Raw genomic sequence first — 54,986 nt, forward strand, 5'->3', positions numbered from 1 at the left:
GACGAGTATGCCACGGATGTGGCTCTGGTCAAAGAATCGTCAGTCGCGACCGGTCAGGTTCAGGCGAAGTGTTCGTCCAGCTTGCGCCGGATTTCCTGCTCGATCATGCCCTTCATCGGCGACAGCATCAGGCCCAGTTCGGCGTTGACCAGAATCTCCCTGGCGCCGATGGCGATATCGCCCTTGACGCCGGGCCGGGTGAACCGCAGCGAATCGCCGTGCCACTCGCACGCCATGCCGAATTTCTCGCGCATGCGCGCGGCGATCTGGTCGATCACCGAACGGGCCTCGGTCGGCGTCATCCGGCAGGGTTGCTGTAGCGTGATTCTGGGCATGCCGCGCTCCGCTGTGGGCCGCATAGCTTAAGGCAGTGATGCCTTCGGTTGCACGGCGGTCTGGGCGCTTGCGCATGCTAGAGTTCCGCCTCTCCCGCCTGGTACAGCGATGCGCATCGAGTTTCCCCGTTCGGCCCGCGAGGATTTCCACTGGACGCAGCCCCAACTGCGCATTGGCAGTGCGCCCGACAACGACCTGGTGCTGGCGGCGGGCCATGCCGCGGAACACCATGTGCGGATCCAGCACGACCGTCGCGGCTGGGTGTTGCAGGTGCTTTCCCCGGCCGCGCGCATCCATGTGAATGCCCGCCCGGTGCGCGAGCGGGCGCTGCTGCGCGCCGGTGACGTGGTCAGCGTGGGCGGTTGCCGCATGCTGTTGCGCGATGACGAAGACCCGGCGCGGCGCGAGGCCGCGCCGGTACCGCGGGAGGGCTGTTGCACCGTGGCGCTGCGCGCCGTGGGTGGCCCGTTGTCGGGGCGCGTGCTGTCGTTGGGCGATCGTCTCGAACTGGGTGCGCAAAGCCGCATTCCGCTGGATCTGCCGCAAGGCGAGCAGGCCTCGCTGCGCATCTTTTGGCATGCCGGGCAGCTGATGCTCGAGGCGGGCCAGTCGTCGGCCAGTCATCCGCTGCGCGTCAACGGGGTCGTGGCCGACCGGCTGGCGCTGCAGCCGGGCGACCAGATCGGCCTGGCCTCGCATCGTTTCGTGGTGGATGCGCCCGGCATGATGCCCGAGGCGCCCGTGCCCGAATTGCAGCTGCCTGTGGCGCCCGAAGTCGTGGCCGGCCCCCGCGGCGAAGTCTGGTGGCTGATCGTCACCGCTGCGGTGCTGGCGCTGGGCATCGCGATGGTGTTGCTGATCCGCTTCTGAAACATGCTGACGCGTGCAGGCGCTTGACCAGCGCTTGCTGCGCTGCGCCATAATACTTGACCTACCTCGGGGAGCCATGCAGTGAGCAGAATCTGGAATTTCAGCGCTGGCCCGGCGGCGTTGCCGTTGGCCGTGCTCGAACGTGCGCAGCGCGACATGCTGGACTGGAACGGCAGCGGCGCATCGGTGATGGAGTTGTCCCATCGCGGCAAGCGCTTCGGCGAGCTGGCCGCGCAGACCGAGGCCGACCTGCGCCAGCTGATGGCGATTCCGGATGATTACGCGGTGCTGTTCCTGCAGGGCGGGGCCACCCAGCATTTCGCGCAGATCCCGATGAACCTGGCGGGAGAGAACGACAGCGCCGATTACCTGATCACCGGCCATTGGGGCGAAAAGGCCGCCAGCGAAGCGGCGCCCTACGTAAAGGTGAACGTGGCCGCCAGCAGCAAGGCGCAGAAGTACCTGCGGATGCCACCGCGCGAGGAGTGGCAGCTCGATCCGAACGCTGCCTACGTGCACTACACCACCAACGAAACAATCCACGGCGTGGAGTTCCACGACGTCCCCGACGTGGGCGACGTGCCGCTGGTGGCGGACATGTCGTCCGATATCCTCTCCGGGCCCATCGACGTCTCGAAGTTCGGCCTGATCTACGCCGGCGCGCAGAAGAACATCGGCCCGGCCGGCTTCGTGGTGATGGTGATGCGCCGCGACCTGCTGCAGCGCGCCACGCGGCCGATGGCGCGCATTCTTCGCTACGCCGAGCACGCCGCCGCCGGCTCGATGCTCAATACGCCCAATACCTGGGGCTGGTACATCACCGGGCTCACCCTGCAATGGCTGAAGGAGCAGGGCGGCCTGGCCGCGATGGCCGAGCGCAACCGCGCCAAGGCAGAGCACCTGTACCGCGCCATCGACGGCTCGGGCGGCTATTACCGCAACCCGGTCGACGTGGCTGCGCGTTCGCGCATGAACGTGCCTTTTACCCTGCACGACAGCGCGCTCGACGCCGCTTTCCTGCAGGAATCGGAGGCCGCCGGACTGATCGCGCTGAAGGGCCACAAGGCGCTGGGCGGCATGCGCGCCTCGCTGTACAACGCGGTGCCGTTCGAAGCGGTCGAGGCGTTGACCGGCTTCATGCAGGACTTTGCCCAGCGGCACGGGTAATGGCCGCGAACGGGCTCTTCAGGCAAGATGCCCGTTCATCATTTGGACTTCTTTCCATCCAGGCGGCTGAACCATGAGCGACCCCAAGATCTCGCTGAGCGACATGCGCGAGCGCATCGACAGCATCGACCGCCAGATCCAGGAGCTGATCTCCGAGCGTGCGCGGCGCGCGCAGCAGGTGGCGCAGGTGAAGGGCGCCGGGCTTTCGGCGATCGACTACTACCGCCCCGAGCGCGAGGCGCATGTGCTGCGCATGGTGGTCGACCGCAACCAGGGCCCGCTGTCCGACACGGAAATGGTGCGGCTGTTCCGCGAAATCATGTCCTCCTGCCTGGCGCAGGAGGATCCCCTGAAGATCGGCTATCTCGGCCCCGAGGGAACATTCAGCGAACAGGCCGTGCGCAAGCATTTCGGTCATGCCGCCTACAGCCTGCCGCTGGGCAGCATCGAGGAAGTGTTCCAGGAAGTGGCCGCCGGCAATGCCGATTTCGGCGTGGTGCCGGTGGAGAATTCCGGGCAGGGCATGATCCAGATAACGCTGGATCTGTTCCTCACCTCCGAGGCGATCATCTGCGGCGAGGTTGAGCTGCGCGTGCACCAGTGCCTGCATTCGCAGAACGGCCGGCTGGAGGACGTCAAGCGCGTCTACGCGCACGCGCAGTCGCTGCAGCAGTGCAAGAGCTGGCTGCGGCTGAACCTGCCCACCGCCGAGTGCATTGCCGTCAGCAGCAATGCCGAGGCCGCGCGGCTGGCGCGCCATGCCGACGACGTGGCCGCCATCGCCGGCGAGACCGCCGGCCGCGTCTACGGCCTGAAGACCGTGGCCGAGGCGATCGAGGACCGCGCCGACAACACGACCCGCTTCCTGGTCATCGGCCGCTCGCTGTTCCCGCCGTCGGGCAATGACCGCACCTCGCTGCTGGTCACCGTCAACGACAAGCCCGGCGCGCTCTATGACGTGCTCAGCCCGCTGGCGAAACACAAGGTCAGCATGAACCGCATCGAATCGCGGCCGGCGCACACCGGCAAGTGGCAATACGCCTTCTTCATCGACGTCTCGGGCCACATTTCCGACGAGGCGGTGCAGGCGGCAGTGAAGGAGATCGACGGCAACGCCGGCACCGTGCGCGTGCTCGGCTCCTACCCGGTGGCGTTGCCGTGAGCGCAGGAGAAGGTGGAGTGAACTCGTTTGACTGGGTCAGCCGCCAGGGCGGGCCATTGCACGGCAGCGTGCGTATTCCCGGCGACAAGTCGATTTCCCATCGCGCGCTGATGCTCTCCGCGCTGGCCGATGGCGCCTCGCGCATCCGCGGCTTTCTCGAAGGTGAGGACACCCGCGCCACAGCCGCGGTGCTGGCGCAACTCGGGGTGAAGATCGAAACCCCCGCCGATGGCGAGCGGCTGGTGCATGGCGTGGGCCTGCATGGTCTGCGCGCTGCCACCGAACCGCTCGATTGCGGCAACGCCGGTACCGGCATGCGCCTGCTGGCGGGGTTGCTGGCCGGGCAGGCGTTCGACAGCACCTTGATCGGCGATGCCTCGCTGTCCAAGCGGCCGATGCGGCGGGTCACCGATCCGCTGGGCCAGATGGGCGCGCGCATCGATACGCAGGATGGCTTGCCGCCGCTGCACGTGCACGGCGCACAACCGTTGCGCGGCATTCGTTACGCCTTGCCGGTGGCAAGCGCGCAGGTGAAATCCGCGCTGCTGCTGGCCGGTCTTTATGCCGCGGGCAGCACCGAGATCATCGAGCCGCATCCCACCCGCGACTACACCGAGCGGATGCTGGCGGCGTTCGGTTGGCCGATCACGTTCTCGCCCGGCAGCGCCAAGCTCGACGGCGGTCATGCGCTGCGCGCCACGGACGTCGACGTGCCGGCGGATTTTTCCTCGGCGGCGTTCTTCATGGTGGCCGCCAGCATCGTGCCCGGCTCCGAGCTGCGCCTGCCGGCGGTGGGTCTCAATCCGCGCCGCACCGGCCTGCTGCAGGCGCTGCGCCTGATGGGTGCGGACATCCGCGTCGAGAACTCCCGCGAGAGCGGTGGCGAGCCGGTCGGCGACCTGCTGGTACGCCACGCGCCGCTGCACGGCATCGAACTGCCCGAGGCGCTGGTGCCGGACATGATCGACGAGTTCCCGATCCTGTTCATCGCCGCCGCGATGGCCAGCGGTCGCACCGTGGTGCGCGGCGCCGCCGAACTGCGGGTGAAGGAATCCGACCGCCTCGCCAGCATGGCCACCGGCCTGCGCGCCTTGGGTGCACGCATCGAGGAAACGCTCGACGGCGCGATCATCGACGGAGGCGCGTTGGGCGGCGGCGAGGTGCAGACCCACATGGACCACCGCATCGCGATGAGCTTCACCGTGGCTGGCCTGGTAGCCACCGCGCCGGTGCGCGTGCGCGATTGCAGCCATGTTGCCACCTCGTTCCCCGGCTACCGGGAACTGGCCAACGCCTGCGGTTTCGCCATCGAGCCCACAGTCGATTGATGGCGGGCGGCATCGCTTTCGCTGCCGTTTGCTTTTCATGTGACCGTCGCGCCATCCACCGTTCGCCCTGAGCGTAGGCCGAAGGCCGAAGTCGAAGGGTGACCACGGGAAAGCTGCAGCTACCCAGCAGCGCTTCGACTTCGCCCGCTTGCGCGGGCTACGCTCAGCGTGAACGGCTGATAGCTTCCGCTCACGATTGCCATTTTTTCCTGTCCCTCGCCACCTCGCGAAAAGCTCGTTTCGCGACTGCGCAGCCGTTACGCTTGCGCGATCCCAGCACGAGCCCGCCATGCCCATCGCCACGCTACCATTCATCGTCGCCATTCCCGCGCGCTACGGCTCCACCCGTCTGCCGGCCAAGCCGCTGCGCGCCATCGATGGCGTGCCGATGGTGGTGCGCGTGGCGCAACGGGCGCTGCAGGCCGGCGCCGTGCAGGTGGTGGTGGCGGTGGACGACACGCGCATAGCCGAGGCGCTGGCCGGCCAGGGTGTGGCGGTGTGCATGACCCGCGCCGACCACGCCTCGGGCAGCGACCGCCTGGCCGAATGCGCGGCGCACTACGGTTGGAGCGATGACACCATCGTGGTGAACCTGCAGGGCGACGAGCCCTTCGCGCCAGCGGCTGGCATCCGCGAGGTGGCACGCGCGCTGGCCGAGGACGACGCCCCGATGGCGACACTGGCCACGCCGATCGGTGATGCGCACGAGCTGTTCGATCCGAACGTGGTGAAGCTGGTGCGCGATGCCAACGGCCGCGCGCTGTACTTCAGCCGCGCGCCCTTGCCGTGGGCGCGCGATGCGTTTGTGGCAAATCGCGATGCCTTGCCCCGCGATACGCCGTTCCTGCGTCACATCGGCATCTATGCCTACCGCGCCGGGTTTCTGCGTCACTACACCCGGCTATCGCGCATGCCGCTGGAACAGGCCGAGTCGCTGGAGCAGTTGCGTGTGCTGGAGCATGGCCACGCCATCGCGGTGCGTCTCTCGCCCGAGCCGTTTCCGCCGGGCATCGACACCGAAGCCGACCTTGCCCGCGCCGAAGACTGGTTGCGCAGCCAGGCACGGGCATGACGCGCATCCTGTTCGTCTGCCTCGGCAATATCTGCCGCTCGCCGCTGGTGGAGAGCGTGGCGCGCAAGCGCTGCGCCGAAGCCGGCTTGTCGGTGGCGTTCGCCTCCTGCGGTACCGGTGGCTGGCACGCCGGCAACGGCGCCGACCCACGCATGCGGGCAGCGGCCCGCGCGGCGGGTTTCGATCTCGAAAACCATCGCGCACGGCAGTTGCAGGCGGCGGATTTCGACCGCCACGAGTGGTTGCTGGCGATGGACAGCACCAACCTGGAGGAGCTGAACCGGCTGACGCGGCCCGGCGCGGTGGGTCAGGCAGCGTTGTTCCTGCCGTGGGCCGGCATAAACTCGCCAAAGGATTTTCCGGACCCGTATTACGGCGGGTCCGAGAGCTTCCGGCGCAGCGTCGCCCTGGCCGAACGCGGTGTTGCCGGGCTGATCGAACGCCTGCACAAGGGCTGAGCCGGCGCACCGCCGTCGGCGCGGCCTGCGGGCCAGAACGGCTAGAATCGGCATCATGCAGTCATCATCGTCGCCGGCCTTCGACGGCAAGGCTTTCGTCCAGACACTCTCCAGTTCGCCTGGCGTCTACCGCTACTTCAACGCGGCGGACGAGCTGCTCTATGTCGGCAAGGCCAGCAACCTCAAGAAGCGGGTGGGCAGCTATTTCCTGAAGCCGCGCATGGAACCGCGCATCGCGGCGATGGTGGCGCAGATCGCGCGCGTGCAGATCACCGTCACCCGCACCGAGGGCGAGGCGCTGCTGCTGGAGTCGCAGCTGATCAAGTCGCTCAAGCCGCGCTACAACATCCTGCTGCGCGACGACAAAAGCTACCCCTACATCTACCTCTCCAGCGGCGAGGACTACCCGCGGCTGGCATTCCACCGCGGCGCGCGCAACCTGCCGGGACGTTATTTCGGACCGTATCCCAGCACCTGGGCGGTGCGCGAAAGCCTCAGCCTGATGCAGAAGCTGTTCAAGGTGCGCCAGTGCGAGGACAGCTATTTCCGCAACCGGTCGCGGCCCTGCCTGCTGTATCAGATCGGTCGATGCAGCGGCCCCTGCGTCGGCTTGATCGGCGTGGCCGATTACGCCCGGGACGTGCGCCATGCCGAGATGTTCCTGGAGGGGCGCAGCAGTGCGGTGATCGACGAGCTGGCCGAGGCGATGGAGCAGGCCAGCAAGGCGCTGGATTTCGAGCGCGCGGCCAGGTTGCGCGACCAGGTCGCCACCTTGCGCCAGCTGCAGGCGCAGCATCACGTGCAGGGCGCCAGCGCCGACATGGACGTGCTCGCCTGCTGCATCGAGGCGGGCATGGCGTGTGTCAGCGTGCTGTTCTTCCGCAACGGCATCAGCCTGGGCACGCGTGACTTCTTTCCGCGGCTGCCGCTGGATGCCGAGCCCGGCGACGTGCTCACCCAGTTCATCGCGCAGTACTACCTCGATCGTCCCGTGCCGCGCGAGCTGGTGCTGGGTGAGAGTCTGGCCGACCAGCAGATTCTGGGCGACATGCTGGCGCAGCATTCGGGCCATCCGGTGGAGCTGAAAACCAGCGTGCGCGGCGAGCGGGCGCGCTTCCTGCAGATGGCGCAGCGCAACGCGCAGGCCTCGCTGACCGGCCGCCTGGCCAGCCGGCAGACGCTGGGTACGCGCTTCGACGACCTGCAGAAAGTGCTGGGCCTGGACGAGCCGCCGCGGCGCATCGAGTGCTTCGACATCAGCCACACGATGGGCGAGGCCACCGTGGCCTCGTGCGTGGTGTTCGGTCCCGAGGGGCCGGAGAAATCCCACTACCGCCGCTTCAATATCACCGGCATCACGCCCGGTGACGACTACGCGGCGATGTACCAGGCGCTCACCCGCCGCTTCCGCAAGCTGGCCGAAGGCGAGGGCGCGCGGCCGGACATCCTGCTGATCGACGGCGGTGGCGGCCAGGTGGCGCAGGCGCTGGACGTGCTGGACGAGCTGGGCGTGAGCGGCATCGTGGTCGTGGGCGTGGCGAAGGGGCCGGGCCGGCGCGCGGGCGAGGAAACGCTGGTGCTGGCGCGCAACGATCGCACCCTGGGCGGCGAGCTGCATCCGGGCTCCTCGTCGCCGGCGCTGCACCTGGTGGCCGCGGTGCGCGACGAGGCGCACCGGTTCGCCATCAGCGGCCATCGCAAGCGGCGCGAGAAGGCGCGCGAGCGCAGCGTGCTGGAGGATGTGCCGGGCATCGGCGCGCGCCGCCGCTCGGCGCTGCTGAAAACCTTCGGCGGCATGCAGGGCGTGGAGGCGGCCGGCGTCGAGGAGCTGATGCAGGTGAAAGGCATCGATCGCGGCCTGGCCGAGCGCATCTACGCCACCTTGCATGGCTGAACGATGCAACCACGTTCACTCTCCGGCCGCGTGCGCGCGTGCGACACTGTGACAAATCACTGGATCGAATCATGAGCATCAACCTGCCGACCTGGCTGACCCTGTTCCGCGTTGCGCTGCTGCCGGTCATGGTCGTCGTGTTCTACCTGCCTTTCCCCGGCCACAACGCCACCGCCGCGGTGGTTTTCCTGCTGGCGGCATTCACCGACTGGCTGGACGGCTACCTGGCGCGGCGGCTCAAGCTCACTTCCGCCTTTGGCGCGTTCCTCGACCCGGTGGCCGACAAGCTGATGGTGGCGGTGACGCTGTTCCTGCTGGTGGAATCGCACCGCGGCGGCTGGCCCGGCATCCTGATGGCGGTAACCGCGGCGATCATCGTGGGGCGCGAGATCAGCGTGTCGGCGCTGCGCGAATGGATGGCCGAAATCGGCATGCGTGCCACGGTCAAGGTGGCCTTCATCGGCAAGCTGAAAACCGTGATGCAGATGGTGGCGCTGGTGGTGCTGATCGTGCAGCACGAGAAGGCGGCCGAGGCGCTGCGGCTGTATCACATCGGCGAAGCGCTGCTGGTGATCGCCGGCGTGCTGACGATCTGGTCGGGCCTGCATTACCTGCGCGCGGCCTGGCCCAGCCTTCGCGCCGATAGCGCATCGCCGTCGGCAGGCAAAAACGCTTGACGCTCCGGATTCACGTATTAGAATGCGCGGCTCCAATGCGGGAATAGCTCAGTTGGTAGAGCACGACCTTGCCAAGGTCGGGGTCGCGAGTTCGAGTCTCGTTTCCCGCTCCAGAATTTGATCCGCCAGGGCCCATAGGTGTTGCGCGGATTCCTTGCAAAAAGGGAGCGAAAGCTCCCTTTTTGCTGTCCGGTGTTTCGCCCGTGGGGTGGCTTTCGCCGTCCGTCATCCCGGTCCGCGCATCGCGGGAGCAGTATCGCTGCCATCGCCCCTAGCGCCGCGAAACATGCGGGTCATCGGCGACATACCAGCGCCATGTTTCGCTGGTGGCCCGCGAGATCCCGATGCGCGGGGTTTCGACCGGTCGTGCCGGGGGTGGGGTACCGTCGTCGATGATGCTCAGGCTCGCGAGCCCGCTGACGAGGTCGATGCCGTCGCAGCTCCCGTCGATGTCGAAGGCCTTGCACAGGCGGGCAGGGCCGCGGCAGAGGTCCCTGTCGCGTCGGCAGGCGGCACGTGCCGCACGCATCTGCTCCAGCCCCGTCAAGGGCGCCAGTGCCCGCAGCAGCACACCCACGCCTTCGCCCACGTCCCCGCAAACGGCGTTGCAACACCAGTGCATGCCGTAGGTGAAGTAGACATACATGTGCCCCGCCGGCCCGAACATGCTGGCATTGCGTCGGCTCTTGCCGCGGTAGGTATGCGCGGCGGCGTCGTTGGCGCCGCAATAGGCCTCCACCTCGACGATGCGGCCGCTGCGCCCGTCGTTGCGCAGCAATACCTTGTTCAACAACGCCGGCGCCACCTCGCGCGGATCGCGTTGGTAGAACGCCCGGTCAAGCAGGATGCCGCTGTGCATGCCACCCATGTCCTCAATGCCCGCACAACACGGGTGTCGTCCGCCAGCGTAGCCCAAGGCGCCTATCGGACGGATGACTGCCGGCACGGGGTTACACTGCCACGTTGTTCTCCGCTTCCGCCAAACCGATGACTGCCACGACTGGCCTGCTCAAGATCGTCCGGAACTTTGCAAGCGAGATTGACCGCTTGCGCTGGAGCACGCCCAGCCACGTCTACAACCCGCTGATCTACGCATGGCACGCGCATCGTGAATACCTGCAGCGCTACGGCACTGCGCGCGAGCGGGTGTTGCTGCTGGGCATGAACCCGGGGCCATGGGGGATGGCCCAGACGGGCGTACCGTTTGGTGACGTGGCGATGGTGCGCGATTGGTTCCACATCCCGTCGCCACTGGCCGAGCCGCTGCCGCCGCAACACCCCCGTTACCCGATCCTCGGCATGGCCTGCCATCGCAGCGAGGGCAGCGGCTCGCGCGTGTGGCGCTGGGCGCAGTCCCGCCTGGGCACACCGGAGGCCTTTTTCGAACGCTTTTTCGTCTGGAATTATTGCCCGCTGCTCTTCATCAAGGATGGACGCAACCTCATCCCGGAGCGGTTGGGCAAGGCCGAGACCGACGCGCTGACCGCGGTCTGCGATCGCGCGCTGGCGACCGTGGTGCGCGCGCTGCAGCCATCGGTGGTGGTGGGTATCGGCCGCTACGCGCAGCAGCGGGCCACTGCCGTGCTCGGTGCGGACGCGGATGTGCGCTACCTGCTGCACCCGAGCCCGGCCAATCCGGCCGCGAACCGCAACTGGCCCGCGCTGGCCGAGCAGGTGCTTGGCCCCTGGCTGCCACTGCCGCCCTGAGCGGCGTTTACGGATGGGCGATCAGCACCTTGCCGGGGTTCATGATGCCGTGCGGGTCGAGCGCCCGCTTGAGCGTGTGCATCATGGCGAGCTCGACCGGGTCCTTGAACCGCACCAGCGCCTCGCGCTTGAGTTGGCCCACGCCATGCTCGGCACTGATCGATCCGCCGGCACGGCTCACGTGCGTGTGTACCAGCTCGAAAATCGCGTCCTGCCGTGCCAACAGGCTGGCCTCGCTCCAGCCGGCGCCGGGGGCGACGTTGTAATGCAGGTTGCCGTCGCCCAGGTGGCCGAAAATCACGTGGCGCACGCCGGGAAACGCCTGCTGCAGCGCCTCGTTGGTGTCGCGCACGAAGTCGGCCATGTGCGAGACGGGAATCGAGATGTCGTGCTTCACCGCCTTGCCGGCCGCCTTCTCGGCCAGCGGGATGCTTTCGCGCAGATGCCACAGCGCCCGGCTTTGCGCGACCGAACTGGCGATGGCCACGTCGCGGACGCCGTCGCTGGCGACGGCTTCACCCAGCACGGTTTCGAGACGATCCCGCGCGTGCGCTTCGCTTTCGCTGTCGGAAAGCTCCAGCAACACATGCCACGGCAGCGTCGCGGCACCGGCGTCGAAGGGCAGCCGTTGCTCGGGAAACGTGCGAACGACCGCGGCGAGGCAGTCGCCGGCCATCAGCTCGAAGGCGGTCAGCGACGCGCCAAACCCCCGCCGCGCCAGCGACAGCAAGGCGACGGCCGCGTCGATCGAAGTCAGCGCCACCAGCGCCGTACACGTGGCCGCCGGCCGCGGGTACAACTTCAATGTCGCTGCGGTGATGATGCCCAGCGTGCCCTCGCTGCCGATGAACAGGTCGCGCAAATCGTAGCCCGTGTTGTCCTTGCGCAAACCGCGCAGGCCGCGCCAGATATCGCCGCTTGCGGTGACCACCTCCAGCCCCAGCGCCAGCTCGCGCATGGTGCCGTAGCGAAGCACCTGGGTGCCGCCGGCATTGGTCGCAAGGTTGCCACCGATCGTGCAGCTGCCTTCCGAGCCGAGGCTCAGCGGGAACAGCCGGCCGGCCTCGCGGGCGGCCTCCTGCACCGCCTGCAGTGCGCAACCGGCCTCCACGTCCATGCTGTCGTTGCGCGGGTCGACGGCCCGAATCCGGTTCATGCGTCGCAGCGAAAGCACGATGGCGCGGCCCGAGTCGTCCGGCGTGGCGCCGCCACACAATCCCGTGTTGCCTCCCTGGGGCACGATCGGCACGCCGGCGGCCGCGCACAGGCGCACGACGGCGGCGACCTCGTCGGTAGAGCCCGGCCCGACCACCGCCTGCGCGCGGCCGCTGTAGCGTTCGCGCCAGTCGGTGAGGTAGGGCGCGGCGTCGGCGCCAGCCCATACATGCGTGTCGCCTACGATGGCGCGCAGGTTGTCCAGGAAACTCATTGCCGCTCGCAGTCCAGGGCAGGGACGTGCATTGTAGGCGCCGCACGCGGCGGGGCGTCCCGCCCACAGCGGCACGTCCGCAGGATGCGTCCCACGCAGCCAACCGCGCAGGCGCAGGCTGCTTCACATCGGGCCGGGTTCTGCTATCATTCGCGGCTCAGATGCGGGAATAGCTCAGTTGGTAGAGCACGACCTTGCCAAGGTCGGGGTCGCGAGTTCGAGTCTCGTTTCCCGCTCCAGTTCTGCAAAGCCTCGGTTCACCGGGGTTTTGTTTTAAGGAAGCATTGCGCAACGGCCAGGTGGCAGAGTGGTCATGCAGCGGACTGCAAATCCGCGTACGCCGGTTCGATTCCGACCTTGGCCTCCATTGCGCAACACCTTGCACTCCCAGCTTGAACCCGCCGATGGCGGGTTTTTTGTTGCCGCCGCCGCGCCATGGGCCGTGGACCGCGCATGCTACGATTCGCGCCGCCGGCCGACGCGTCCGGCAGGTCGGAACATCCGCGCCCGGGTGGCGAAACTGGTAGACGCAAGGGACTTAAAATCCCTCCGCCGCAAGGCGATGCGGGTTCGATCCCCGCCCCGGGCACCAGCGTTCCAGGCGGCGCCGGTCATCGGCGACCGGCATTGATGCCGCGCGCGGCGACCCCATATACTTGTTCGGTCATATCAGCTTTTCCCCGGGGGTGTCCTGGCTTCGACGGGGGTAGTGAGATGACTTGGTGCATGCCGAGGGGGCAGCTTTCCTCGTTAATCCAGCAGCAAACTCATAGTTGCCAACGACGACAACTACGCTCTGGCCGCTTAAGGCCTAGCCCCGAACCCACTTGTGCTCATGCTCGTCGGTGTAGGGTCATTATCATGAGATCGCCGAACGCTGCCGCCTGGCGGTTCTAGGCTAAATCAATCAGGCTGGTTTCGCGGTGCGCTTTGCCCACCGTGCTTGTCGCGAAACGAGATCGAACGGTGAGCTAAGCATGTAGATCCGGGCATTGAACATCCTCGGACGCGGGTTCGACTCCCGCCACCTCCACCACTTCAGCGACACCGCAGTACGAAAAAAGCCGGAATCCCCAGGGATTCCGGCTTTTTTTGTGCGCGGCATGGCGTGACGCCTACGACGGCTCGCCGCCCCCGGCTTCGGGCCGCTTCAGCAGCCAGGCCAGGATCGGCGGGGTGAGCATGGCGGTGAGCAGGGACATGGCCACGATCAGCGCGTAGATGCGGTTGTCGAACACGCCGGCGGCGAGGCCGAGGCTGGCCACCACGATGCCTACTTCGCCGCGCGGCACCATGCCGAAGCCGATGATGGTGGCGCTGCGCGTGCCCAGCGGCAGCGAGCCCAGCCAGCCGCCGACCAGCTTGGAAACCACCGCGATGGCGGTGACCACGGCCAGCATCAGCAGGGCCTCGGCACCGGCCAGCTCATGCAGGTCGATCTTGCTGCCGGTGACCACGAAGAAGAACGGCGTGAGCAGCGCCAGCAGCGGTTTCACCTGTTGTTCGAGCGTGTGCTGCTGGCGGGTTTCGGAGGCGATCATGCCGGCCAGGAAGGCGCCGATGATGGCGGCCAGGCCGAACACGGTGGACAGGCAGGCCAGGCCCAGGCACAGCGCCAGCACGATCATCAGCGGCGAATGCGGGCCCAGCGGCACATCCAGCCAGCGCGAGTTCCAGCGCATCACGCGGGCGCCGCCCCAGCCGATCACCACGATGAAGCCCACCGCGCCGGCCAGCACCATCAGCAGGTGCGCCGCGTCGAACGAACCGCCCCCCTGCAGCGACACCACCACGCCCAGCAGCAGCATGGCGAGGATGTCGTCGATCACCGCGGCGCCCAGGATCACCTTGCTTTCCACCCGCTGCAGCGCCCCCAGCTCCTGCAGCACGCGGGCGGTGATGCCGGCGGAGGTGGCGACGAAGGCAGCGGCCACGAACAGCGAACGGTCCCAGTCGAAACCGTTGCCGTGAGCCCACACGCTGCCCATCGCGAACGGCACGATGACGCCGATGACGCCCACCGCGAACGCGATCTTGCCGACCTTCTTCAGGTCCTCCAGCCGCGTCTCCAGGCCCACGGCAAACAGCAGCAGGATCACGCCGACCTCGGCCAGCACGTCCAGCGGCGTGCCCGGGAGAATCTGCGCCGGGGTGATCCAGCCCAGCAGCGAGGGACCGATGGCGCAGCCGGCGGCGATCTCGCCCACCACGCCGGGCAGCTTCAGGCGCTGGGCGATCTCTCCGCCGATCTGCGCCGCCACGAAGACGATGAACAGGGTGAACAGGATGCTGCTGGGGTCGTGCATGCGGCGCGTGTCCTGGGTGGTGAAACCGCCATGCTACATGCGCGATGCGGCGCGGTGCCGTCAGCTGGCCGGCGGGCGATCGCGCCGCAACTGGCTGAACACACGGCTGGCGCCGGCGGTGATCGCCGCCAGGATCAGCACCGTCCAGCGGAACGCCACCACGTAATCCTCGTGGGCGTGGCCATTCAGCATCGCCTGCATCAGCAAGGTGGCCAGCGCGATGCCAAAACTCATCGCCAGGTATTGCGCGGTGGAAGCCATCGACGAGGCCATCGACGCGTGCTTGATGTCCAGGTCGGTGTAGATCAGCGTGTTCATGGCGGTGTATTGCATGCCGGCAAAGGCGCCGTAGAAGAACGCCAGCAGGCCGATGGCCCATACCGGCGTGGCCGGGCCCAGCAGGGCGAACATGGCCAGCAGCGCGGCCACGATCAAGGTATTGCCCAGCAGCAGCCGGCGATAGCCGTAGTGCACCAGGACGCGGTTGATTACCCACTTGGCGATGATGGACCCCAGCGCCTGCGGCACCATCATCAGGCCGGCCGCCAGCGGCGACCAGCCGCAGCCGATCTGCAGGAACAGCATCAGCAGCAGGAACATGCCCGAGATGCCCAGCCGGGTGAACAGCCCGCCGGCCAGCGCCACGCGCACGCTGCGTACGCGCAGCAGGTTCAGGTCGGCCACCGGATGCGCCGTGCGGCGGCTGTGCCATACATACAGCGCGCCCAGACCCACCGCCGCCAGCGTGTACAAACCGATGCGCCCCCACGGCACCGGCGTGCTGCCGGCCAGTTCCGAGGCGACCAGCAACAGCGCCGAGGCGGCGGCGAACATGACGAAGCCGCGCCCGTCGAACCGGTTCGCGCGTTCCAGCCGGTAATCGGGCATGTCGCGCCGGTTCATCCAGTAGCCGGCAATCGCCACCGGCACGTTGATGAGGAAGATCAGCCGCCACGAGGTGTACTCCACCAGTGCGCCGCCCAGGAACGGGCCCAGCACGGAGCCGAGCAGGCCGAACGTCGATACCGTGCTCATCGCGCGCACGAATTCGCGTTTCTCGATGCTGCGCACCAGCACGTAGCGACCCACCGGCATCAGCGAAGCGCCGCCCACACCCTGCAGCACGCGCGCGCCGACCAGTTGCGGCAGCGTCTGCGCCAGCCCGCACAGCAGCGAGCCCAGCCCGAACACCATGATCGCGATGCCGAACACCCGCCGCGTCCCCAGGCGATCGCACAGCCACGGGCTGGCCGGAATCAGGATCGCCAGCGTCAGCACGTAGCTGGTAAGCGCCGTGCGCATGCCCAGCGGCGTTACCTCCAGCGCGCCGGCCATCGCGGGTACCGCGGTGTTGACCACGGTGGAATCCAGCGATTGCATGAAGAACGCCGCGGCCACCAGGTACAGCAGGCCGCGAAACTGCACGCGCGACGACAATCGCGGCGGATCATACGCAGGAGCGGAGGGGGAATCCGTGGGCGCCGGGGCAGACATGCGGCGCATGGTATCTGCTGTGGCAACTTGCTTTTCGTGAGCGTCCTGCGCAGAGTTAGCCTTGTTTTATCCGCCGATCGTGACCACATCGGGCATGACGGCCATACAATGACCAGGCGCGCCGGGGCGGTTTCGTTCCGGCGTGTGCTTTTGTGCGGCACGGCCGCCAGCATCAGGAATAGCCATGAGCAACAAGCCACCGATTACTGTTTCCCGCGTCGACATGGAGCGCATCGAAGCGTTGCTGGAACGGCTGCCTGCCGCCGAAGCGGCCCGTTGTGCCGCGCTCATCGCCGAGCTGGACCGTGCCGACGTGGTCGAACCCACGGCCATGCCCGCCGACACCGTGACGATGAACTCCACCGTCAGCTTCGAAGACGAGCACGATGGCGAAAAGCTCACCCTGACCCTGGTGTATCCCAACGCTGCCGGCGCGCCCGGCACCATCTCCATCCTGGCGCCGGTGGGCATGGCGCTGCTCGGCCTGTCGCGCGGCCAGCATATCGACTGGCCCACGCCCGACGGCCGCCAGCGTCGGCTGCGGGTGCTGGGTGTCGACTACCAGCCCGAGGCGGCCGGGCATTTCCATCGCTGATCTTGTCCTGTCCGTCGGCGCCGAAGCGGCGGTTCGGCGGCTTCACGCGGCCTCGGTAGAATGCGCGGGATACGGAGACGCGCATGACCGAATCCTCGCCACCGCCTGAAGCCCTCGCGCGCGCCGCTGCCCTGCGGGCGGCGATTGAACAGGCCAATTACCGCTACCACGTCCTCGACGACCCGGACATCACCGACGCCGACTACGACCGCCTGATGCGGGAGCTGGAAGCGCTGGAAGCCGCGCACCCGGCGCTGGCCTCGGCCAGCTCGCCCACGCGCACGGTGGGCGCGCGGGCGCAAGGCGGCTTTGCCGAAGTGCGCCACGCGATCCCGATGCTGTCGCTGGGCAACGCGTTCGAACAGGCCGGCGATACCGAGCGCGAACGCTTCCGCGAGATTGCCGAGTTCGAGCGGCGCATCGAGCAGACCCTGGATCGGCGCGCGCCGGTATTTTCGGTCGAACCCAAGCTGGACGGCCTGGCCATCAGCCTGCGCTATGAACACGGCGTGTTCGTGCAGGGCGCCACCCGCGGCGACGGCGAAACCGGCGAGGACGTGACCGCCAATCTGCGCACGGTGCGCGCGATCCCGCTGAAATTGCGCGGCGAGGGCTGGCCCGAGGTGCTGGAAGTGCGCGGCGAAGTGATCATGCTGCGGAAGGATTTCGAGGCATTCAACGCGCGTGCCCGCGCCAATGGCGACAAGCCGCTGGCCAATCCGCGCAACGGTGCGGCCGGGTCGCTGCGCCAGCTCGATCCGGCGATCACGGCAAAACGGCGGCTGAGCTTCTTCGCCTACGCCATCGGGGTGGTCGAGGGCGGCGAACTGCCGCCCACCCATTCGGCCACCTTGCAGCAGTTGCGCGAGTGGGGCTTTCCGGTGTCGCCCGAGGTGGACAAGGCGCGCGGTTTCGACGGCCTGATCGCCTATTTCCAGCGCATTGGCGCCAAACGCGACAGCTTGCCGTACGACATCGACGGCGTGGTCTACAAGCTGGACGACTACGCCGGCCAGCGCGAGATGGGCTTCGTATCGCGGGCGCCGCGCTGGGCCATCGCGCACAAGTTTCCCGCGCAGGAGCAGACCACCACCGTCGAGGCGATCGAGATCCAGATCGGCCGCACCGGTGCGGCCACGCCGGTGGCGCGGCTGGCGGCGGTGCAGGTGGCCGGCGTCACCGTCACCAATGCCACGCTGCACAACGCCGACCAGATCGCGCGGCTGGACGTGCGCGTGGGTGACACCGTGATCGTGCGCCGCGCGGGCGACGTGATCCCCGAGGTGGTGCGTGTCGTCGCCGACCAGCGTCCGGCGCACACCGTGCCCTGGACGATGCCGGCGCACTGTCCGGTTTGCGGTTCCGCGCTGATGCGCGAGGAGGGCGCCGCGGCCTGGCGCTGTTCCGGCGGCCTGGTGTGCGGCGCCCAGCGCACGGAGGCGTTGATCCACTTCGCCTCGCGCCGCGCGATGGACATCGAAGGCCTGGGTCAGCGCTTCGCCGAGGCGCTGGTGGAACTGGACATCGTGCACACGCCGGCCGATCTGTACGCGCTCACCGTCGACGGCTTCGTGGCCATGAAACAGGCGCTCGACGAGCGCGACGGCACCACGCCCGAAACGGTCAAGGCCGGCAAGGTCGCCACTCGCTGGGCCGAGAACCTGGTGGCCGGCATCGAGGCCAGCAAGCAGACCACGCTGCCCCGCTTCCTGTTTGCGCTGGGCATCATGCACATTGGCGAAAGCACCGCCAAGACGCTGGCCAGCTGGCTGGGCCGGCTGGAATTCGTGCGCAGCATGCCGGCCAGCGTGTTGCGCGTGCTGCCGGACGTTGGCGACGAGGTGGCGGCGTCCATCGCCGGTTTCTTCGCGCAGCCGGGCAACCAGCAGGTGGTCGACGATCTGCTGGCGGCCGGCGTCGTGCTCGGCGACGAGGCTGCGCCGTCGCCGCTGCTTCGCGAGCGCCTTGATCTGGGCGTACTGCTGGCCCAGGCCGGCGTCAGCAAGCTCGGCCCCAAGAGCTGCCGGCTGCTGGCCGAGCATTTCCCCGCGCTGGATCGACTGCTGGCCGGTGGCCCGGTGCACTGGACCACCGCGGGTTTGCCGCAGAGCGCGGTGAAAGGTTTGGAGGAACGTCTCGCCGATCCGTCCGTCGTCGCCAACTTGCGTGATGCCGAGGCCAGCATGCAGCGCCTGCTGGCCGCCATTCCCGCCGCCGCCACGGTGACGCGCGCACCGCTGGAGGGCCAGACGTTCGTGCTCACCGGCACGCTGGCCTCGCTCACGCGTGAGGACGCCAAGGCCAGGCTCGAAGCCCTGGGCGCCAAGGTATCGGGCTCGGTGTCGAAGAAAACGAGCGTGGTGGTCGCCGGCGAGGCGGCCGGTTCGAAGCTGGACAAGGCGCAGGAACTGGGTGTGCCGGTATGGGACGAGGCGCAACTGCTGGCCTTGTTGTCGACGCATGAGTGACGAAACCACGGGGGACCCGCTGCAGTCCCTGCATCTTCGTGCGCGCTTCTACGCTCTGGCTCGCGCGTTCTTCGCCGACCGCCACGTGCTGGAAGTGGAAACGCCAATCCTCTCCGCGGCTGGCAATACCGAGCCCAACATCGAGAGCTTCACCACCCATTTCAGCGGCCACGTGGACGCCGGCGCGCGTGAGCGCTGGCTGCGCACGTCGCCCGAATATCCGCTGAAGCGCCTGCTGGCCGCGGGCATCGGCGACTGCTACGAACTGGGCCGCGTGTTCCGCAACGGCGAGGCTGGCGGCCGCCACAACCCCGAGTTCACCATGCTGGAGTGGTATCGCGTGGGTTGGGATCACCACCGCCTCATGCACGAGACGATCGAACTGGTGCAGGCGGCGTTGGCGATGGTGGGCCGGCGGGCCGACGTGAGGGTGACGACGTATCGACAGCTGTTCGTGGACGCGCTGGGCATCGATCCCGACCAGGCCACGGTGGAAGCGTTGCGCGCATCGCTGGCCGAATTCGGCATCGACCCCGACGGCCTGGTGCGGGACGACTGGCTCGACCTGCTGATCACCCATCGACTGCAGCCGGCGTTTCCGACCGATCGCATCACGGTGATCCACGACTACCCGGCCAGCCAGTGCGCGCTGGCCAGGGTGCGTCCCGGCTCGCCGCCGCTGGCCGAGCGCTTCGAGTTGTACCTGGGGCGCTACGAGCTGGCCAACGGCTACCACGAGTTGAACGATGCGGCGGAACAGCGGCAGCGTTTCGAGCGCGACAACCGCGTGCGGCGCGGGCGTGGCCAGCGCGAGATACCGATCGACGAGCGCATGCTGGCCGTGCTGGACGCGCTGCCCGATTGCGCCGGTGTGGCGCTGGGCGTGGAGCGCCTGCTGATGTGCCTGGCCGGTACCGACGCGATTGCCGACGTGCTGGCGTATCCGTTTTCCGAGGCCTGAGCGTCCGCTGCGGGTGCTAAGTTACGCTCCTTTTCCCATGGGATAGACGCATGCCGCCAGACACCGTTCCGCTGGAGCGCGGGCTCGATCGCCGCGATGCGCGCACCTTGTCGCTGGCGGCGCTGGGCGGCGCACTGGAGTTCTATGACTTCGTGGTGTTCGTGTTTTTCGCGATCCCGCTTGGCCATCTGTTCTTTCCTCCGGCGACGGCGCCCTGGCTGGCGCAGTTGCAGGTATTCGGCATCTTTGCCGCCGGGTACCTGGCGCGGCCGCTGGGCGGCATCGTGTTGGCGCATTACGGCGACACGCTGGGGCGCAAGAAGATGTTCATGCTCAGCGTGCTTCTGATGGCCTTGCCCACGCTGGGCATCGGCCTGCTGCCGGTATATGCGCAGATCGGCGCGCTGGCGCCGCTGTTGTTGCTGTTGCTGCGCGTGGTGCAAGGCATTGCGGTGGGCGGCGAGGTGCCTGGCGCGTGGGTGTTCGTGGCCGAGCACGTGCCCCGGCGACGGGTGGGTTTTGCCTGCGCCAGCCTTACCTCGGGGCTGACCGTGGGCATCCTCATCGGTTCGCTGGTGGCCGCGGCGATCAACAACGTCCTGACTCCGGCCGAGGTGCTGGATCATGGCTGGCGCTGGCCGTTCCTGGTCGGCGGCGTGTTCGGCTTCATCGCCGTCTGGCTGCGCCGGTGGCTCAGCGAGACGCCGGTGTTCGAGGCGATGCAGGCGCGCAGGGAGCTGGTTTCCGGCCTGCCCTTGAAGCGGGTGCTGGAGCGGCACCTGCCCAGTGTGCTGCTGTCGATGCTGGTGACCTGGATGCTTACCGCGGCGATCGTGGTGGTGATCCTGATGACGCCGTCGCTGGTGCAGTCGACCTTTCATATCGCGCCGGCGCGCGCCTTCCTGGGCAACAACGTGGCCTCGTTCGCGCTGGCCGTGGGATGCCTGTTCTATGGCTGGCTGGCCGACCGCATTGGCCACGCACGCGCCCTGCTGCCGGGTGCGGTCGGACTGCTGTTGAGCAGCTATGTGCTGTACCTGGATCTGCAGGCTGGCGGTGCGCATTTCATCGCGCTGTATGCGCTGGCGGGTTTCGCCGTGGGCGTGGTGGGTGTGGTGCCGGCGGTGATGGTGGCGGCGTTTCCGCCGGCGGTGCGTTTCTCTGGCTTGTCGTTTTCGTACAACGTCGCCTATGCGCTGTTCGGCGGGCTGACCCCGCCGCTGATCGGTCTGCTGGTGCGCCATGCCGGTGTGCTGGCGCCGGCGCATTACGTGGCCTTCACCGCGCTGATCGGTGCGGGCGTGGCGCTATGGCTGCTGGCCCGGCGCAGCGGCGTGGTTCAGAACTCCAGTTCCTGCGCGGCGCAAAGGTAATCCACCAGCGGCGCGACCTGCCTGAAGGTGGCGACGGTCCAGGGCAGCAGCTCGCTGGAGCAGGCCAGCTCCTCGCTGAACGGCGCGGAGGCGATGAAGTCCTTGCGCTTCAGGTCGGCGATCAACTCGTGCGCGGGATCGTAGCCGCGCGGCGGACGAATCAGCGATTCGCCACCCAGCTGCAGATCACCAAACGCCTTGCCACGGGTCGCGCGTTTCCACGCCGCCGGGTTGTCGACCAGGAAGCCGCGGATGCGCTTCAGCGCGTCGGGTTCGGGATGCCACATGCCGCCGCCGGCGAAACAGTCGCCCGGTTCGATGTGCAGGTAGAAGCCCGGCGCCTGGATTTCGTGGCGCCGCACGTGGAAGAAGCGCGAGCCCTGCCAGGGCTTGTACGGCAGCTTGTTGTTGGAATAGCGGGTGTCGCGATAGATGCGGTACAGCGAGCCGCCGTTCTTGCGCGGGTCGGCGCGGTAGTGCTCGCTGATGGTCGACAAGGGCTGCTGCAGGTCGGTGATCAACTGCAGGAACGGCTCGCGCACGTGGCGCTCGTAGTCGTTCTTGTGTTCGTGAAACCACGCCCGCTCGTTGTGGCGGTCGAGCGCGCGCAGGAAACGGAAGGTGGCGGGAGTGAAATAGCTTGCAGGCATGGCGTTTCGTGGGGAAGGGAGGTTGCGCTCAGGCCGGGATCGGCAGGTCGAGGGCGAGCTGCTCGCCCCAGGCCTGCAGTTGATCCAGCAGGGCCAGTTGGCCCTGTGCGGCGGGGTCGGCCCGCAGGTCGGCCAGTCGCGCGAAATAATCATCGAGGGTGAGCACCGTCAGCGTGGTGTGCCGCGTGAGCCGGTCGTGGCAGAACCGCTGCCAGCGCTCGTGCTCCTGCGCATCCAGGGTCTGCGGCCAGTTGCGGGCGCGGTAGCGGAACAGCAACTCCGGATAGCGCGCATCGCGAAACGGGAACGCGCGTTCGCCCAACTGTTCCGGCGGCGTGGCGCGCACCTGGGTGAGCAGGCGCTTGTCGGCGTCGGGCAGGAAGCCACCGCCGTACAGGGCCAGCTCCGGGTCTTCCGGCGGCGGCAGCGCGCTGGCGCGCTGGAACACGCGGCGCAGCTTTTCCGCCAGCCCGTCCACCGCGTGCAGCACATCGCGGTGGGCAAGGCAGCGATCCACGTCCAGCTGCAGCCGCGCCGTGTCCACGCCCTGCAGCACCGACAGCGGCGCCAACGCCGGCGCGTGGTTGGCGCGGATGGTGCGCAGCGGGATGCGCTCGACGCCTTCGGGCAGGTCGGCGCGCGCGGTGAAGATGCGGTCGGCGATGTCGTCCTCGTCCAGCGCCAGCCATTCGGCCGGGTCGGTGGAAAGGTCGTACACGATGATCTCGCCAGGGCGCGCCGGATGCGTCGCCAGCGGCACCACCAGCGCCAGGCAATGCCGGCTGGCCGGGTAGCGTGACGACACATGGACCATCGGCGTGTGGTTCACCACGTCCAGCAGCTCGAACACCTTCTGCTTGCGGCGCAGGCCGTAGTACCAGTCCCACAGCCGGGGTTGGCGCACGCGGATCAGCCGCGCCAGGTCGATCAGCGCGTAGACGTCGGACAAGGCGTCGTGCGCGCGCTCCTGCCTGAGCTGGTTGGCCTGGGCCAGGTGCTCCAGCCTGAAACTTGGCGAGCCGTCCTCGCGCGTGGGCCACACGATGCCTTCCGGCCGCAGCGCCTGGCACAGCCGCACCAGGTCGATCAGGTCCCAGCGCGAATTGCCGTTCTCCCACTCGCGCCCGTACGGCTCGTAGAAGTTGCGGTACAGCATCTGCCGCGTGATCTCGTCGTCGAAACGCAGCGAGTTGTAGCCCACGCCGCAGGTGCCGGGCATGGCCAGTTGCTCGTGCACGCGGGCGGCGAACTCGGCCTCGATCAGCCCCTCGCGCTCGGCCAGCTGCGGCGTGATGCCGGTGACCAGGCAGGCGTCGGGGTGGGGCGGCATTTCGCGCGGCGGCTTGCCGTAGAACATCACCGGCTCGCCGATGATCTCCAGCTCCAGCGTGGTGCGGATGCCGGCGAACTGCACCGGTCGGTCGCGCCGCGGGTCGGCGCCGAACGTCTCGTAGTCATGCCAGAAAAAGGTCTGCATGAACGCATCATCTCACGCGACGATCACGGGCAAGCGTGAGCAAGGCTGATAAACTTGCACTCCCAAGGAGGACCCATGAGCCAAGCCCACGACGACAACCTGATCTGGATCGATCTGGAGATGACCGGCCTCGACACCGACCGCGATTCCATCCTGGAGATCGCCACGGTGGTCACCGACAAGGAGCTGAACGTGCTGGCCGACGGCCCGGTGTTCGCCATCCGCCACGAGATCGACCGGCTGGAGTCGATGGACAGCTGGAACCGCAACCAGCACCACAAGTCGGGGTTGTGGCGCCAGGTGCTCAATTCCGAAACCGACCACGCCATGGCCGAACAGGCCACGGTGGATTTCCTGCGCGCGTGGGTGCCGCCGGGCAAGTCGCCGATGTGCGGCAACTCCATCTGCCAGGACCGCCGCTTCCTGCATCGCGAAATGCCGCGGCTGGAGCGCTACTTCCACTACCGCAACCTGGACGTGTCCACGCTGAAGGAGCTGGCGCGGCGCTGGGCGCCGGAGATCGCCCGTGGTTTCGGCAAGGAATCGGCCCACACGGCGCTGTCGGACATCCGCGATTCAATCAACGAACTGCGCCACTACCGCCAGTTCATGGGCCCGCTGGGCGGGCTGCAGACGCCGTGATGCGCAGCGGCGACCTGAGGTAATCCCATGTCGATGGATTTGCTGGCGCCCGTGCTGGATTGCCATGGCCGACCGCTGCGGCTGGATCGCCCGCGCGTGGTGGGCATTCTCAACCTCACTCCCGATTCGTTTTCCGACGGCGGCAGCCACGACAGCGTGGACGCCGCCGTGGCGCATGCGCTGAAGATGGTGGAGGAGGGCGCCGACATGATCGACGTGGGCGGCGAATCCACCCGCCCCGGCGCCGCCGACGTATCGATCGACGAGGAGTTGCGCCGCGTGATCGCGGTGATCGAGCAACTGGCAGCGCGCAGCGATATCCCCATCGGCATCGACACCTCCAAGCCCGAGGTGATGCGCGCGGCGGTCGCCGCCGGCGCGGGCATGATCAACGACGTCTACGCACTGCGCCGCGAGGGCGCCATGGAGGCCGCTGCCGAGCTGCGCGTACCGGTGTGCCTGATGCACATGCAGGGCGAACCGCGCAGCATGCAGGACGCGCCGCATTACGACGACGTGGTGGGCGAGGTGCACCGCTTCCTCACCGACCGGCTGTTTGCCTGCGAGCTGGCCGGCATCGAGCGGCGCAACGTGATGGTCGACCCGGGCTTCTGCTTCGGCAAGACGCTGGAGCACAACCTGGCACTGCTGGCCGCGCTGGACCGCTTCACCTCGCTGGGCAGCGGCGTGTATGCGGGTTTGTCGCGCAAGTCGATGATCGGCACGCTGACCGGCCGGCGGGTACCCGCCGAGCGCGTCGCCGGCTCGGTCGCGGCCGCGTTGATCGCGGTGCAGCGCGGCGCACGCTTGGTTCGCGTTCATGACGTGGCTGCCACGGTGGATGCGCTGGCGGTGTGGCAACCGGTGCACGCGCTGGATGCCGCTCCGCGGCGCGAGGAAAAGAGCGCGATGCCGCGCTGGCCCGACGACGATTGACCTTCCACTTCTTCCGCCGGCCCGGTGGCCGCGAACGGACAAGGAAATTCCATGACGCAACGCAAGTATTTCGGTACCGACGGCATCCGCGGCATGGTGGGCGAATGGCCGATCAGCGCGGATTTCATGCTGCGCCTGGGCCGCGCCGCCGGCAGCGTGCTGGCGCGCCACAGCAAGGGTCGCCCGCTGGTTTTGATCGGCAAGGACACGCGCGTGTCCGGCTACATGTTCGAGTCGGCGCTGGAGGCCGGGCTGGTGGCCGCGGGCGTCGACGTGGGCCTGCTCGGCCCGATCCCCACGCCCGCGGTGGCGTTTCTCACCCGCTCGATGCGCGCCAGCGCCGGCATCGTGATCAGCGCCTCGCACAACCCGCACCACGACAACGGCATCAAGTTCTTCTCCGCCGATGGCGAGAAACTGTCCGACGAGGTGGAGCTGGCGATCGAGCAGGAGGTGGATGCCGAGTTCGTCACGGTGGCGTCGGAAAAACTGGGCAAGGCCAGCCGTCTCACCGACGTGGTGGCGCGCTACACCGAATTCTGCAAGGCCACCGTGCCCGAGGATTTCAGCCTGCGCGGGCTGAAGCTGGTGCTCGATTGCGCCCACGGCGCCACGTACCAGGTCGCGCCGCGCGTGTTCAGGGAGCTGGGCGCCGAGGTGGTGGCGATCGGCGACAAGCCCGACGGCTTCAACATCAACCATGGCGTGGGCAGCACCCACCCGCAGGCGCTGCAGCAGGCGGTGCTCGACCACGGCGCCGACATCGGCATCGGCTTCGATGGCGACGGCGACCGCGTGGTGCTGGTCGACCGCCACGGCACGCTGGCCGATGGCGACGACATCCTCTATGTGCTGGCACACAGCCTGCGTCGCCGCGGTCTGTTGCATGGCCCGGTGGTCGGCACGCTGATGAGCAACTACGGGCTCGAGCTGGCGCTGGGGGACATCGATGTACCGCTGATCCGCGCCAACGTGGGCGACCGCTACGTGATGCAGCAGCTGAAGCAGCACAAGGGCATGCTCGGCGGTGAAACCTCGGGCCATATCCTGTGCCTGGACCGCGCCACCACCGGCGACGGCATCGTCTCCGCGCTGGCCGTGCTGGAAGCGCTGGGCGAAACCGGCCAGGACCTGGTCGGCGCCCGCGCGGGGCTGAAAAAACTGCCGCAAGTGATGCTCAACGTGCGCGCGAACGGTGCCCGCGAATCCCTGCACAGCGCCGAGGTGCGCCAGGCGCAGGCCGAGGTGGAGGAAACCCTGCGCGGCCGCGGCCGGGTGGTGCTGCGTGCGTCGGGTACCGAGCCGCTGGTGCGCGTCACCATCGAGGGTGCCGATGCCGACGAGGTGCAGTCGTTGGCGGAGAAACTGGCCGGGATAGTAAAATCGGTAGCCGAACGTTCGTGAACCTGTAGTTGTAGCGGGTCGCCAGGGAAAGGCCCGACGTGCACCGACCTCACGGCGGTGGATGGACCGCCGCCCAACCGGAGCTACAGCCATGCAACACGTTCCCACCCTGGACATTCGCCGCTACGACACCGACCGCGACGCCTTCGTCGCCGAGCTGGGCGCGACGTATCGCGAATTCGGCTTCTGCTGCATCAGCGGCCACGGCATTGCCCGCGAGCTGATCGACGGCGCCTACGACGCGTTCGGACGCTTCTTCGCGCTGCCCACCGAGACCAAGCTGAAGTACCACGTTCCCGGCAGCGGCGGCGCGCGCGGCTACACGCCGTTCAAGGTGGAAACGGCCAAGGGCAGCCAGTACGCCGACCTCAAGGAGTTCTGGCACATCGGTCGCGAGATCTCGCGCGATTCAAAGTTTGCCGACGTGATGCCGCCCAATCTGTGGCCGGCCGAGGTGCCGGATTTCAAGCGTTGGGGCTACGGCCTGTACCAGGCGCTGGATGACCTCGGCAGCCGCGTGCTGCGCGCGCTGGCGCTGCACATCGATCAGCCGGCAAACTTCTTCGGGGACAAGACCGATCTGGGCAATTCCATCCTGCGCCCGATCCATTACCCGCCGATCGACGACGCCAGCGACATCCCGAACGTGCGCGCCGGCGCGCACGAGGACATCAACCTCATCACCTTGCTGGTGGGCGCCAGCGCCGAAGGTCTGGAAGTGCTGAGCCATGGCCGGTGGCTGCCGATCACCACCGAGGGCGACGCGATCGTGGTGAACATCGGCGACATGTTGCAGCGGTTGACCAACCACGTGTTTCCATCCACTTCGCACCGCGTGGTCAACCCGCCGAACGAGAACGCGCGCAAGCCGCGCTACTCGGTGCCGTTCTTCCTGCACCCGAACCCGGATGTGGTGCTCGACCCGCTGGCCTCGTGCATCACGCCGGACAACCCGCGCCGCTACGACACCTCGATCACCGCGCACGAGTACCTGATGCAGCGGCTGCGCGAGATCAAGCTGATCGGATAAGGCAATGACGAGCTGTCGCCATCGCCTGAAGTGGCGCAGCCTCAGGCACGGTTGTGCGCACGCATCGTGCGCTGCTTCTCGATCTGCCAGTCGCGCTGTTTCTCGGTGTCGCGCTTGTCGTGCTCCTGCTTGCCGCGGGCCAGGCCGATTTCCACCTTCACCTTGTTGCCCTTCCAGTACATTGCGGTGGGCACCAGGGTGTAGCCCTTGCGCTCGACGGCGCCGACCAGCTGGTCGATCTCCTTGCGATGCAGCAGCAGCTTGCGGGTGCGACGATCCTCGGCGATCACGTGGGTGGACGCGCTGATCAGCGGCGGGATCGAGGCGCCGACCAGGAAGATCTCGTTCTTCAGCACCACCGCGTAGCTGTCGCCGAAGTTGATCCGGCCGGCGCGCAAGGCCTTCAGTTCCCAGCCCTGCAAGGCCACGCCGCACTCGAAGCGCTGATCGATGTGGTACTCGAAGCGCGCGCGTTTGTTGAGCGCGATGGTGCCGCTGCCCTTAGTGTCCTTGTCCTTCGTTTTGGCCATGTCCGTTAAACTCTCGCCTTTCGGCCCTGCTGCTGGCGTGACCGCGGACGGGCCAGACCATTGGTGATGTATAGAGGCTGCCGTGATCGAGATTCGTCGCAGTGCGCTGGTGCGCCATACGCCCGAGCAGATGTTCGATCTGGTCAATGATGTGGAAGCATACCCAAAGCGTTTCAACTGGTGCGCCTCGTCCGAAGTGATCGAACGCGACGGCAACGTGCTGGAGGCGCGGCTGGATCTGAACTTCGCCGGGTTGCGCCACAGCTTCACTACTCGCAACACGACCGAGCCACCGCATCGCATCGACATCAGCCTGGTGGGCGGCCCATTCCGCTCGCTCGATGGCGTGTGGACGTTCACCGCACTGGGCGACAGCGGTTGCAAGGTGGCGCTGGCGCTGGATTTCGAATTCGCCGGCCGCTTCGGCGGCGCCCTGCTCAAGCTGGGTTTCCAAGGCCTGGGCAACCGCATGGTCGACGACTTCTGCCGGGAGGCCGAGCGTCTCTATGGATGATGTCCGGGCCGACGGTTCGGCCATCGTGGTGGAGGTGGCCTATGCCGGCGCAGAGCGGCAGATCGTTCGCCGCCTCGAACTGCGCGCCGGCAGCACCGTAAGTGAAGCGATCGCCGCCGCGGGGCTGGATGGCATCGTGCCGCCCGGTGGCATCGACCCGGCGCAGCTGGGGATTTTCTCGCGGCGGGTATCGGCCGACCAGGTGCTTTGCCATGGCGACCGGGTGGAAATCTACCGGCCGCTCAAGCTCGATCCCATGGAAGCCCGCCGGCAGCGTGCGCGGCGGCGTTGACCACCGCGCCGGCGACATCCCATTTCAGCCCGTCATTGACCGTCGTCGTCGTCGCCGCCACGCGTGCCGGTGCCGAAACCGCCGTCATCCGACTTCGGTTTCTGGCTCTTGTCACCCTCGGTTTCGTCGACCGGGTAGTCGGCGTGATACTTCTTGCTTTCCTCCAGCAGCTTCTCCGCATCCTGCGGGAAGAAGTCGCCCTCGGTGCGCACCAGCGTGTCGTTGTTGAAGGTCAACGTGAGCGTGCGCACCTTGAGTGGGCCACCGCGATGCGACTGCGTGGACACGTAATCCCAGCGGCTCTGCTCGAACGGCGTGCTTACCGAGGGCGTGCCCATCAGCACCAGCACCTGCCGCTTGGTCATGCCCGGCTTCAGCTGATCGACCGTCTTCTTGTCGAGCAGGTTGCCCTGCTGCACATCGGGCGTGTAGACGATGTGGCAGCCGGCGATGGAGAGCGCCAGCATGGCGAAAACCAGCAGGGTGATCAGCTTTTGCATTGCGTGATGCGTCCAATCGTAAAGGTGTCGGATGATACACTACCGTTTCGCTAGCGCTGCGCGCCTGGAGGTCATGCGATGGAACAGGAAACCAGGGAACTGCGTCGGGTCGGCCTCAAGGTCACCCATCCGCGCATGCGCATCCTGCAGATCTTCGACGAGGAAGAGGGCAATCATCTCACCGCCGAAGACGTCTACAAGAAATTGCTGGCCCATCAGGAAGACATCGGCCTGGCGACGGTTTACCGCGTGCTGACCCAGTTCGAGGCGGCAGGCATTGTCGTCAAGCACAATTTCGAGGGTGGCCAGGCTGTCTACGAACTCGACCGCGGCAAACATCATGACCACATGATCGATGTGGACAGCGGAAAAGTGATCGAGTTCGTCAGCGAGGAGATCGAGCGGCTGCAGCACGAAATCGCGGCCCGCCACGGCTACGTCATCGAAGACCACAGCCTGGTGCTCTACGTCCGTCCCAGGCAACGGTCCGGAAAGGGCTGAGTCTGCGGCCGCGCGGCGCGGCGGCGCCTGCGGTATCGGAAAACAGCGGGGCCGGGGCGAAAAAGGCACAAAAAAAACCGCAGTTGGACTCCTGTCCGCCTGCGGTTGTTCCGTTACCTGTCGAGCTGCGATGCAGCGAATTGCTCGCTGCCATCGATACGCCACAAGTCGCGGCAAAAACGGCATCCTGCCGTTTTTCTCGAAGCGCCCGTCCCCACGGTTGCTTCGATACACCATCTTGCGATGGTGGCTCCCCCACATCGATGGATTGATACTAACGAAGCTTTCACGGGCCGGATATTGGAAAAATTCCTAGGCGGCATGGCCGTCGCCCTGGGGCCCGACGATCCCGCCCGGGCGGCGCCCGGCCGATGCCTTTCATGGCGCAGACGTCATGCCAGCGCCGAAGGATCGGGGCCGCCGTTGCTGTTTCGCAGCAGCACCCGCAGGTGGACGCCGGGTCGCTGCGGGTGCAGCCTGAAATCGCCGCCCAGGGAGGTCACCCGGTCGCGCATGCCCTGCAGGCCGCGTCCGCCGCGCGGCGGGCGGGCCGGCAGGCCGGTACCGTTGTCGCGCAGGTCCAGCAGCGCCAGCGCCACACCCTGGCGTTTGCCGATGCGCAGGCGCAGCCGAAATTCGGTGGCGCCGGAGTGCTTGACGGTATTGGTGGCGCTCTCCTGCGCCAGCCGGTAGATCGCCGTGCGGATATCCTCGTCGAGCTGGCGCGGGTCACCGTAAAGGTCGGTGTGATAGGCGATGCCGGCAGTGGTGAGCAGGTCGCGGATCGGGCCTTCGTCGAGTGCGCGCAGCAGCCCGAATTCATCCAGCACGGCCGGGCGCAGGTCGTCGAGCAGCCGGTGCAGGGCGCGCCGCATGTGCGCCAGGATGGTGTTGATCGAGCTGCCGATGTCCTTCAATCCCGCCTGCTGCAAGCGCGCTTCCGCCAGTTTCACATGGGTCTGGATGGCGGTGATGTTCTGCCCCAGCTCGTCGTGGAGCTCGGCCGCCAGGTGCCTGCGCTGGTTTTCGTCGGCGCGCAGGTTGCCGCGCGCGGCGTTGCGCAGCTGGCCGGTGAGCTGGTCGAGGTGGTAATTGACGGCGCCCAGGTAGGCGTTCTGTTCGGCCACGTAGGCACTGCTTTCGCGCAAGGCGTCGGTGGCCGACCCCAGCATCATGGCGCCGGTGCCGGCCACCGCCAGGAACAGGTAGGCGGAGGCAGTGGAGGGGGCGTAGTTCAGGTGCTGCTCGGCCAGGGTGATGCCCAGGCTGGTGACCAGCATCGCCAGGCTGGCCCCGCGCCAGCCGTGCCGGAACGCGAAGTACAGCACTGGCGCCAGCGACAGGACGCGGGCGAATTGCGGTTGCGGGGCAACCTGCCTGGACAACAGAAGCAGGATCGCCATCGAGGGCAGCATCACCAGCACGCCATCGATCAGCAGGCTGACCAGCGCGCCCCGGTCCAGCCGATCCTGCACCAGCATCACCATCAGCGGAACCACCAGGAGGATCGCCAGGTAATGGCTGAGCAGCTGTTCGCCCAGCACCTGCAGCATCTGGTCGCCGCCACGATGAAGCGCGGTGAGGGCGGTGGCATCGGCGGCGGTGGTGGCGCCGACCAGCACGACCACGATCGCCAGCAGGCGTGCCATCTGCTGGGGCGTGTCCAGCGTGATCTGGCGGCCGAATCGACGGGCCAGCCACAGACCGCCGGCCATCACCAGCATGTTCGGCAGTTCGTTGAAAATGAAGCCGCCCCAGGCCACTGGCGCGCCCTGGCTCATGGCGATGCCTGCGGAAGCGACACATTCCGCTCCCAGCAACCAGCCCCAGTAACGCATGGGAGCGAGCAGGAGGGCGCCGAAGCGCAACCCGTACGGCAGCATCCAGAATGGCTGCACCGTCGGCCACAACGCCATCCACGCCAGGAAATAGCCCAGCCCCAGCGCCGGGCCGCGAAAGGAGGTGAGGGACGACTTCGATGGCATGGCGCGATGGTACATGCGCGGCGCCGCGCCGCGGTGGCGCCGTCCGGCGCGGAAACCGTGCCGCGACACACGTGCGTGTGTAAAGTAGCGCCATGCACAGCATCGTCCTGGTCGATGACCACGCCATCGTTCGCGAAGGGTTCAAGCGCCTGATCGAGCTTGAGCCCGATCTCGACGTGATCGCCGAATGCCGCAGCGCCGACGACGCGGTGGAGGCGGTCACCCAGTGGCTGCCGGATCTCGTGGCGCTGGACCTGTCGCTGCCCGATGGCAGCGGGTTGCCGTTGATCGAGCATCTGCTGAGCGTTTCGCCGCAGACGCGCATCGTGGTGCTGAGCATGCACGATGGCGAACCGTACATTTCCGAAGCCATGCGTCGTGGCGCCAGCGGCTACGTGACCAAGGGCGTGGCACCGGAAGAGCTGGTGGCTGGTCTGCGTGCGGTGATGAACGGCGAAAGCTTCCTGAGTTCCGACATCCGCAAGCGTCGGGCCGAGCGGCCCGCCGACGCGCTCGATCCCATCCATCGGCTGACGGCCCGCGAGCGCGAAGTGTTCCTGCTGCTTGCCGCCGGGCGCGCCCCCAAGCAGGTGGCTGCCGAGCTGGGCATCGGGCAGAAAACCGTCTACATCCACCGCGCCAGCGTGATGGGGAAGCTTGGTGCCGGCTCCGAGCTCGAGCTTTACCGCATCGCCAGCGAGCGCAGCCTGCTGCCGGCTTGACGCGTCAGGCGAGTTCCCGAATGGACGGCCATCGGCAACGCTGCCGCTGCGAGCGGCGCTCTGTCAGAATCGTCTGTCCAGCCAACAGGGGAGCCATGGCATGAGTGAAACCGAAACCGAAGTCGTGCCGGTCAATTCACCGCGTCGCATTCTTTTTGCCAGCCTGATCGGCACCACGATCGAGTTTTTCGATTTCTACATCTACGCGACGGCGGCGGTGCTGGTTTTCCCCAAGCTGTTTTTCCCCGCGGCGGATGCCACGTCGGCCACGCTGGAATCGCTGGCCACGTTCGCGCTGGCGTTCTTCGCGCGCCCGGTGGGGTCGGCGGTGTTTGGCCATTTCGGCGACCGCATCGGGCGCAAGGCGACGCTGGTGGCGGCCTTGCTGACCATGGGCATTTCCACCGTGACCATCGGCTTGCTGCCCACCTATGCCGAGATCGGCGTGGCCGCGCCCGCCTTGCTGGCGCTTTGCCGCTTCGGCCAGGGCCTGGGCCTGGGTGGCGAGTGGGGCGGCGCCGTGCTGCTGGCGACCGAGAATGCGCCCCCGGGCAAGCGCGCGTGGTACGGCATGTTTCCGCAGCTCGGCGCGCCGCTCGGCTTCTTCCTCTCCACCGGCATGTTCCTGTGGCTGACCGAGGGTATCGGCGAGGCGGCCTTCTTCGCCTGGGGCTGGCGCATTCCGTTCCTGGGCAGCGCGGCGCTGGTGGTGATCGGCCTGTGGATGCGCCTGAAGCTGCAGGAGACGCCCGACTTCGCTCGCGCCATCTCGCGTCACGAGCGCGTGCGCATGCCGATGCTGACCGTGCTTGCCCGGCATCCGCGTGCCTTGCTGGCTGGCACCTTCACCGCGCTGGCCACGTTCGTGCTGTTCTACCTGATGACCGTGTTCACCCTGAGCTGGGCCACCACCCGGCTGGGCTATTCGCGCGAGGAGTTTCTGCTGCTGCAGATGCTTGGCGTGATCCTTTTCGGCGTCACCATACCGTTGTCGGCCATCTTCGCCGATCGCTACGGCGCGCGCCTGGCGATGGTGCTTTCCACCGTGCTGATCCTGGCCTTCGGCATCGGCTTCGCGCCGTTGTTCGCGGCCGGCAGCATGGCCAGCGTCTTTGTTTTCCTCTCGCTGGGCCTGGGCGTGATGGGCTTGACCTATGGTCCGTTGGGCACGGCGCTGGCGCAGATGTTTCCCACCGCGGTGCGCTATACCGGCGCGTCGCTGGCCTTCAACATGGCGGGCATTTTCGGCGCGTCGCTGGCGCCGTACATCGCCACCTGGCTGGCGGCGACGCGTGGCCTGGCCTATGTCGGCTACTACCTCGCCGCCGCGGCTGTGGTGACCTTGCTGGCGCTGCTGATCACGCCGCCAGCCGCGCGCGAAGCCGTCGCGTCAGGCGAACCGACGGTCGCGCTCTAGCGACCGCTCGGGACGTCAACGGCGACGCACGAACCCGGGCGATGCTTTCACGCGGTTGTCGGCCCGGCCGTGTCACGCTTGGCAGTCAACGGATATCGGGGGCGTGGTCATGCGAGCGGCAAGCGCGAAAGTGGAAATGCTCGGGCACCGGGTCCTCGCCGCCGGTGCACAACGGCTGGCAGCGCAGCAGCCGCCAGCCGGCCAACAGACTTCCACGCCACGGGCCGAAGCGCGTCACCGCGATACGTGCATAATCGGAGCAACTGGGGTGGAAACGGCAGCGCGGTCCAAGCATCGGACTGAGCCAGCGCTTGTAGAAACGGAGCAACAACAGTATCAATCGAGTCAAGACAGAGGTAACCGCGGCGAGCTGGGGAATTCAGTGCCACGAGTATTCCAGAATCGTGCTTGCCGGTGTAGGGCACATGGGCTATAACTCCCGGCCGCCACGGCCAAAAACGGTGAAGGAATATGGCGAATACGACGCGTAGTTCGACCGCTGCCAAGGTGAAAAAGGACAAGGCTCCGACCAAGTCAGTCGGCACGTCCAAGGCGACCGCCAGCAAGGGCGGCAAGGCCAAACCCGTGGCGAAACCGGCGGCCGCCAAGCGCCCGGTGGCTGCAGCCAAATCCGCCGCAAAGAGCGCTGCAGCACGCAAGCCCACGACCGTGAAAAAGGCCAAGCCGGCGGCTGCACCGGCAAAGAAAGTCGCGGCCAGGCCGACGTCGAAAGCGGCCGCCAAACCGGCCAGCGCAAAGAGCGCACCGAAAAAAGGGGTGGCAAAAAAAGCCCCCGTGAAGCAAGCTGTGGCGAACAAGCCGGTCAAGCCGGCGGTCGCAAAGAAGTCGGCGCAGAAGGCGGCATCCAAGCGTCCGGCTGTTTCGAAAACCCCCATCAAGCCGGTGGCGAAGAAATCCGCAGCACCGGCAAAACCCGCGGCCAAGGTCGCTTCCAGGCCCGCTTCGAAACCCAAGGCGCCGTCGCCGGCCAGGAACAAGGCGGCCAAGCCGGCCGCGTCGGCTCCATCCGCTGACCGGCCCGCGACAGCAGCATCGGCTGCATCCGGCAAACCGGCCGCGTCGGCGTCCACCACCGCGCTCTACAAGGGCAAGGTGGCCAGCGCCATCGCCATGGTGACCCCGCGGAAGGCCCCCGCTGCCGCACACCATGCCTCTCACCATAATCAGAAAAATTCGTCATCCTCAATGAATAAATCGGCGACAAAAAAGCTCGAAAACGGCGTTACCCGGGAAGACGGGCGCTATGCGCTGCCTTCCACCAGCGTCATCACCTTGCCCAAGGGGTATCGTCCGTCCTCCGACGAGGAGTACATGAACCCGCAGCACCTGGCCTACTTCCGCAACAAGTTGCGCGACTGGCGCGACCAGCTGGTGGAGGAATCGCGCCAGACCATGGACAACCTGCGCGAAGAAGTGCGCGATGTCGGTGACGAGGCCGAGCGCGCCACCCGCGAAACCGAAAACTCGCTGGAGCTGCGCACCCGCGACCGTTACCGCAAGCTGATTTCCAAGATCGACAAGGCGCTGCGCCGGATCGAGGAAGGCAGCTATGGCTTCTGCGAGGAGACCGACGAGGAAATCGGCGTGGACCGGCTCGATGCCCGTCCGATCGCCACCTTGTCGCTGGACGCGCAGGAGCGCCGCGAACACCTGCAGAAGCAGATGGGCGATTGATCTGTGCCGCTCACCGGCGCAAAAAGGCCCCGCTTCGAGCGGGGCCTTTTTTGTTCGCCATCACGCCACCGGCATAAAGTGCTGCGCGGTCAGGCCAGCGCCTGTGCGGCGTAGCCTTTCAATTTCGCCAGCATCGATGCCAGCCCGTTCGAGCGGGTGGGCGAAAGATGCTTGGCCAGGCCGATGGTGCCGATGAAGGTGGGTTCGGTATCCACGATCTCCCGCGCCGGGCGGTCGGAATACACGCGCAGCACCAGGGCGATCAGACCCGAGACGATCGCCGAATCGCTGGTCGCCTCGAAGTGCATGCGCCCGGCGTCACCGCTGGGCACCAGCCAGACCATCGACTGGCAGCCGAGCACGCGGTAGGCCTCGGTCTTGTGGTCTTCGGGAAACGGCGGCAACTGCTTGCCGAGGTCGATCAGGTACTGGTAGCGCTCGGTCCAATCGCCGAAGTAGGCGAATTCCTCGGCGATTTCCTGCTGCGCCTCGTCGGCGCTGGTGTGCATGTTCATCGACCCATTATCGCGCATCGGGTGGGAACGAGGTGACGTGGCCGGTGCGCCGATGCGTCCGCGGCGCTCACTTCACGCTCCAGCGCGTGCCCTGGGCGCTGTCCTCGATCACGATGCCCAACGCGTCCAGCTCGTCGCGAATGGCGTCGGCGCGGGCGAAATCGCGCGCGGCGCGGGCATCGCGGCGCTGCTGCAGCAGGTCTTCGATGCGTGCCGCGTCGATCGCGTCGCCGCCGCGCTGGAACCATGCGTCGGGCGCCTGCTGCAGCAGGCCAAGCAGGGCACCGCCGCCGAGCAGCTCGGCCTTTGCAGCGGCCGTGCCGGCCTGTCGCGCGGCATCGGCCAGTTGCGAAAGCTCGGCCAGTGCCTGGGGAGTATTGAGGTCGTCGCACAATGCGGCCTCGACGGCGGGCGGAACCGGCAGCGCACCGGGGGGAAGCTCGATGCCGGCCAGGTCGCGCAGTACGCGGTACCAGCCGTCGAGCGTGTTCACCGCCTGCCGGATGGCGTCATCGGACCAGTCCAGTGGCTGGCGATAATGGCCGCGCAGCAACATCAGGCGCAGCGCTTCGGCCGGATGCTGCTGCAGCAGTTCATGCACCAGCAGCACGTTGCCCAGCGACTTGGACATCTTGCGACCGCCGAACGTGAGCATGCCGTTGTGCAGCCAGTAGCGGGCGAATGTCTTGCCGCCATGCGCGCAGGTGGATTGGGCAATCTCGTTTTCGTGATGCGGAAACTGCAGGTCGATGCCACCCGCGTGGATGTCGATGGTTTCGCCCAGGTGCGCGGCGCTCATCGCGGAGCACTCGATATGCCAGCCGGGGCGGCCGCGGCCCCAGGGGCTGTCCCAGCCGGGCAGGTCGGGGGTGGAGGGTTTCCACAGCACGAAATCGCCGGGGCTTTTCTTGTAGGGCGCCACGTCCACCCGCGCGCCGGCGATCAGCTCTTCGGTATCGCGGCCCGACAGCGCGCCGTAGTCAGGATAACTGTCCACGTCGAACAGCACGTGCCCTTCCGCCGCGTAGGCGTGCCCGTTGGCGAGCAACTGCTCGATCATCGCCACGATCTCGCCGATGTGCGCGGTGGCGTGCGGTTCGATGTCGGGCGGGGCCACGCCCAGGCCGGCCATGTCGTCGCGGAAGGCCTGCGCGAAACGGTCGGTGATGGCGGTGATCGGCACGCCTTGCTGTTGCGCGGCGGCATTGATCTTGTCGTCGACGTCGGTGATGTTGCGGGCGTACACCACCTGTGGGTAATGCCGCCGCAACAGCCGCGCCAATACGTCGAACACCACCGGCGGACGCGCATTGCCGATATGCACGAAGTTGTAGACGGTGGGGCCGCAGACATACATGGTCACCCGTTGCGGGTCGAGCGGAACAAAGGGTTCGAGCCGGCGGGTGAGGCCGTTGTAGAGCGAAATCGGCATGGGTCGGAGCATCCGCGATGGAGAGCAGGCGAGCTGGCGTTTTGGCAGCCCGGCATCTTAACAAGGTGTAAGCGCGGCGGGCGGAACCTGCTGATTCTAAGCGTGTATTCAGCGTGAATTTGTTGCAATGATCGGGCAACCGCAACCCCTGCCGTGCCTCAGATCGGAGTTCGCAATGACCAAGCTGCTGTTCCCCACGCTGTTGCTGGCCCTGGCGGCGACGGGCGTCCAGGCTCAGGACGGGCGCTACGCCAATGGCGACGACAACACGCACTACGGTTGGGCCGACGTGCTGCGCGTCGATCCGGTCTCGGCCATCACCCAGACCGAAGTGCCGCGGCAGGAGTGCTACGACCAGCAGGTCGTGCATCAGGATCGGGGCAACAGCACCGCGGGCACCATCCTGGGCGCTGTCGTCGGTGGTGTGCTGGGCAACACCGTGGGCAAGGGCGACGGTCGTCGCGCTGCGACCGTCGCCGGCGCGGTGGCGGGTGGTGCGGTGGGCAACCGGGCGTCCAACCATGGCGGCACGTACGAAACCACGCAGACACGGTGCCGGCAGGTCAGCACGGTCAGCGAGCAGCGCCGCATCGTCGGCTACGACGTCGAGTACAAGTATCGCGGCGAGGTCTACGTGTCGCGGCTGAACTACGATCCGGGCGAACGGTTGCGGGTCAGGGTGAACGTGCAGCCGGCCGATTGATCGGGCCAGCTTCATCGGAACGCGCCGCCTTCGGGCGGCGCATTCGTTGGTGCGGCGGGGCAGTGGGTCAGGTTTTTGTTGCAAGGCAGCGAAATTCCCGCCATCATGCACGTTCGCGTTCAACGTTGATCACCCGATTTCCGCGCATGTCCATAGCCGTCTATACCGCCAACGTCCTCACCAGCGCCCGCATGGCCGCCGGCATGACGTCGCGCGCGCGCCGACCGCGGTACCGACTTTCGGCCGGGTAGGCAGTCGCGCACGTTGACGATGCGGATAGACAAAAAAGCCCGGCCCTCGCGCCGGGCTTTTGCGTTCCGGGGATTGGTTTCACACGTATCCATTGGCTGACTCTCACTCAAGGTATCGCCCCATGGCACCTCGACATTTCCTGACCACCCAGGACTACAGCCGCGCCGAGATCGACGCCCTGCTGGTCCAGGCGGCCGAATTCAAGCGCTCGCCCGGCGGCCGTCACATGGCCGGCAAATCGATTGCGCTGCTGTTCTTCAACCCCTCGATGCGCACGCGTACCAGCTTTGAGCTGGGCGCGTTCCAGTTGGGCGGGCATGCCGTGGTGCTGCAGCCGGGCAAGGATGCATGGCCGATCGAGTTCGAGGTCGGCAGCGTGATGGACGGTGACACCGAGGAGCACATCGCCGAGGTGGCGCGCGTGCTGTCGCGCTACGTCGACCTGATCGCCGTGCGCGCGTTTCCCAAATTCCAGGACTGGGCGGTGGATCGCCAGGACACCGTGATCAAGGCGTTCGCGCAATACGCGACGGTGCCGGTGATCAACATGGAAACGATCACCCACCCCTGCCAGGAGCTGGCCCATGCGCTGGCGCTGAAGGAACACCTGGGCAGCCTGCAGAACAAGAAGTACGTATTGACCTGGACCTACCATCCCAAGCCGCTGAACACCGCGGTGGCGAATTCCGCGCTGCTGATCGCCACCAAGATGGGCATGGATGTCACGCTGCTGTGCCCCACGCCGGACTACGTGCTGGACGAGCGCTACATGGCGTATGGACGTCTGAACGCGGAGGAGAACGGCGGCTCGCTGAAGGTCAGCCACGACATCGAGGAGGCCTACAGCGGTGCCGACGTGGTCTACGCCAAGAGCTGGGGTGCGTTGCCGTATTTCGGTCGCTGGGAGCAGGAAAAGCCCATCCGCGAGGCCAACAAGCACTTCATCGTCGACGAAGCGAAGATGGCGCTGACCAACCACGGCCTGTTCAGTCACTGCCTGCCGTTGCGGCGGAACGTCAAGGCGACCGATGCAGTGATGGATTCGCCGGCATGCATCGCCATCGACGAAGCCGAGAACCGCCTGCATGTGCAGAAGGCGGTCATGGCCTCGCTGCTCGGCCAGGGCTGAGCCGCTGCCCATGTACGCGCCCACGTCATTTCGCGAAACACGCCGCGAGGTGCTGCGCGACCTGGTTCGCGTCTATCCGTTCGCCACCGTGATCGTGCAGGCGCAGGGCGGGCTGGCGGCGAACCATCTGCCGTTCGAGTGGCATGGCGACGCGCTGCAGGCGCACGTGGCCCGCGGCAACGAGTTGGCGGCGATGGATGGTGCCCAGGTGCTTGTGGTGTTCCAGGGCCCGCAGGGCTACATCAGCCCGAACTGGTACCCCAGCAAGCACGAGACCGGGCGGGAAGTGCCGACCTGGAACTACACCGTGGTGCACGTGCATGGCCACCTGCGCGTGATCGACGACGCGGCGTGGATTCGCGGCCAGCTGGAAGCGCTCACCGATCACCATGAATCCGGCCAGCCCCGGCCCTGGAAAATCAGCGATGCACCCGAGGATCACGTCGGGAAATTGCTGGGCGCGATCGTCGGCATCGAAGTCGCGGTCGAACGCATCGAAGGCAAGTTCAAGCTCAGCCAGAACCATCCCGCGCGCAACCGCGAAGGAGTGATCACCGGCCTGCGCCAGCGCGACGGTGATGGCGACATGGAACTGGCCGCCCTGATGAGCCAACGCGAGGAGTCCGCACTGTGAACCATCAGCATCACTACCGCGTCGACGTGGAATGGACCGGCAACCTGGGCAGCGGCACGGACGGTTACCGCAACTACAGCCGTGACCACGTCATCCGCATCGAGGGCAAGCCGCCGCTGGCCGGATCGTCCGACCCGAGCTTCCGCGGCGACGCCGCCAGGCACAACCCCGAGGACATGCTGGTCACCGCCCTGTCGACCTGTCACATGCTTTCGTACCTGCACATGGCGACGGTGGCGGGTGTGGTGGTGACCGGCTATGTCGATGCGGCCGAGGGCACCATGGCCATGGAAAGGGATGGCGGCCGTTTCGTCGAGGTGGTCTTGCGTCCCACCGTCACGATCAGCGCGGCCAGCGACCCGGCCAAGGCCGAAGCAGCCCACGAGACCGCCCACCACGCCTGTTTCATCGCCAATTCCGTGAATTTCCCGGTGCGTTGCGAAGCGCGCATCGTCGTTTCTTCCGACTGACATCTTCCCGATCAGGATTCCGCAAGCCATGAGCAAAGACATCGTCCTCGCCTTCTCCGGTGGCCTCGACACCAGCTTCTGCGTGCCTTACCTCAAGGAGCGCGGCTGGGCCGTGCATACCGTGTTTGCCGACACCGGCGGCGTGGATGCCGAGGAGCGGGCCTTCATCGAGAACCGCGCTAAGGAACTGGGCGTGGCCAGCCACGTCACCATTGACGGTGGCCCCGCGATCTGGAGCGGCTTCGTGAAGCCGTTCGTGTGGGCCGGCGAGGGCTACCAGGGCCAGTATCCGTTGCTGGTCTCCGACCGCTACCTGATCGTGGAGGCCGCGCTCAAGCGCGCCGCCGAGCTGGGTACGCGCGCCATCGCGCATGGCTGCACCGGTATGGGCAACGACCAGGTGCGCTTCGACCTGGCGGTGAAATCGCTGGGCGACTACCAGATCGTGGCGCCGATCCGCGAGATCCAGAAGGAACACACGCAGACGCGTGCCTACGAGCAGGCCTTCCTGGAAGAGCGCGGGTTCGGCGTGCGCGCCAAGCAGCAGGCCTACACCATCAACGAAAACCTGCTCGGCCTGACCATGTCCGGCGGCGAGATCGACAAGTGGCAGGCGCCGGGCGAGGGTGCGGTGGGCTGGTGCAAGCCGCGTGCCGAATGGCCGTCCAAACCGCTCCGGGTGAAGATCGGCTTCGAGCGTGGCGAAGCCGTGTCGCTGGACGGCGAGAAGATCGCCGGCCACAAGCTGCTGGCAAAATTGAACGGCCTGTTCGCGCCCTATGGCGTGGGTCGCGGCCTCTATACCGGCGACACCACCATCGGCCTGAAGGGCCGCATCATCTACGAAGCCCCCGGCCTGATTTCGCTGCTGACCGCACACCGCGCGCTGGAAGAGGCCGTGCTCAGCAAGCAGCAGAACCGCTTCAAGCCCGACGTGGCGCGCAAGTGGGTGGAGGTGGTGTACGAGGGTTTCTTCCACGATCCGATCAAGGCCGACCTGGAGGCGTTCCTGGCGTCCAGCCAGTCCACCGTCAACGGCGAAGTGACGCTGGAGACGCATGGCGGCCTGGTCAGCGCGGTGGCCGTCGAATCGAAGCACATCCTCAACGCCAAGGGCGCCACCTACGCGCAGTCGGCCGATTGGGGCGTGGCGGAGGCGGAAGGCTTCATCAAGCTGTTCGGCATGAGCTCGACGCTGTGGGCCGAGGTCAATCGGGGCGGGAACGGGGAATAGGGAATGGGGAATAGCGAGAAGCTGCTCGAGGCGACGCTGGCGCACCTGGAGGCGCTGGTGGGTTTCGACACGCGCAACCCGCCGCGGGCGATCGACACCGGCGGCATCTTCGATTACCTGCGCGCGCAGTTGCCGGGCTTCGAGGTGACGGTGACCGATTTCGGCGCCGGCGCGGTGAGCCTGCACGCCGTGCGTGGCAAGCCGAAGTACCTCTTCAACGTGCATCTGGATACGGTGCCCGATTCGCCGGCGTGGACTGCCGATCCGCACGCCTTGCGTATCACGTCGGACCGGGCCATCGGCCTCGGCGCCTGCGACATCAAGGGCGCCGCGGCGGCGCTGCTGGCGGCGGCGAATGCCAGCGATGGCGACATGGCGCTGCTGTTTTCCACCGACGAGGAAGCCAACGATCCGCGCTGCATTGCCGGGTTTCTCCGCGATTTTCCCCCTCTCCCAAAGGAAGAGGGGAGCTATCAGGCGGTGATCATTGCCGAGCCCACCAGGGGCGAGGCGGTGCTGGCGCATCGCGGCATCCAGTCGGTGCTGATGCGCTTTGCCGGCCATGCCGGGCACGCCTCGGGCGAGCAGAAGGCCAGCGACAGCGCGCTGCACCAGGCGGTGCGCTGGGGCGATGCGGCGCTGGATTTCGTGGAGGCGCAATCGCATGAGCGTTTCGGCGGCCTCACCGGGTTGCGCTTCAACATCGGTCGTATCGAAGGCGGCATCAAGGCCAACATGATCGCGCCCAGTGCCGAGCTGCGCTTCGGCATGCGCCCGCTGCCCACGATGAACCCCGACGACCTGCTGGAGCGCTTCCGCGCCCTGGCGCAACCCGCGCCCGCGCATTTCGAGGAAACCTTCCGCGGCCCCTCGCTGCCGGCGGGCGACACCGCGCGCGCCGAGGAGCGCCGTCTGCGTGCGCGCGACCTGGCCGACGAGCTGGGTATCCCGGTGGGCAACGCGGTGGACTTCTGGACCGAAGCGGCGCTGTTTTCCGCCGCTGGCTACACCGCCTTCGTCTACGGCCCCGGCGACATCGCCCAGGCGCACAGCGCCGACGAATGGGTGGCGCTGGACCAGTTGCAGCAGTACGCACAAACCATCTACCGGATCGTCGATCGTGGAAATGCATAACAAGAGTACCCGCCAGACCATCGTGCGCCTGCTGTCGAGCATGGGCAGCGCGAAGGAAATCCAGCAATACCTGAAACGCTTCTCGCAGCTGGATGCCAAGCGCTTTGCCGTGGTGAAAGTCGGCGGTGCCGTGTTGCGCGACGACCTGTCCGCGTTGACCTCGTCGCTGACCTTCCTGCAACAAGTCGGCTTGACGCCCATCGTGCTGCACGGCGCCGGCCCGCAACTGGACGAGGAGCTGTCCGCCGCCGGCATCGTGAAGGAAACCGTGAACGGCCTGCGGGTGACCTCGCCCGAAGCGCTGGCGATCGTGCGCAAGGTGTTCCAGGCACAGAACCTGCGCCTGGTGGAAGCGCTGCAGAGCATGGATGCGCGCGCCACCTCGGTGCCGTCGGGCGTGTTCGCGTCCAGCTACCTGGATCAATCCGTATACGGCCTGGTCGGCAAGGTGGACAGCATCAACCTGGCGCCGATCGATGCCAGCCTGCGCGCCGGCTCCATCCCGGTGATCGCCAGCCTGGGCGAAACGCCGAGCGGGCAGATCCTCAACATCAATGCCGACTTCGCCGCCAACGAGCTGGTGCGCGTGCTGCAGCCGTACAAGATCGTGTTTCTCACCGGCACCGGCGGCCTGCTGGACGAGAAGGGCAAGGTGATCGACTCGATCAACCTCAGCACCGAGTACGAGCACCTGATGGCGCAGCCGTGGATCAACGGCGGCATGCGCCTGAAGATCGAGCAGATCGCCGACCTGCTGTCCGACCTGCCGCTGACCTCGTCGGTGTCGATCACGCGGCCGGCCGAGCTGGCCAAGGAGCTGTTCACGCACAAGGGCTCGGGCACCTTGGTGCGTCGTGGCGAGCGCGTGTTGAAGTTCGACTCGTGGCAGGGCATCGACCTGGATCGCCTGCGCGCGCTGATCGAATCCAGCTTCGGCCGCACGCTGGTGCCCGATTATTTCGAGCGCACCAAGCCGCGCTGCGTCTACGTCAGCGAGAACTACCGCGCCGCGATGATCCTCACCGAGGAAGGCGGCGTGCCGTACCTGGACAAGTTCGCGGTGCTGGACGACGCGCAGGGCGAAGGCCTGGGCCGGGCGGTGTGGCAGGTGATGCGCGAGGCGCATCCGCGGCTGTTCTGGCGCTCGCGCCACGGCAACGCGATCAATCCGTTCTACTACGCCGAGTCCGACGGCAGCCTCAAGCAGGAGCGCTGGAAGGTGTTCTGGTACGGCCTGGACAATTTCGATGACATCGCTCGCTGCGTGGCCCATTGCGCCACGCGGCAGCCGACCCTGCTGGATCACGCATCATGACCAAGGAAAAGAAGACCATCGGCATCGTGGGCGCACGCGGGCATACCGGCGTGGAGCTGATCCGCCTGATCGCGGCGCATCCCGTGCTGGAATTGTCCTTCGTCTCCTCGCGCGAACTCGATGGCGAGCGCGTGGCCGACCACGTCGAGGGCTTTGCCGGCGAGCTGCGCTACGCCAGCCTCGACGCCGACGCGGTGGCGGCGCAGAAGGCCGACGTGGTGATCCTGGCCTTGCCCAATGGCAAGGCGGCGCCGTACGTGGCGGCGATCGAGGCCAGCCGGCCCGACACGCTGGTGCTCGACCTGTCGGCGGATTACCGCTTCGACGACCATTGGTATTACGGCCTGCCCGAACTGACCCGCGGCCGCTGGCGTGGCGAAAAGCGCATCAGCAACCCCGGTTGCTACGCCACCGCGATCGAGCTTTCGGTGACGCCGCTGAAGGATCTCCTGGCCGCGCCGCCGGTGTGCTTTGGCGTATCGGGTTATTCCGGCGCGGGCACCACGCCGTCGGACAAGAACGATCCGGAAAAGCTGCACGACAACCTGATGCCGTATGCCCTGACGGGCCACATGCACGAGAAGGAGGCCAGCCGCCATCTCGGCCTGCCGGTGGAGTTCATGCCGCACGTGGCGCCGCATTTCCGCGGGCTCACCGTCACCACCAACCTGTACCTGTCGCGCCAGATGAAACGCGAGGACGTGCTGGCGCGCTTCCATGCCGCTTACGACGGCGAAAAGCTGGTGGACGTGACCGACGAGGCGCCATGGGTGAGCCGCATCGCCCACAGCCACCGCGCCGAGGTGGGCGGCTTTGCCGTCTCGGCCGACGGCAAGCGGGTGGTGGTGGTGGCCACGCTGGACAACCTGCTCAAAGGCGCCGCCACCCAGGCCATGCAGAACATCAATCGCGCCATCGGCGTGGACGAGTACACCGCCATACCGGTGTAGGAGCGCACCCTGTGCGCGAAAGCTCTTCCACAAGGCCTCGTCAAAGCCATCGCGCACAAGGTGCGCTCCTACAGGATTTCCCACGATGACCCAGCCCCTCTGGCAAAAAGACGGCATCAAGATCGATGCGAAGATCATGCAGTTCCTGGCCGGCGACGACGTGTTGCTGGATCGGGAGTTTTTCCTGCACGACATCACCGCCAGCAAGGCGCACGTGGAAGGCCTGGCGAACATCGGCGTGGTCGGCGCGGACGAGGCGGCGGCGCTGAAGCGCGAGCTGGATGCGCTGGCCGGGGATTTCCGCAGCGGCGCGTTCGTGCTGGACGAACGTCATGAAGACGGCCATTCCGCCATCGAGGCGCGGCTGACCGAACGGCTCGGCGATGCCGGCCGCCGGGTGCACACCGGACGCAGCCGCAACGACCAGATACTGGTGGCCACGCGGTTGTGGCTGAAGGAAAAACTGGCCACGCTGCAAGCGCTGTGCCGCGACATCGCCCAGGTCTGCCTGGATCGCGCGGCCCAAGCGCCGCTGCCGCTGCCCGGCTATACGCATCTGCAGCGCGCCGTGGTGTCGTCCACCGCGATGTGGTTCGCCGGCTTTGCCGAGGGCTTTACCGACAACGCGCTGCGCGCGCAGCAGACCGCCGTGTTGATCGACGCCAACCCGTTGGGTACCGCTGCCGGCTATGGCGTCAACCTGCCGCTCGACCGCGTGCACACGACGCAGGCGCTGGGCTTCGCCCGCATGCAGGTGTCGCCGGTCTACGCGCAGCTGTCGCGCGGAAAATTCGAGATGGCGGTGCTGGAGGCAATCGCCAGCGCGCTGCTGGACCTGCGCCGCATGGCGTGGGACCTGTCGCTGTTCACCACCGCCGAATTCAACTTCGTGAAACTGCCTGCCGAGTACACCACCGGCAGTTCGATCATGCCGAACAAGCGCAACCCGGACGTGGTCGAACTGCTGCGCGCCAGCTATGCCAGCGTGGCCGCGGCGCGTTGCGAGATCGAGCAATTGCTGTCGCTGCCCTCGGGTTACCAGCGCGACCTGCAGTTTTCCAAGGGCTCGCTGTTCCATGGCGTGACGCACGGCTTGGCCGCGCTGGAGCTGGTGCCCGACCTGCTGGCGCGGTTGCAGTGGAACGAGCCGGCCATGCGCGCGGCAATCGAGCCGTCGATGTACGCCACCGACGTGGCGATCGAGCAGGCCGCGGCCGGCGTGCCGTTCCGTGACGCCTATCGCGCCGCCGCCGAAGCGGCCAGCGCGGCCGGCGCAGGGCGCACGCCGGAGTCCAGCCTGGAGGCGCGCGTCTCGCCCGGTGCGGGCCATGACCTGAAGCTCGACCAGGTGCAGCAGCGCCTGGACGCAATAAGCGGCTGAATACGACCGGCATGAAGAGGGAAGGGGAGATGTCCACAGTCCATTCGGCAAAGGCATTGCATCGCGCCGGTGTACGTCCATGCGGACGTCCAGACGTCCATTCCGTTGCCGGCATGTTCGTCTGCACCGCCTCGGCCGTGCTGTCGGGACGCGTGCGATGAAGGCGGCAAACCGCGTCTTGCCCGCCCAGCCGCTGCCGGCGTGGAAACGCGCCGTGCTGAAAGTCGGCAGCAACCTGTTGGCAGCCGATGGCGGTGGTCTCACGCCGCGCTACGCAGCCGCGCTGGCGGATTTCATCGCAGCCAGCCATCGCGACGGTCGCGAGGTGGTGCTGGTGTCCTCCGGTGCCGTAGCGGCCGGGCGTGCCATGTTGCAGGCGAAGTCGGGCGCGGGCCCTGACATCGCGGCGCGGCAGGCGCTGGCGGCGCTGGGCCAGGCGCCGATGATCGCGTTGTGGCAGTCGCTGGCGTCGCAGTCGGTGGCCCAGGTATTGCTGACCCACGACGACGTGCGCAATCGCCGCCGCTATCTCAACGCGCGCGCCACGTTGCGCGAGCTGCTGGCGCTTGGCGTGCTGCCGGTGGTCAACGAGAACGACACCGTGTCGGTGGACGAGTTGAAGCTGGGCGACAACGACAACCTGGCCGCTATCGTGGCGACCCTGGTCGATGCCGATTTGCTGCTGATCGCGTCCGACGTCGATGCGCTGTACAGCGCCGATCCCCGCCGCGACCCCACCGCCACGCCGTTCGCCCGCGTCGAGGCGCTGACACCACAGATCATGGCGATGGCCGGCGGCAGCGGTTCCACGGTGGGTACCGGCGGCATGCGCACCAAGTTGCAGGCCGCCGCTCGCGCGGCCACGGCCGGCATTCCCACCGCATTGTTCAGCGGTCGTGACGCCGCCACGGTCGAGGCGCTGCAGCGAAACGTGTTGCACGGTACCCTTGTGGCCGCGGCAAACACGCGCATGCACGCGCGCAAGCACTGGTTGCGCCATGCCCCGGCCGCACCCGGCAGCATCCGGATCGACGCGGGGGCGGCGCGCGCGCTGACCGGCGGCCACGCTTCGCTGCTGCCCGGCGGGATGACCGGCGCCGACGGCGAGTTCCACCGTGGCGACCTGGTCGAAATTCTCGACGTCGGTGGCCGATTGGTGGCACGCGGCTTGAGCCAGTACTCGGCCGCCGAGGTGCGACGCCTGGCCGGCCGGCACAGCCGCGACATCGAAAGCGTGCTCGGCTACAGCTATGGCGACGAGGTGGTGCACCGCGACGACCTGGCCACCCTGACCGATGCCGCCAGTGATGCGCTGGCGCAGCGTTAGCCGAAAGGCTCCGCGGCCCTTGGGAGCCGCCGTTCGATTTCCCGTAGCCACTTGTAGAGGACGATGACCCAGACACGACCATTCACACCACAGACCCTGCCGCCATGGCGGCGCGCCGTATTGAAAGTGGGCAGCAGCCTGCTCGCCGCCGACACCGGCGGACTCAGTACGCGCTACGCCCTGGGCCTGGCCCAATTCATTTCCGCCTGCCACGCCAACGGTCGCGAGATCGTGCTGGTGTCGTCGGGCGCCGTTGCCGCCGGCCGCCTGATGCTGCGCGACCATTCCCACGAAGACACCAGCAACGCCGCCCGCCAGGCGATGGCGGCGCTGGGCCAGACGCAGACCGTGGCGTTGTGGCAACGCCTGTTCGACCACCCGCTAGCGCAGGTGCTGCTGACCCATGACGATTTGCGCGACCGGCGCCGCTACCTCAACGCGCGCGCCACGCTGAGCGAACTGCTCAACTACAAGATCATGCCGGTGGTGAACGAGAACGACACCGTGGCCATCGACGAACTCACCCTGGGCGACAACGACAATCTGGCGGCCATCGTGGCCGCCCTGGTCGACGCCGACATGCTGCTGATCGCCACCGACATCGATGGCCTGTACACCGCCGATCCGCGCACGCACCTCGATGCCGAGCCGATCAACGAAGTGCACGAGCTCACGGCCGAGATCATGGCGATGGCGGGCTGCGCCGGCTCGTCGGTGGGCACCGGCGGCATGCGCACCAAGCTGGAGGCGGCGGAGAAGGCCGCCACGGCGGGCATCCCCACCGTGCTGTTCAACGGCCGCGACAGCGAGGTGGTGAGCCTCCTGGCGCGCGACCAGTTGCGCGGCACTCTGCTGCGCACCAGTGCCACCCGGCTGCACGCGCGCAAGTACTGGTTGCGCCACATGCCGGCAGTGCCCGGCCACATCCACGTCGACGCCGGTGCCGCGCACGCGATCACCCACGAGGGTGCCTCCCTGTTGCCCAAGGGCATCATCGATGCGCAAGGGCTGTTCCAGCGCGGCGACATGGTCAGGATCGTCAGTGATGGCGGCGACGGCACGCTGCACGTCATCGCCCGCGGCATCGCCCAATATGGCGCGGCGGAGATCAACCGCATCGCCGGAACCCACACCCGTGACATAAGCGAGCGGCTCGGTTACAGCTATGGCGAAAACGTCGTCCACCGCGACGACCTGGCCACGCTGCGCGAGACCGGTTTGCCGACAGGAGAATACGCATGAGCGACATCCGTACCCAGGCCCTCGCCTGCCGCGACGCGGCCACCGCCATCGCCGCGCTGGACAACGCCGCCCGGCGACAGCTGCTGCTGGACATGGCGCAGGCGATCGACGATCGCACCGCCGCCATCCTGGCGGCCAACGAGAAGGACATGGCGCAGGCGGCGGCCAAGGGCGTGCAGGGCGCGATGCTCGACCGTCTGCGGCTGGATGGCGCGCGCGTCGCGGCGATCGCGCGTGCCGTGCGCGAGGTGGCGGACTTGCCCGATCCGGTGGGGCAGGTGACGCGGCGCGACCAGTTGCCGAACGGGCTGGCGATCGAGCGCGTGCGCATCCCGCTGGGCGTGGTGACGATGATCTACGAAGCACGCCCCAACGTCACCGCCGACGCCGCCGCGCTGTGCCTGAAGGCCGGCAATGCGGTGATCCTGCGCGGCGGCTCCGAGGCGCTGCATTCCAACACCGCCATCGCCGCCGCGCTGCACGAGGCACTGCGGAAGCACGGCATCCCCGCGGCGGCCGTCACCCTGGTCGAGGACCTGCGCCGCGAGACGATGGTCGAACTGCTGCAGCTGGCCGACATCATCGACCTGGCCATCCCGCGCGGTGGCGAAGGCCTGATCCGTTTCGTCACCGAACATGCGCGGGTGCCGGTGATCAAGCACTACAAGGGCGTCTGCCACCTCTACGTGGACAAGGCGGCCGACCTGGCGCTGGCGCTGGATCTGCTGATCGACGGCAAGACCTCGCGGCCCGGCGTGTGCAACGCGCTGGAGACGCTGCTGGTGCATCGTGACGTCGCCGCCAGTTTCCTGCCGACGGCCGCGGCGGCGCTGCGCCAGCGCGGCGTCGAGCTGCGCGGCGACGAGCGCAGCCGCGCCGTGGTGCCCGACATGGCCGTGGCCAGCGAGGACGACTATGCGGCGGAATTCCTGGACCTGATCCTCGCCGTACGCGTGGTGGACGACGTGGACGACGCCATCGCCCACATCCGCCGCTACGGGTCCGACCACACCGAAGTCATCGCCACCGCCGCCCCGGCCACGGCCGAGGCGTTCGTGCACGCACTGCGCAGCGCGGTGGTGATGGTCAACGCCTCCTCGCGCTTCTCCGACGGCGGCGAGCTGGGGCTGGGGGCGGAGATTGGCATTTCCACCACGCGCCTGCACGCCTACGGCCCGATGGGCGCCGAGTCGCTGACCATCGAACGTTTCGTGGTACGCGGCGAAGGCCAGGTGCGGCATCCGCAAAGCCGCGCGTAAAGACGAATGCGTGTGCAGGAGTGCACCCTGTGCGCGATGCTCTTGCCGGGATTCGGGATTCGGGATTCGGGATTCGGGATTCGCAAAAGCAAAAGCATCGCGCACGGGCGCGGGCGTGCCGGCTCAGCCTTCCAGATGCCCCTGCTCGCCGATATCGCTCGGTGTGTCGTCGAGCATTGCGCGGGCGAAATCGAGCGCGCGCTCGATGAAATTGCCCGCCTCCCAATAGCTGGCGTCGCGCACCTGCACGCGCAGCACCATCAGGTTGGGGTCGTCCTTGCCGTCGGGGAAAAACGCCTTCTGCGCGGGTGACCACAGTTCGTCGATGGTGTCCGCATCCCGGTCCATGCGGGCACGGCCACGCACCGATACGTAGCGGTGTTCGCCCGGGTGCGCGTAGGCGAGATTGACGCCGTGGTCGTCGGTGAGTTCGGCCACCTTGTGGCTGTTGGCGCCAGTGAAGAAGATCAACTCGCCATTGGCGTCCAGCTTCAGGGTCTGCAGTGGGCGGCTCACCATCGACCCATCCGCGGCGCGGGTGGTCAGCATCGCCACTTCGATGTCGTCGATAAGCTCGGCCAGCTTGTGCAGGTCGCTGTTGCGCGGTGCGTCGTTTTTCATGGCGGCTCCGTCGTTGCCGAAAGCCCTAGGTTGGCTGGCGACGGTTCAACGTGCGATGAAATCGGCGCAGGCGGTGATCAGTCGGTGCGCGCCCCGGTGTGGGCCGATCCATTGCCTCGTTGCTGCGCGGCCTGATCCCGCGCGATGGCTACGGCCTGGTTCACCGCATCGATCACGACCTGTGGCTGGTCGTACTGGATGTAATGCCCCGCGTTGGGCACGATCTCGTTCACGCCACGGGATGACATGGCGGCGACCTCGAGATGCAGCGATTCCCACAGCAGCGTGCGCTGGTTGCGCTCCTGCTGGGTCTCATCCGGCGCCTTCGTATAGGGGGAGTGGGTCAGCACGATGATCGGCATGTCGCCGTAGTGCTTGCGCGTGGCCCTTGTCTGGTCGGCGCTGGCATACGCCACGGCCTGGCGCTCGGAGGCGATGGCGGCTTGCCAGCGTACGGTCGATGCGTACCGGGCCTGTGCTTCGTTGATGGCCGGACTGAAGCGTGGGTCGGGGTCGCCGACGCATTTCTTGTAGGCCGGCGTGCCTGCAATGAGGCCATGTCTCGCCTCGTCCACGCAGCTGCCGTATTCCTTCAGGAACTTGTCCCACCTGGCCTGTTGTCCTGGCGCGCCGATGGCCCACCCGCGCGTCCACTGGTCTTCGTGCGAACCCTCGACCGACACCATGCCGACCACCTCACCGGGATAGCGGTCGGCATACACGCGGATGTACATGCCCGCGGCCGAGTGGCCTACCAGCACGTACGGCGGCGCGATGTGCGCGGCCTTCAGCAGGGCATGCAGGTCGTCGGCGTTGTTGCTCGCCGTGCCTGGGCGGCTCGAGCCGTCGCTGAAACCCAGGCCCGCCCGGTCGTAGGAGCAGGCACGCGTTCGGGTGGCGATAGCCGGTTGCACCAACGCCCATGAGATCGTGGAGTCACCCATGCCGGCGTCCAGGATCACCGTTGGTGAACCAGAGCCGAGGCAGTACAGGTTCATGCGGCGGCCGTGCCCCACGTCCACCAGCTGCTGCGGTTTCGTATAGACGGGATTGGTGATCAGCAGCTTGGCCGCCTCCTCGCCAATACACGCAGTCGAAAGCACAAGGCTCACGAAGAAACTTGCGGTCGCGGCGAGGCGTTCGCTCATGTTTTCCCCTGTTCAGGCAGTGGTGGACTGGCGACCGGAGGCGCCGGCGAAGCGCGTGAATCAGCCGGTGCGGCACCACGCCTGCACCGCCTGCGCAAACGCCAGGCAATCGGCAAAGCGGTTGTACAGCGGCACGGGGGAGATGCGGATCACGTCGGGCTCGCGCCAGTCGCCGATGATGCCGTGCTTCATCAGGTGGTCGAACAGCGATCGGCCGTGGTCGCGGCCCGCGAGCACGCGGATGGACAGCTGCGCGCCGCGGCGTTCGGGATCGGCGGGGGTCACCACTTGCAGCACGTCGGCCAGCTGTTCGTGCACCAGCCATTCAAGGTAGCCAGTGAGCTGCACCGATTTGTCGCGCAACGCAGCCATGCCGGCGTTGCGGAAGATTTCCAGCGATACGCGCAACGGCGCCAGCGCCAGGATGGGCGGGTTGGAGAGCTGCCAGCCGTCCGCGCCGGGGGTGGGGACGAACTGCGGCCCCATCTGGAATCGCGTGGCCTTGTCGTGGCCCCACCAGCCGGCGAAGCGCGGCAGCACGGCGTCGGCGTGGCGCGCGTGCACGAAGGCGCCGCCGACCGCGCCCGGTCCGCCGTTGAGAAACTTGTAGCTGCACCAGATCGCGAAATCGGCGCCGCTGTCATGCAGCTGCAGCGGCAGGTTGCCCACGGCGTGGGCCAGGTCGAAGCCCACGTTGCAACCGTGCCGGTGCGCCAGCGCGGAGATGGCCGCCAGGTCGAAGGCCTGGCCGTTGCGGTATTGCACGCCGGGCAGCAGCACCAGCGCCGTGCGCGCGCCGTGTTCGGCCAGGGCCTGCTCGATCGCCGCCAGCGACAGCGTGCCGTTGGGTTCGTCCGGTTCGATCTCGATCAGGTCGCGTGCCGGATCGAAGCCGTGGAAGCGGATCTGCGATTCCACCGCATAACGGTCGGTGGGGAACGCGCCGGCCTCGATCAGGATGGCGGAGCGTGCGCTCGTGGGGCGGTAGAAGCTGACCATCATCAGGTGCAGGTTCACGCCCAGCGTGTTCATCGCCACCACTTCGTTCGGCTGCGCGCCGACGATGGCCGCCAGGTCGTCGCGCAGGAATTCGTGGTAATCCATCCACGGCAGGCGGCCCTTGAAATGGCCTTCCACGCCCAACTGGCCCCAGTAGTCGAGCTCCGCGTTGACCGCCTCGCGCACGGCGCGCGGTTGCAGGCCCAGCGAGTTGCCGCAGAAATAGACCGAGTCGACCGCGCGGCCGCTGCCGTCCTCGTGCGGAGGGATCAGAAACTCGTCACGAAAGTGCCGCAGTGGATCGGCGGCGTCGCGTGCCTGCGCCCAGGCGGCGCTGGCTTGGTAGTCGTGCATGAATGGCCCTCGCGGTTACTTCAGCTGCGCGGCGATCGCATCGCAGCCCTTGTCGAACGCGGCGGCCCAGCTGACCCCGGCCTGGCTCTGCTGCGGCCGCACGCAACGCAGCTGGATCGCGTGGTTGCCCTTGAGCCAGTAGCGCTCGCTGTAGTTGAACTGCGACCCGGCCTCCTGCGCCGTATACGTGTAGGTGTTGTTCGCCTCACCATGGCTGATGACGTTGTAGCCGGGCAGGGCCGCTGCCTTGGCGGTCGCTTCGCCGACGTACTGCTGGAAGGCGCGGATGTCGGCGGCCTGCTTTACCGTCACGGTGACGCGGGCCAGGCTGCTGTGGGCGGTGGGCGAGGGGTCGGGCACCTGGAACACGCGTGCCTCGGGGTCGCCCTCGGTTTCCATGATGTCCAGCCAGCCATCGGGCGTGGTGAAGTGGACCTGGCCATTGGCCATGCTCACGTCGGCGGCGTGCACGCCGGCGGCCAGCAGCAGCGCGCTGGCGATAAGGAGGGTACGCGGGAAGGTCATGCTTGCTCCGATGGTGGGGCGTCAGGGGCGAAACGGTGTCTGGGCAGGCCCAGCCATTCCAGCGCGGTACCGTGGAACAGGCGCGCACGATCCGTGTCGTCCGGTGCCAGTGCCTCGATGCCGCTGCCGGGCTGCTGCTCGCCCAGCGGGAAAGGATAATCGGTGCCGAGCATCACCTGCCGGGCGCCCGTCACATCCAGCAGATATCGCAGCGCCTGTTCGTCATGCACGCAGGAGTCGAAATAGAAGCGCTTGAGGTAATCGCGCGGGTTGCGCGGGTTGTCGGTGGCCACCAGGTCCGGGCGCATGCGAAAGCCGTGCTCGATGCGGCCGATGGTGTAGGGAAAACTGCCGCCGCCATGGGCCAGCATCACCCGCAGTTTCGGCAAGCGCTCCAGCACGCCGCCGAAGGCCAGGCAGCAGGCGGCGCGCGATTGCTCGGCCGGCATGCCGACCAGCCAGGGCAGCCAGTACTTGGGCATCGTGGCGGTGCCCATCATGTCCCACGGGTGCACCATCACGGCCGCGCCCAGATCGGCGGCGGCCTCGAAGAACGGAAACAGCTCCGGCGCGTCCAGGTTCCACTCGCCGCAGTGGGAACCGATCTGTACGCCCTGCAGTCCCAGTTCGTCGATGCACCGTTCCAGTTCGGCGATGGCCAGCTCGGGCGCCTGCAGCGGCACGGTGCCCAGCGCCGCGTAGTGGCGCGGATGGTCGCGGCACAGGCTGGCGGCGTGGTCGTTGAGATGGTGGTGCAGCTCCAGCGCCTG

Annotated in this window: 53 protein-coding genes, 4 tRNA genes and 1 other RNA gene (1 of these 58 running past the window's edge); 40 read left to right on the forward strand and 18 right to left on the reverse strand. The window is 67.3% G+C overall.

What is annotated here, in order from left to right; translation table 11 throughout:
- Positions 1 to 59: 59 nt before the first annotated feature.
- Positions 60 to 335, reverse strand: coding sequence for a polyhydroxyalkanoic acid system family protein (locus ABD017_RS02405; protein WP_343879757.1), 276 nt, complete (start codon positions 333 to 335; stop codon positions 60 to 62).
- A 109-nt stretch (positions 336 to 444) separates the two neighbouring features.
- On the opposite strand from ABD017_RS02405, the gene ABD017_RS02410 reads away from it, so the two are divergent.
- The 9 genes from ABD017_RS02410 (at position 445) to ABD017_RS02450 (ending at position 9,077) form a co-directional block, all read left to right on the forward strand.
- Positions 445 to 1,206, forward strand: a complete 762-nt coding sequence (locus tag ABD017_RS02410; protein ID WP_343879759.1) for an FHA domain-containing protein — start codon at positions 445 to 447, stop codon at positions 1,204 to 1,206.
- Positions 1,207 to 1,287: 81 nt separating this feature from the next.
- Positions 1,288 to 2,373, forward strand: a complete 1,086-nt coding sequence (gene serC, locus ABD017_RS02415; protein ID WP_343879761.1) for a 3-phosphoserine/phosphohydroxythreonine transaminase — start codon at positions 1,288 to 1,290, stop codon at positions 2,371 to 2,373.
- Between the two features lie 73 nt (positions 2,374 to 2,446).
- The gene (pheA, locus tag ABD017_RS02420) at positions 2,447 to 3,535 is read left to right on the forward strand and encodes a prephenate dehydratase (RefSeq protein ID WP_343879763.1); all 1,089 of its coding nucleotides are present in this window, start codon (positions 2,447 to 2,449) and stop codon (positions 3,533 to 3,535) included.
- A gap of 17 nt (positions 3,536 to 3,552) precedes the next feature.
- On the forward strand, positions 3,553 to 4,863 hold the full coding sequence (aroA, locus tag ABD017_RS02425) for a 3-phosphoshikimate 1-carboxyvinyltransferase (RefSeq protein WP_343879765.1): 1,311 nt from the start codon (positions 3,553 to 3,555) through the stop codon (positions 4,861 to 4,863).
- 289 nt (positions 4,864 to 5,152) lie between these two features.
- Complete coding sequence (gene kdsB, locus ABD017_RS02430) at positions 5,153 to 5,935, forward strand: 3-deoxy-manno-octulosonate cytidylyltransferase (protein ID WP_343879767.1); 783 nt, start codon at positions 5,153 to 5,155, stop codon at positions 5,933 to 5,935.
- The gene (locus ABD017_RS02435) at positions 5,932 to 6,393 is read left to right on the forward strand and encodes a low molecular weight protein-tyrosine-phosphatase (RefSeq protein ID WP_343879769.1); all 462 of its coding nucleotides are present in this window, start codon (positions 5,932 to 5,934) and stop codon (positions 6,391 to 6,393) included. The genes kdsB and ABD017_RS02435 overlap by 4 nt, the downstream gene beginning before the upstream one ends.
- A gap of 55 nt (positions 6,394 to 6,448) precedes the next feature.
- Positions 6,449 to 8,287 carry an excinuclease ABC subunit UvrC gene (gene uvrC, locus ABD017_RS02440; protein WP_343879771.1) on the forward strand — a complete coding sequence of 613 codons (1,839 nt, stop codon included), beginning with the start codon at positions 6,449 to 6,451 and terminating at the stop codon, positions 8,285 to 8,287.
- A 71-nt stretch (positions 8,288 to 8,358) separates the two neighbouring features.
- On the forward strand, positions 8,359 to 8,964 hold the full coding sequence (gene pgsA, locus ABD017_RS02445; RefSeq protein ID WP_343879773.1) for a CDP-diacylglycerol--glycerol-3-phosphate 3-phosphatidyltransferase: 606 nt from the start codon (positions 8,359 to 8,361) through the stop codon (positions 8,962 to 8,964).
- 37 nt (positions 8,965 to 9,001) lie between these two features.
- Positions 9,002 to 9,077 (forward strand) — tRNA-Gly (locus tag ABD017_RS02450).
- Positions 9,078 to 9,235: 158 nt separating this feature from the next.
- Here ABD017_RS02450 and ABD017_RS02455 read toward each other — a convergent pair.
- A complete protein-coding gene (locus ABD017_RS02455; protein ID WP_343879775.1) occupies positions 9,236 to 9,823 on the reverse strand; it encodes a DNA-3-methyladenine glycosylase in 588 nt (195 codons plus the stop codon).
- Between the two features lie 128 nt (positions 9,824 to 9,951).
- On the opposite strand from ABD017_RS02455, the gene ABD017_RS02460 reads away from it, so the two are divergent.
- Positions 9,952 to 10,671 (forward strand): uracil-DNA glycosylase family protein, encoded by a 720-nt coding sequence (locus tag ABD017_RS02460; protein ID WP_343879777.1) that lies wholly within the window; start codon positions 9,952 to 9,954, stop codon positions 10,669 to 10,671.
- Positions 10,672 to 10,678: 7 nt separating this feature from the next.
- On the opposite strand, the gene ABD017_RS02465 is transcribed toward ABD017_RS02460, so the two are convergent.
- Positions 10,679 to 12,100, reverse strand: a complete 1,422-nt coding sequence (locus tag ABD017_RS02465; protein ID WP_343879779.1) for an FAD-binding oxidoreductase — start codon at positions 12,098 to 12,100, stop codon at positions 10,679 to 10,681.
- Positions 12,101 to 12,263: 163 nt separating this feature from the next.
- On the opposite strand from ABD017_RS02465, the gene ABD017_RS02470 reads away from it, so the two are divergent.
- The 4 genes from ABD017_RS02470 (at position 12,264) to ssrA (ending at position 13,136) form a co-directional block, all read left to right on the forward strand.
- A tRNA-Gly gene (locus ABD017_RS02470) sits at positions 12,264 to 12,339 on the forward strand.
- Positions 12,340 to 12,393: 54 nt separating this feature from the next.
- Positions 12,394 to 12,467, forward strand: a tRNA-Cys gene (locus ABD017_RS02475).
- Positions 12,468 to 12,605: 138 nt separating this feature from the next.
- Positions 12,606 to 12,692: transfer RNA gene (locus ABD017_RS02480), tRNA-Leu, on the forward strand.
- Between the two features lie 90 nt (positions 12,693 to 12,782).
- Positions 12,783 to 13,136, forward strand: a transfer-messenger RNA (tmRNA) gene (gene ssrA, locus ABD017_RS02485).
- A gap of 79 nt (positions 13,137 to 13,215) precedes the next feature.
- Here the strand turns inward: ssrA and ABD017_RS02490 are convergent.
- Both ABD017_RS02490 and ABD017_RS02495 read right to left on the reverse strand, forming a co-directional pair.
- Complete coding sequence (locus tag ABD017_RS02490) at positions 13,216 to 14,406, reverse strand: cation:proton antiporter (protein ID WP_343879781.1); 1,191 nt, start codon at positions 14,404 to 14,406, stop codon at positions 13,216 to 13,218.
- Positions 14,407 to 14,466: 60 nt separating this feature from the next.
- Positions 14,467 to 15,900, reverse strand: a complete 1,434-nt coding sequence (locus ABD017_RS02495) for an MFS transporter (RefSeq protein ID WP_343880642.1) — start codon at positions 15,898 to 15,900, stop codon at positions 14,467 to 14,469.
- A gap of 184 nt (positions 15,901 to 16,084) precedes the next feature.
- Between ABD017_RS02495 and rnk the strand changes: the two genes are divergently transcribed.
- The 4 genes from rnk (at position 16,085) to ABD017_RS02515 (ending at position 21,297) form a co-directional block, all read left to right on the forward strand.
- Positions 16,085 to 16,495: a nucleoside diphosphate kinase regulator gene (gene rnk, locus ABD017_RS02500; RefSeq protein WP_343879783.1), complete on the forward strand. Its 411-nt coding sequence runs from the start codon at positions 16,085 to 16,087 to the stop codon at positions 16,493 to 16,495.
- A gap of 83 nt (positions 16,496 to 16,578) precedes the next feature.
- Positions 16,579 to 18,963, forward strand: a complete 2,385-nt coding sequence (ligA, locus tag ABD017_RS02505) for an NAD-dependent DNA ligase LigA (protein ID WP_343879785.1) — start codon at positions 16,579 to 16,581, stop codon at positions 18,961 to 18,963.
- The gene (gene epmA / locus ABD017_RS02510) at positions 18,956 to 19,924 is read left to right on the forward strand and encodes an EF-P lysine aminoacylase EpmA (RefSeq protein WP_343879787.1); all 969 of its coding nucleotides are present in this window, start codon (positions 18,956 to 18,958) and stop codon (positions 19,922 to 19,924) included. The genes ligA and epmA overlap by 8 nt, the downstream gene beginning before the upstream one ends.
- A gap of 50 nt (positions 19,925 to 19,974) precedes the next feature.
- A complete protein-coding gene (locus ABD017_RS02515; RefSeq protein WP_343879789.1) occupies positions 19,975 to 21,297 on the forward strand; it encodes an MFS transporter in 1,323 nt (440 codons plus the stop codon).
- Here ABD017_RS02515 and ABD017_RS02520 read toward each other — a convergent pair.
- Complete coding sequence (locus ABD017_RS02520) at positions 21,264 to 21,947, reverse strand: DUF2461 domain-containing protein (RefSeq protein WP_343879791.1); 684 nt, start codon at positions 21,945 to 21,947, stop codon at positions 21,264 to 21,266. The two genes, ABD017_RS02515 and ABD017_RS02520, sit on opposite strands and share 34 nt — an antisense overlap.
- Positions 21,948 to 21,975: 28 nt before the next feature.
- Positions 21,976 to 23,424, reverse strand: a complete 1,449-nt coding sequence (gene sbcB / locus ABD017_RS02525; RefSeq protein WP_343879793.1) for an exodeoxyribonuclease I — start codon at positions 23,422 to 23,424, stop codon at positions 21,976 to 21,978.
- A gap of 75 nt (positions 23,425 to 23,499) precedes the next feature.
- On the opposite strand from sbcB, the gene orn reads away from it, so the two are divergent.
- From orn to ABD017_RS02545, 4 genes are all read left to right on the forward strand, one after another.
- Positions 23,500 to 24,066, forward strand: a complete 567-nt coding sequence (gene orn / locus ABD017_RS02530) for an oligoribonuclease (RefSeq protein ID WP_343879795.1) — start codon at positions 23,500 to 23,502, stop codon at positions 24,064 to 24,066.
- A gap of 27 nt (positions 24,067 to 24,093) precedes the next feature.
- The gene (gene folP / locus ABD017_RS02535) at positions 24,094 to 25,002 is read left to right on the forward strand and encodes a dihydropteroate synthase (RefSeq protein ID WP_343879797.1); all 909 of its coding nucleotides are present in this window, start codon (positions 24,094 to 24,096) and stop codon (positions 25,000 to 25,002) included.
- Between the two features lie 51 nt (positions 25,003 to 25,053).
- Positions 25,054 to 26,406 carry a phosphoglucosamine mutase gene (gene glmM, locus ABD017_RS02540; RefSeq protein ID WP_343879799.1) on the forward strand — a complete coding sequence of 451 codons (1,353 nt, stop codon included), beginning with the start codon at positions 25,054 to 25,056 and terminating at the stop codon, positions 26,404 to 26,406.
- 91 nt (positions 26,407 to 26,497) lie between these two features.
- On the forward strand, positions 26,498 to 27,436 hold the full coding sequence (locus tag ABD017_RS02545) for an isopenicillin N synthase family dioxygenase (RefSeq protein WP_343879801.1): 939 nt from the start codon (positions 26,498 to 26,500) through the stop codon (positions 27,434 to 27,436).
- A 41-nt stretch (positions 27,437 to 27,477) separates the two neighbouring features.
- Here the strand turns inward: ABD017_RS02545 and smpB are convergent, their stop codons facing one another.
- The gene (gene smpB / locus ABD017_RS02550) at positions 27,478 to 27,966 is read right to left on the reverse strand and encodes an SsrA-binding protein SmpB (RefSeq protein WP_056079964.1); all 489 of its coding nucleotides are present in this window, start codon (positions 27,964 to 27,966) and stop codon (positions 27,478 to 27,480) included.
- Positions 27,967 to 28,048: 82 nt separating this feature from the next.
- Between smpB and ABD017_RS02555 the strand changes: the two genes are divergently transcribed.
- On the forward strand, positions 28,049 to 28,480 hold the full coding sequence (locus ABD017_RS02555; RefSeq protein ID WP_343879803.1) for a type II toxin-antitoxin system RatA family toxin: 432 nt from the start codon (positions 28,049 to 28,051) through the stop codon (positions 28,478 to 28,480).
- Complete coding sequence (locus ABD017_RS02560) at positions 28,473 to 28,772, forward strand: RnfH family protein (RefSeq protein ID WP_343879805.1); 300 nt, start codon at positions 28,473 to 28,475, stop codon at positions 28,770 to 28,772. Before ABD017_RS02555 ends, ABD017_RS02560 begins: the two co-directional genes overlap by 8 nt.
- 32 nt (positions 28,773 to 28,804) lie before the next feature.
- Here ABD017_RS02560 and ABD017_RS02565 read toward each other — a convergent pair whose 3' ends face one another.
- A complete protein-coding gene (locus ABD017_RS02565) occupies positions 28,805 to 29,272 on the reverse strand; it encodes an outer membrane protein assembly factor BamE (RefSeq protein WP_343879807.1) in 468 nt (155 codons plus the stop codon).
- Positions 29,273 to 29,350: 78 nt separating this feature from the next.
- On the opposite strand from ABD017_RS02565, the gene fur reads away from it, so the two are divergent.
- A complete protein-coding gene (gene fur, locus ABD017_RS02570) occupies positions 29,351 to 29,773 on the forward strand; it encodes a ferric iron uptake transcriptional regulator (RefSeq protein ID WP_343879809.1) in 423 nt (140 codons plus the stop codon).
- A gap of 392 nt (positions 29,774 to 30,165) precedes the next feature.
- On the opposite strand, the gene ABD017_RS02575 is transcribed toward fur, so the two are convergent.
- On the reverse strand, positions 30,166 to 31,773 hold the full coding sequence (locus tag ABD017_RS02575; RefSeq protein WP_343879811.1) for an MASE1 domain-containing sensor histidine kinase: 1,608 nt from the start codon (positions 31,771 to 31,773) through the stop codon (positions 30,166 to 30,168).
- A 77-nt stretch (positions 31,774 to 31,850) separates the two neighbouring features.
- Here ABD017_RS02575 and ABD017_RS02580 point away from each other — a divergent pair, with 77 nt between their 5' ends.
- Together ABD017_RS02580 and ABD017_RS02585 are read left to right on the forward strand one after the other, a co-directional pair.
- Positions 31,851 to 32,480, forward strand: coding sequence for a response regulator (locus ABD017_RS02580; protein WP_343879813.1), 630 nt, complete (start codon positions 31,851 to 31,853; stop codon positions 32,478 to 32,480).
- 100 nt (positions 32,481 to 32,580) lie between these two features.
- Complete coding sequence (locus tag ABD017_RS02585) at positions 32,581 to 33,897, forward strand: MFS transporter (RefSeq protein ID WP_343879815.1); 1,317 nt, start codon at positions 32,581 to 32,583, stop codon at positions 33,895 to 33,897.
- An 85-nt stretch (positions 33,898 to 33,982) separates the two neighbouring features.
- Here ABD017_RS02585 and yidD read toward each other — a convergent pair whose 3' ends face one another.
- Positions 33,983 to 34,192, reverse strand: a complete 210-nt coding sequence (yidD, locus tag ABD017_RS02590; RefSeq protein ID WP_343880644.1) for a membrane protein insertion efficiency factor YidD — start codon at positions 34,190 to 34,192, stop codon at positions 33,983 to 33,985.
- 176 nt (positions 34,193 to 34,368) lie between these two features.
- Between yidD and dksA the strand changes: the two genes are divergently transcribed.
- Positions 34,369 to 35,592: an RNA polymerase-binding protein DksA gene (gene dksA / locus ABD017_RS02595; protein WP_343879817.1), complete on the forward strand. Its 1,224-nt coding sequence runs from the start codon at positions 34,369 to 34,371 to the stop codon at positions 35,590 to 35,592.
- A gap of 89 nt (positions 35,593 to 35,681) precedes the next feature.
- Here dksA and ABD017_RS02600 read toward each other — a convergent pair whose 3' ends face one another.
- Positions 35,682 to 36,107, reverse strand: a complete 426-nt coding sequence (locus ABD017_RS02600) for a SufE family protein (RefSeq protein WP_343879819.1) — start codon at positions 36,105 to 36,107, stop codon at positions 35,682 to 35,684.
- A 67-nt stretch (positions 36,108 to 36,174) separates the two neighbouring features.
- Positions 36,175 to 37,539 (reverse strand): cysteine--tRNA ligase, encoded by a 1,365-nt coding sequence (gene cysS, locus ABD017_RS02605; RefSeq protein ID WP_343879821.1) that lies wholly within the window; start codon positions 37,537 to 37,539, stop codon positions 36,175 to 36,177.
- A 175-nt stretch (positions 37,540 to 37,714) separates the two neighbouring features.
- Here cysS and ABD017_RS02610 point away from each other — a divergent pair, with 175 nt between their 5' ends.
- The 12 genes from ABD017_RS02610 (at position 37,715) to ABD017_RS02665 (ending at position 50,569) form a co-directional block, all read left to right on the forward strand.
- Entirely contained in the window at positions 37,715 to 38,242 is a 528-nt protein-coding gene (locus ABD017_RS02610; RefSeq protein WP_343879823.1) for a glycine zipper 2TM domain-containing protein, read from the forward strand.
- Positions 38,243 to 38,615: 373 nt separating this feature from the next.
- Positions 38,616 to 39,623, forward strand: coding sequence for an N-acetylornithine carbamoyltransferase (locus ABD017_RS02615; RefSeq protein WP_343879825.1), 1,008 nt, complete (start codon positions 38,616 to 38,618; stop codon positions 39,621 to 39,623).
- 10 nt (positions 39,624 to 39,633) lie between these two features.
- On the forward strand, positions 39,634 to 40,257 hold the full coding sequence (locus ABD017_RS02620; RefSeq protein WP_343879827.1) for an FMN-binding negative transcriptional regulator: 624 nt from the start codon (positions 39,634 to 39,636) through the stop codon (positions 40,255 to 40,257).
- Entirely contained in the window at positions 40,254 to 40,727 is a 474-nt protein-coding gene (locus tag ABD017_RS02625; RefSeq protein WP_343879829.1) for an OsmC family protein, read from the forward strand. The genes ABD017_RS02620 and ABD017_RS02625 overlap by 4 nt, the downstream gene beginning before the upstream one ends.
- A 28-nt stretch (positions 40,728 to 40,755) precedes the next feature.
- Positions 40,756 to 41,961 carry an argininosuccinate synthase gene (locus ABD017_RS02630; RefSeq protein ID WP_343879831.1) on the forward strand — a complete coding sequence of 402 codons (1,206 nt, stop codon included), beginning with the start codon at positions 40,756 to 40,758 and terminating at the stop codon, positions 41,959 to 41,961.
- A gap of 3 nt (positions 41,962 to 41,964) precedes the next feature.
- The gene (locus ABD017_RS02635) at positions 41,965 to 43,095 is read left to right on the forward strand and encodes an acetylornithine deacetylase (protein ID WP_343879833.1); all 1,131 of its coding nucleotides are present in this window, start codon (positions 41,965 to 41,967) and stop codon (positions 43,093 to 43,095) included.
- Complete coding sequence (locus tag ABD017_RS02640; RefSeq protein ID WP_343879835.1) at positions 43,088 to 44,410, forward strand: acetylglutamate kinase; 1,323 nt, start codon at positions 43,088 to 43,090, stop codon at positions 44,408 to 44,410. The genes ABD017_RS02635 and ABD017_RS02640 overlap by 8 nt, the downstream gene beginning before the upstream one ends.
- On the forward strand, positions 44,407 to 45,360 hold the full coding sequence (gene argC, locus ABD017_RS02645; RefSeq protein ID WP_343879837.1) for an N-acetyl-gamma-glutamyl-phosphate reductase: 954 nt from the start codon (positions 44,407 to 44,409) through the stop codon (positions 45,358 to 45,360). The genes ABD017_RS02640 and argC overlap by 4 nt, the downstream gene beginning before the upstream one ends.
- An 85-nt stretch (positions 45,361 to 45,445) precedes the next feature.
- The gene (gene argH / locus ABD017_RS02650; protein ID WP_343879839.1) at positions 45,446 to 46,741 is read left to right on the forward strand and encodes an argininosuccinate lyase; all 1,296 of its coding nucleotides are present in this window, start codon (positions 45,446 to 45,448) and stop codon (positions 46,739 to 46,741) included.
- A 157-nt stretch (positions 46,742 to 46,898) separates the two neighbouring features.
- Positions 46,899 to 48,068 (forward strand): glutamate 5-kinase, encoded by a 1,170-nt coding sequence (gene proB / locus ABD017_RS02655; RefSeq protein ID WP_343879841.1) that lies wholly within the window; start codon positions 46,899 to 46,901, stop codon positions 48,066 to 48,068.
- A 63-nt stretch (positions 48,069 to 48,131) separates the two neighbouring features.
- Complete coding sequence (proB, locus tag ABD017_RS02660) at positions 48,132 to 49,310, forward strand: glutamate 5-kinase (protein WP_343879843.1); 1,179 nt, start codon at positions 48,132 to 48,134, stop codon at positions 49,308 to 49,310.
- Positions 49,307 to 50,569, forward strand: a complete 1,263-nt coding sequence (locus ABD017_RS02665; RefSeq protein ID WP_343879845.1) for a glutamate-5-semialdehyde dehydrogenase — start codon at positions 49,307 to 49,309, stop codon at positions 50,567 to 50,569. The genes proB (ABD017_RS02660) and ABD017_RS02665 overlap by 4 nt, the downstream gene beginning before the upstream one ends.
- Before the next feature lie 123 nt (positions 50,570 to 50,692).
- On the opposite strand, the gene ABD017_RS02670 is transcribed toward ABD017_RS02665, so the two are convergent.
- The 5 genes from ABD017_RS02670 to ABD017_RS02690 all read right to left on the reverse strand — a co-directional run.
- Positions 50,693 to 51,190 carry a pyridoxamine 5'-phosphate oxidase family protein gene (locus tag ABD017_RS02670; RefSeq protein ID WP_343879847.1) on the reverse strand — a complete coding sequence of 166 codons (498 nt, stop codon included), beginning with the start codon at positions 51,188 to 51,190 and terminating at the stop codon, positions 50,693 to 50,695.
- Between the two features lie 77 nt (positions 51,191 to 51,267).
- Positions 51,268 to 52,338, reverse strand: coding sequence for an alpha/beta hydrolase (locus ABD017_RS02675; protein WP_343879849.1), 1,071 nt, complete (start codon positions 52,336 to 52,338; stop codon positions 51,268 to 51,270).
- 60 nt (positions 52,339 to 52,398) lie between these two features.
- Positions 52,399 to 53,691, reverse strand: a complete 1,293-nt coding sequence (kynU, locus tag ABD017_RS02680) for a kynureninase (protein WP_343879851.1) — start codon at positions 53,689 to 53,691, stop codon at positions 52,399 to 52,401.
- Between the two features lie 15 nt (positions 53,692 to 53,706).
- Positions 53,707 to 54,216, reverse strand: coding sequence for a hypothetical protein (locus ABD017_RS02685; RefSeq protein ID WP_343879853.1), 510 nt, complete (start codon positions 54,214 to 54,216; stop codon positions 53,707 to 53,709).
- Positions 54,213 to 54,986: the 3' portion of an amidohydrolase family protein gene (locus tag ABD017_RS02690; RefSeq protein ID WP_343879855.1), read on the reverse strand. 261 nt of this gene lie beyond the right edge of the window; 774 of the gene's 1,035 nt are visible here — the last part of the coding sequence; its start codon lies off the right edge, out of view; its stop codon occupies positions 54,213 to 54,215. The genes ABD017_RS02685 and ABD017_RS02690 overlap by 4 nt, the downstream gene beginning before the upstream one ends.

The organism is Rhodanobacter caeni (assembly GCF_039523575.1).
GTDB classification, from domain to species: Bacteria; Pseudomonadota; Gammaproteobacteria; order Xanthomonadales; family Rhodanobacteraceae; genus Rhodanobacter; species Rhodanobacter caeni.

What these genes read in the sequence shown, in the direction of transcription:
- ABD017_RS02405 (WP_343879757.1), bottom strand. Translation starts at nt 335, where the DNA reads ATGCCCAGAATCACGCTACAGCAACCCTGCCGGATGACGCCGACCGAG.
- ABD017_RS02410 (WP_343879759.1), top strand. Translation starts at nt 445, where the DNA reads ATGCGCATCGAGTTTCCCCGTTCGGCCCGCGAGGATTTCCACTGGACG.
- pheA (WP_343879763.1), top strand. Translation starts at nt 2,447, where the DNA reads ATGAGCGACCCCAAGATCTCGCTGAGCGACATGCGCGAGCGCATCGAC.
- kdsB (WP_343879767.1), top strand. Translation starts at nt 5,153, where the DNA reads ATGCCCATCGCCACGCTACCATTCATCGTCGCCATTCCCGCGCGCTAC.
- ABD017_RS02435 (WP_343879769.1), top strand. Translation starts at nt 5,932, where the DNA reads ATGACGCGCATCCTGTTCGTCTGCCTCGGCAATATCTGCCGCTCGCCG.
- uvrC (WP_343879771.1), top strand. Translation starts at nt 6,449, where the DNA reads ATGCAGTCATCATCGTCGCCGGCCTTCGACGGCAAGGCTTTCGTCCAG.
- pgsA (WP_343879773.1), top strand. Translation starts at nt 8,359, where the DNA reads ATGAGCATCAACCTGCCGACCTGGCTGACCCTGTTCCGCGTTGCGCTG.
- ABD017_RS02455 (WP_343879775.1), bottom strand. Translation starts at nt 9,823, where the DNA reads ATGCACAGCGGCATCCTGCTTGACCGGGCGTTCTACCAACGCGATCCG.
- ABD017_RS02460 (WP_343879777.1), top strand. Translation starts at nt 9,952, where the DNA reads ATGACTGCCACGACTGGCCTGCTCAAGATCGTCCGGAACTTTGCAAGC.
- ABD017_RS02465 (WP_343879779.1), bottom strand. Translation starts at nt 12,100, where the DNA reads ATGAGTTTCCTGGACAACCTGCGCGCCATCGTAGGCGACACGCATGTA.
- ABD017_RS02490 (WP_343879781.1), bottom strand. Translation starts at nt 14,406, where the DNA reads ATGCACGACCCCAGCAGCATCCTGTTCACCCTGTTCATCGTCTTCGTG.
- ABD017_RS02495 (WP_343880642.1), bottom strand. Translation starts at nt 15,900, where the DNA reads ATGTCTGCCCCGGCGCCCACGGATTCCCCCTCCGCTCCTGCGTATGAT.
- rnk (WP_343879783.1), top strand. Translation starts at nt 16,085, where the DNA reads ATGAGCAACAAGCCACCGATTACTGTTTCCCGCGTCGACATGGAGCGC.
- ligA (WP_343879785.1), top strand. Translation starts at nt 16,579, where the DNA reads ATGACCGAATCCTCGCCACCGCCTGAAGCCCTCGCGCGCGCCGCTGCC.
- epmA (WP_343879787.1), top strand. Translation starts at nt 18,956, where the DNA reads ATGAGTGACGAAACCACGGGGGACCCGCTGCAGTCCCTGCATCTTCGT.
- ABD017_RS02515 (WP_343879789.1), top strand. Translation starts at nt 19,975, where the DNA reads ATGCCGCCAGACACCGTTCCGCTGGAGCGCGGGCTCGATCGCCGCGAT.
- ABD017_RS02520 (WP_343879791.1), bottom strand. Translation starts at nt 21,947, where the DNA reads ATGCCTGCAAGCTATTTCACTCCCGCCACCTTCCGTTTCCTGCGCGCG.
- sbcB (WP_343879793.1), bottom strand. Translation starts at nt 23,424, where the DNA reads ATGCAGACCTTTTTCTGGCATGACTACGAGACGTTCGGCGCCGACCCG.
- orn (WP_343879795.1), top strand. Translation starts at nt 23,500, where the DNA reads ATGAGCCAAGCCCACGACGACAACCTGATCTGGATCGATCTGGAGATG.
- folP (WP_343879797.1), top strand. Translation starts at nt 24,094, where the DNA reads ATGTCGATGGATTTGCTGGCGCCCGTGCTGGATTGCCATGGCCGACCG.
- glmM (WP_343879799.1), top strand. Translation starts at nt 25,054, where the DNA reads ATGACGCAACGCAAGTATTTCGGTACCGACGGCATCCGCGGCATGGTG.
- ABD017_RS02545 (WP_343879801.1), top strand. Translation starts at nt 26,498, where the DNA reads ATGCAACACGTTCCCACCCTGGACATTCGCCGCTACGACACCGACCGC.
- smpB (WP_056079964.1), bottom strand. Translation starts at nt 27,966, where the DNA reads ATGGCCAAAACGAAGGACAAGGACACTAAGGGCAGCGGCACCATCGCG.
- ABD017_RS02560 (WP_343879805.1), top strand. Translation starts at nt 28,473, where the DNA reads ATGGATGATGTCCGGGCCGACGGTTCGGCCATCGTGGTGGAGGTGGCC.
- ABD017_RS02565 (WP_343879807.1), bottom strand. Translation starts at nt 29,272, where the DNA reads ATGCAAAAGCTGATCACCCTGCTGGTTTTCGCCATGCTGGCGCTCTCC.
- fur (WP_343879809.1), top strand. Translation starts at nt 29,351, where the DNA reads ATGGAACAGGAAACCAGGGAACTGCGTCGGGTCGGCCTCAAGGTCACC.
- ABD017_RS02575 (WP_343879811.1), bottom strand. Translation starts at nt 31,773, where the DNA reads ATGTACCATCGCGCCATGCCATCGAAGTCGTCCCTCACCTCCTTTCGC.
- ABD017_RS02580 (WP_343879813.1), top strand. Translation starts at nt 31,851, where the DNA reads ATGCACAGCATCGTCCTGGTCGATGACCACGCCATCGTTCGCGAAGGG.
- ABD017_RS02585 (WP_343879815.1), top strand. Translation starts at nt 32,581, where the DNA reads ATGAGTGAAACCGAAACCGAAGTCGTGCCGGTCAATTCACCGCGTCGC.
- yidD (WP_343880644.1), bottom strand. Translation starts at nt 34,192, where the DNA reads ATGCTTGGACCGCGCTGCCGTTTCCACCCCAGTTGCTCCGATTATGCA.
- dksA (WP_343879817.1), top strand. Translation starts at nt 34,369, where the DNA reads ATGGCGAATACGACGCGTAGTTCGACCGCTGCCAAGGTGAAAAAGGAC.
- ABD017_RS02600 (WP_343879819.1), bottom strand. Translation starts at nt 36,107, where the DNA reads ATGAACATGCACACCAGCGCCGACGAGGCGCAGCAGGAAATCGCCGAG.
- cysS (WP_343879821.1), bottom strand. Translation starts at nt 37,539, where the DNA reads ATGCCGATTTCGCTCTACAACGGCCTCACCCGCCGGCTCGAACCCTTT.
- ABD017_RS02610 (WP_343879823.1), top strand. Translation starts at nt 37,715, where the DNA reads ATGACCAAGCTGCTGTTCCCCACGCTGTTGCTGGCCCTGGCGGCGACG.
- ABD017_RS02615 (WP_343879825.1), top strand. Translation starts at nt 38,616, where the DNA reads ATGGCACCTCGACATTTCCTGACCACCCAGGACTACAGCCGCGCCGAG.
- ABD017_RS02620 (WP_343879827.1), top strand. Translation starts at nt 39,634, where the DNA reads ATGTACGCGCCCACGTCATTTCGCGAAACACGCCGCGAGGTGCTGCGC.
- ABD017_RS02630 (WP_343879831.1), top strand. Translation starts at nt 40,756, where the DNA reads ATGAGCAAAGACATCGTCCTCGCCTTCTCCGGTGGCCTCGACACCAGC.
- ABD017_RS02635 (WP_343879833.1), top strand. Translation starts at nt 41,965, where the DNA reads ATGGGGAATAGCGAGAAGCTGCTCGAGGCGACGCTGGCGCACCTGGAG.
- ABD017_RS02640 (WP_343879835.1), top strand. Translation starts at nt 43,088, where the DNA reads ATGCATAACAAGAGTACCCGCCAGACCATCGTGCGCCTGCTGTCGAGC.
- argC (WP_343879837.1), top strand. Translation starts at nt 44,407, where the DNA reads ATGACCAAGGAAAAGAAGACCATCGGCATCGTGGGCGCACGCGGGCAT.
- argH (WP_343879839.1), top strand. Translation starts at nt 45,446, where the DNA reads ATGACCCAGCCCCTCTGGCAAAAAGACGGCATCAAGATCGATGCGAAG.
- proB (WP_343879841.1), top strand. Translation starts at nt 46,899, where the DNA reads ATGAAGGCGGCAAACCGCGTCTTGCCCGCCCAGCCGCTGCCGGCGTGG.
- proB (WP_343879843.1), top strand. Translation starts at nt 48,132, where the DNA reads ATGACCCAGACACGACCATTCACACCACAGACCCTGCCGCCATGGCGG.
- ABD017_RS02665 (WP_343879845.1), top strand. Translation starts at nt 49,307, where the DNA reads ATGAGCGACATCCGTACCCAGGCCCTCGCCTGCCGCGACGCGGCCACC.
- ABD017_RS02670 (WP_343879847.1), bottom strand. Translation starts at nt 51,190, where the DNA reads ATGAAAAACGACGCACCGCGCAACAGCGACCTGCACAAGCTGGCCGAG.
- ABD017_RS02675 (WP_343879849.1), bottom strand. Translation starts at nt 52,338, where the DNA reads ATGAGCGAACGCCTCGCCGCGACCGCAAGTTTCTTCGTGAGCCTTGTG.
- kynU (WP_343879851.1), bottom strand. Translation starts at nt 53,691, where the DNA reads ATGCACGACTACCAAGCCAGCGCCGCCTGGGCGCAGGCACGCGACGCC.
- ABD017_RS02685 (WP_343879853.1), bottom strand. Translation starts at nt 54,216, where the DNA reads ATGACCTTCCCGCGTACCCTCCTTATCGCCAGCGCGCTGCTGCTGGCC.